At 56.6% G+C, this 57,671-nt stretch carries 46 protein-coding genes and 1 tRNA gene (2 of these 47 cut by a window edge); 30 read left to right on the forward strand and 17 right to left on the reverse strand.

Features of this window, described 5'->3' with window-relative positions:
- The 6 genes from WMO36_RS06810 to uriT form a co-directional block, all read left to right on the forward strand.
- Positions 1-695: the 3' portion of a PfkB family carbohydrate kinase gene (locus tag WMO36_RS06810; protein ID WP_099570822.1), read on the forward strand. 403 nt of this gene lie to the left of the window's left edge; only the last 695 of its 1,098 coding nucleotides appear in the window; the start codon falls outside the window, past its left edge; it ends in the stop codon at positions 693-695.
- Positions 696-888: 193 nt separating this feature from the next.
- Positions 889-1,884 (forward strand): carbohydrate kinase family protein, encoded by a 996-nt coding sequence (locus WMO36_RS06815; RefSeq protein WP_271724576.1) that lies wholly within the window; start codon positions 889-891, stop codon positions 1,882-1,884.
- A 53-nt stretch (positions 1,885-1,937) separates the two neighbouring features.
- A complete protein-coding gene (locus WMO36_RS06820) occupies positions 1,938-2,633 on the forward strand; it encodes a phosphoribosylanthranilate isomerase (RefSeq protein WP_099570820.1) in 696 nt (231 codons plus the stop codon).
- Positions 2,634-2,642: 9 nt separating this feature from the next.
- A complete protein-coding gene (locus WMO36_RS06825) occupies positions 2,643-3,800 on the forward strand; it encodes an iron-containing alcohol dehydrogenase (RefSeq protein WP_349077189.1) in 1,158 nt (385 codons plus the stop codon).
- Between the two features lie 115 nt (positions 3,801-3,915).
- Positions 3,916-4,857 (forward strand): uridine-preferring nucleoside hydrolase UriH, encoded by a 942-nt coding sequence (uriH, locus tag WMO36_RS06830; protein ID WP_099570818.1) that lies wholly within the window; start codon positions 3,916-3,918, stop codon positions 4,855-4,857.
- Positions 4,858-4,889: 32 nt separating this feature from the next.
- The gene (gene uriT / locus WMO36_RS06835; RefSeq protein ID WP_302146984.1) at positions 4,890-6,305 is read left to right on the forward strand and encodes a uridine transporter UriT; all 1,416 of its coding nucleotides are present in this window, start codon (positions 4,890-4,892) and stop codon (positions 6,303-6,305) included.
- A gap of 156 nt (positions 6,306-6,461) precedes the next feature.
- Here uriT and purD read toward each other — a convergent pair whose 3' ends face one another.
- The 3 genes from purD to purF all read right to left on the reverse strand — a co-directional run bounded on the left by purD (position 6,462) and on the right by purF (position 10,391).
- The gene (purD, locus tag WMO36_RS06840; RefSeq protein ID WP_302146982.1) at positions 6,462-7,724 is read right to left on the reverse strand and encodes a phosphoribosylamine--glycine ligase; all 1,263 of its coding nucleotides are present in this window, start codon (positions 7,722-7,724) and stop codon (positions 6,462-6,464) included.
- Positions 7,725-7,823: 99 nt separating this feature from the next.
- Positions 7,824-8,858, reverse strand: a complete 1,035-nt coding sequence (purM, locus tag WMO36_RS06845; protein WP_144171016.1) for a phosphoribosylformylglycinamidine cyclo-ligase — start codon at positions 8,856-8,858, stop codon at positions 7,824-7,826.
- Positions 8,859-8,876: 18 nt separating this feature from the next.
- Entirely contained in the window at positions 8,877-10,391 is a 1,515-nt protein-coding gene (gene purF / locus WMO36_RS06850; protein WP_302146981.1) for an amidophosphoribosyltransferase, read from the reverse strand.
- A 262-nt stretch (positions 10,392-10,653) separates the two neighbouring features.
- Here purF and WMO36_RS06855 point away from each other — a divergent pair, with 262 nt between their 5' ends.
- Both WMO36_RS06855 and WMO36_RS06860 read left to right on the forward strand, forming a co-directional pair.
- Positions 10,654-12,279 (forward strand): Y-family DNA polymerase, encoded by a 1,626-nt coding sequence (locus tag WMO36_RS06855; protein ID WP_250779130.1) that lies wholly within the window; start codon positions 10,654-10,656, stop codon positions 12,277-12,279.
- Entirely contained in the window at positions 12,276-12,503 is a 228-nt protein-coding gene (locus WMO36_RS06860; RefSeq protein WP_099570813.1) for a hypothetical protein, read from the forward strand. Before WMO36_RS06855 ends, WMO36_RS06860 begins: the two co-directional genes overlap by 4 nt.
- Before the next feature lie 120 nt (positions 12,504-12,623).
- Here the strand turns inward: WMO36_RS06860 and WMO36_RS06865 are convergent, their stop codons facing one another.
- The 3 genes from WMO36_RS06865 to purT form a co-directional block, all read right to left on the reverse strand.
- Entirely contained in the window at positions 12,624-16,358 is a 3,735-nt protein-coding gene (locus tag WMO36_RS06865; RefSeq protein ID WP_099595477.1) for a phosphoribosylformylglycinamidine synthase, read from the reverse strand.
- A 108-nt stretch (positions 16,359-16,466) separates the two neighbouring features.
- Positions 16,467-17,219, reverse strand: a complete 753-nt coding sequence (gene purC / locus WMO36_RS06870) for a phosphoribosylaminoimidazolesuccinocarboxamide synthase (protein WP_099570811.1) — start codon at positions 17,217-17,219, stop codon at positions 16,467-16,469.
- Positions 17,220-17,388: 169 nt separating this feature from the next.
- Complete coding sequence (purT, locus tag WMO36_RS06875) at positions 17,389-18,642, reverse strand: formate-dependent phosphoribosylglycinamide formyltransferase (RefSeq protein ID WP_126016113.1); 1,254 nt, start codon at positions 18,640-18,642, stop codon at positions 17,389-17,391.
- 26 nt (positions 18,643-18,668) lie between these two features.
- Here purT and WMO36_RS06880 point away from each other — a divergent pair, with 26 nt between their 5' ends.
- Positions 18,669-19,847 (forward strand): glycosyltransferase, encoded by a 1,179-nt coding sequence (locus WMO36_RS06880; RefSeq protein ID WP_126016115.1) that lies wholly within the window; start codon positions 18,669-18,671, stop codon positions 19,845-19,847.
- A gap of 156 nt (positions 19,848-20,003) precedes the next feature.
- Here WMO36_RS06880 and WMO36_RS06885 read toward each other — a convergent pair whose 3' ends face one another.
- Both WMO36_RS06885 and WMO36_RS06890 read right to left on the reverse strand, forming a co-directional pair.
- Positions 20,004-21,029: a threonine aldolase family protein gene (locus tag WMO36_RS06885; protein WP_126016117.1), complete on the reverse strand. Its 1,026-nt coding sequence runs from the start codon at positions 21,027-21,029 to the stop codon at positions 20,004-20,006.
- Between the two features lie 111 nt (positions 21,030-21,140).
- Positions 21,141-21,213, reverse strand: a tRNA-His gene (locus tag WMO36_RS06890).
- A 277-nt stretch (positions 21,214-21,490) separates the two neighbouring features.
- Between WMO36_RS06890 and WMO36_RS06895 the strand changes: the two genes are divergently transcribed.
- The 11 genes from WMO36_RS06895 (at position 21,491) to gmk (ending at position 35,155) form a co-directional block, all read left to right on the forward strand.
- Positions 21,491-22,531 carry a bile acid:sodium symporter family protein gene (locus WMO36_RS06895; protein ID WP_033501328.1) on the forward strand — a complete coding sequence of 347 codons (1,041 nt, stop codon included), beginning with the start codon at positions 21,491-21,493 and terminating at the stop codon, positions 22,529-22,531.
- Positions 22,532-23,275: 744 nt separating this feature from the next.
- Entirely contained in the window at positions 23,276-23,647 is a 372-nt protein-coding gene (gene rpsL, locus WMO36_RS06900) for a 30S ribosomal protein S12 (protein WP_003808601.1), read from the forward strand.
- 5 nt (positions 23,648-23,652) lie between these two features.
- On the forward strand, positions 23,653-24,123 hold the full coding sequence (rpsG, locus tag WMO36_RS06905) for a 30S ribosomal protein S7 (RefSeq protein ID WP_003836460.1): 471 nt from the start codon (positions 23,653-23,655) through the stop codon (positions 24,121-24,123).
- Positions 24,124-24,153: 30 nt separating this feature from the next.
- Positions 24,154-26,283: an elongation factor G gene (fusA, locus tag WMO36_RS06910; RefSeq protein ID WP_022244930.1), complete on the forward strand. Its 2,130-nt coding sequence runs from the start codon at positions 24,154-24,156 to the stop codon at positions 26,281-26,283.
- 169 nt (positions 26,284-26,452) lie between these two features.
- A complete protein-coding gene (gene tuf, locus WMO36_RS06915) occupies positions 26,453-27,652 on the forward strand; it encodes an elongation factor Tu (RefSeq protein WP_003836467.1) in 1,200 nt (399 codons plus the stop codon).
- A 180-nt stretch (positions 27,653-27,832) separates the two neighbouring features.
- The gene (gene efp / locus WMO36_RS06920) at positions 27,833-28,396 is read left to right on the forward strand and encodes an elongation factor P (RefSeq protein ID WP_003836469.1); all 564 of its coding nucleotides are present in this window, start codon (positions 27,833-27,835) and stop codon (positions 28,394-28,396) included.
- 22 nt (positions 28,397-28,418) lie between these two features.
- Entirely contained in the window at positions 28,419-28,871 is a 453-nt protein-coding gene (gene nusB / locus WMO36_RS06925; protein ID WP_349077190.1) for a transcription antitermination factor NusB, read from the forward strand.
- 114 nt (positions 28,872-28,985) lie between these two features.
- Positions 28,986-30,176 carry a glutamine-hydrolyzing carbamoyl-phosphate synthase small subunit gene (gene carA, locus WMO36_RS06930; RefSeq protein WP_284703013.1) on the forward strand — a complete coding sequence of 397 codons (1,191 nt, stop codon included), beginning with the start codon at positions 28,986-28,988 and terminating at the stop codon, positions 30,174-30,176.
- Complete coding sequence (gene carB, locus WMO36_RS06935) at positions 30,169-33,549, forward strand: carbamoyl-phosphate synthase large subunit (protein ID WP_099595468.1); 3,381 nt, start codon at positions 30,169-30,171, stop codon at positions 33,547-33,549. Before carA ends, carB begins: the two co-directional genes overlap by 8 nt.
- Entirely contained in the window at positions 33,549-34,493 is a 945-nt protein-coding gene (pyrF, locus tag WMO36_RS06940; protein ID WP_099570803.1) for an orotidine-5'-phosphate decarboxylase, read from the forward strand. The genes carB and pyrF overlap by 1 nt, the downstream gene beginning before the upstream one ends.
- 74 nt (positions 34,494-34,567) lie before the next feature.
- Positions 34,568-35,155: a guanylate kinase gene (gene gmk, locus WMO36_RS06945; protein ID WP_099570802.1), complete on the forward strand. Its 588-nt coding sequence runs from the start codon at positions 34,568-34,570 to the stop codon at positions 35,153-35,155.
- 133 nt (positions 35,156-35,288) lie between these two features.
- On the opposite strand, the gene ilvD is transcribed toward gmk, so the two are convergent.
- A complete protein-coding gene (gene ilvD / locus WMO36_RS06950) occupies positions 35,289-37,148 on the reverse strand; it encodes a dihydroxy-acid dehydratase (protein WP_250779132.1) in 1,860 nt (619 codons plus the stop codon).
- Between the two features lie 213 nt (positions 37,149-37,361).
- Between ilvD and rpoZ the strand changes: the two genes are divergently transcribed.
- The 5 genes from rpoZ (at position 37,362) to fmt (ending at position 43,148) form a co-directional block, all read left to right on the forward strand.
- On the forward strand, positions 37,362-37,646 hold the full coding sequence (rpoZ, locus tag WMO36_RS06955; protein WP_099595465.1) for a DNA-directed RNA polymerase subunit omega: 285 nt from the start codon (positions 37,362-37,364) through the stop codon (positions 37,644-37,646).
- Positions 37,647-37,821: 175 nt separating this feature from the next.
- The gene (gene metK / locus WMO36_RS06960) at positions 37,822-39,036 is read left to right on the forward strand and encodes a methionine adenosyltransferase (protein ID WP_349077191.1); all 1,215 of its coding nucleotides are present in this window, start codon (positions 37,822-37,824) and stop codon (positions 39,034-39,036) included.
- 14 nt (positions 39,037-39,050) lie between these two features.
- The gene (locus WMO36_RS06965; RefSeq protein WP_099570799.1) at positions 39,051-41,282 is read left to right on the forward strand and encodes a primosomal protein N'; all 2,232 of its coding nucleotides are present in this window, start codon (positions 39,051-39,053) and stop codon (positions 41,280-41,282) included.
- A 76-nt stretch (positions 41,283-41,358) separates the two neighbouring features.
- On the forward strand, positions 41,359-42,069 hold the full coding sequence (locus WMO36_RS06970) for an HAD family hydrolase (RefSeq protein WP_294450671.1): 711 nt from the start codon (positions 41,359-41,361) through the stop codon (positions 42,067-42,069).
- A 116-nt stretch (positions 42,070-42,185) separates the two neighbouring features.
- Positions 42,186-43,148 carry a methionyl-tRNA formyltransferase gene (gene fmt / locus WMO36_RS06975; protein ID WP_099570797.1) on the forward strand — a complete coding sequence of 321 codons (963 nt, stop codon included), beginning with the start codon at positions 42,186-42,188 and terminating at the stop codon, positions 43,146-43,148.
- A gap of 124 nt (positions 43,149-43,272) precedes the next feature.
- On the opposite strand, the gene serB is transcribed toward fmt, so the two are convergent.
- A complete protein-coding gene (gene serB, locus WMO36_RS06980; RefSeq protein ID WP_144171014.1) occupies positions 43,273-43,947 on the reverse strand; it encodes a phosphoserine phosphatase SerB in 675 nt (224 codons plus the stop codon).
- A gap of 119 nt (positions 43,948-44,066) precedes the next feature.
- On the opposite strand from serB, the gene arc reads away from it, so the two are divergent.
- The 5 genes from arc to pafA all read left to right on the forward strand — a co-directional run bounded on the left by arc (position 44,067) and on the right by pafA (position 49,944).
- Positions 44,067-45,611: a proteasome ATPase gene (arc, locus tag WMO36_RS06985; protein WP_099570795.1), complete on the forward strand. Its 1,545-nt coding sequence runs from the start codon at positions 44,067-44,069 to the stop codon at positions 45,609-45,611.
- 43 nt (positions 45,612-45,654) lie between these two features.
- Complete coding sequence (gene dop / locus WMO36_RS06990) at positions 45,655-47,238, forward strand: depupylase/deamidase Dop (RefSeq protein ID WP_180753648.1); 1,584 nt, start codon at positions 45,655-45,657, stop codon at positions 47,236-47,238.
- 132 nt (positions 47,239-47,370) lie between these two features.
- Positions 47,371-48,201 carry an inositol monophosphatase family protein gene (locus tag WMO36_RS06995; RefSeq protein ID WP_099570793.1) on the forward strand — a complete coding sequence of 277 codons (831 nt, stop codon included), beginning with the start codon at positions 47,371-47,373 and terminating at the stop codon, positions 48,199-48,201.
- Positions 48,202-48,286: 85 nt separating this feature from the next.
- Positions 48,287-48,478: a ubiquitin-like protein Pup gene (locus WMO36_RS07000; protein WP_099570792.1), complete on the forward strand. Its 192-nt coding sequence runs from the start codon at positions 48,287-48,289 to the stop codon at positions 48,476-48,478.
- A complete protein-coding gene (gene pafA / locus WMO36_RS07005; RefSeq protein WP_099570791.1) occupies positions 48,478-49,944 on the forward strand; it encodes a Pup--protein ligase in 1,467 nt (488 codons plus the stop codon). The genes WMO36_RS07000 and pafA overlap by 1 nt, the downstream gene beginning before the upstream one ends.
- A 130-nt stretch (positions 49,945-50,074) precedes the next feature.
- On the opposite strand, the gene WMO36_RS07010 is transcribed toward pafA, so the two are convergent.
- The 7 genes from WMO36_RS07010 to WMO36_RS07040 form a co-directional block, all read right to left on the reverse strand.
- The gene (locus WMO36_RS07010; protein WP_099570790.1) at positions 50,075-50,875 is read right to left on the reverse strand and encodes a dioxygenase; all 801 of its coding nucleotides are present in this window, start codon (positions 50,873-50,875) and stop codon (positions 50,075-50,077) included.
- The gene (locus WMO36_RS07015; protein WP_099570789.1) at positions 50,872-51,231 is read right to left on the reverse strand and encodes a MarR family transcriptional regulator; all 360 of its coding nucleotides are present in this window, start codon (positions 51,229-51,231) and stop codon (positions 50,872-50,874) included. Before WMO36_RS07015 ends, WMO36_RS07010 begins: the two co-directional genes overlap by 4 nt.
- Positions 51,232-51,377: 146 nt before the next feature.
- Complete coding sequence (locus WMO36_RS07020; RefSeq protein WP_003808664.1) at positions 51,378-51,659, reverse strand: HU family DNA-binding protein; 282 nt, start codon at positions 51,657-51,659, stop codon at positions 51,378-51,380.
- 154 nt (positions 51,660-51,813) lie between these two features.
- Positions 51,814-54,309 (reverse strand): lysylphosphatidylglycerol synthase transmembrane domain-containing protein, encoded by a 2,496-nt coding sequence (locus WMO36_RS07025; protein ID WP_236824281.1) that lies wholly within the window; start codon positions 54,307-54,309, stop codon positions 51,814-51,816.
- An 85-nt stretch (positions 54,310-54,394) separates the two neighbouring features.
- The gene (gene purB, locus WMO36_RS07030; protein WP_099595450.1) at positions 54,395-55,837 is read right to left on the reverse strand and encodes an adenylosuccinate lyase; all 1,443 of its coding nucleotides are present in this window, start codon (positions 55,835-55,837) and stop codon (positions 54,395-54,397) included.
- Positions 55,838-55,950: 113 nt separating this feature from the next.
- Positions 55,951-57,432 carry an esterase/lipase family protein gene (locus WMO36_RS07035; protein WP_349077192.1) on the reverse strand — a complete coding sequence of 494 codons (1,482 nt, stop codon included), beginning with the start codon at positions 57,430-57,432 and terminating at the stop codon, positions 55,951-55,953.
- Positions 57,429-57,671: the 3' portion of a hypothetical protein gene (locus WMO36_RS07040; protein WP_099570785.1), read on the reverse strand. The gene runs 81 nt beyond the window's last position; 243 of the gene's 324 nt are visible here — the last part of the coding sequence; the start codon falls outside the window, past its right edge — the gene reads right to left on this strand; it ends in the stop codon at positions 57,429-57,431. Before WMO36_RS07040 ends, WMO36_RS07035 begins: the two co-directional genes overlap by 4 nt.

The following is a 57,671-nucleotide window of genomic DNA, read 5'->3' on the forward strand; positions in this document are numbered from 1 at the left end:
GCATTGACATCACGCATGCCAAGCAGATTTCCCATATGCCTACTTCCACCTTCTTGTCGGTTGTTTCCGCGCAGGGGCGTCAGATTGTGGGTCTTGATGATATGCAGATCAGTGCGGAAATCACCCCGGAATTTCTAGCGCAACGAGAGCAGACCATCGTCAATGCGGAAATGGTGGCGATTGATTCGAGCTTGCCGTCTGATGCCATCGCATGGGTTTGCGAAAAAACAAGTCGACCGATTTTCGTGTGCGTGGTTTCCGTTAATAAAGCGGCGCGAATCACGCCGGTGCTTGATCGCATCGACACTATGGTGCTTAATTCCACCGAAGCCAAATTCGTGTCGGGGATTGAGGTGCATGACGAGGCCAGTGCCAGAGATTGCGCCGAACATTTGCTGCGGTCCGGTGTGCGTAATGTGTTTCTTTTTGTGGATGATTCGGACATGCTGTACTGCTGCGAACATGAAAGCTTTTTCTGGTCTTTGCCGGGAAGGGCGGAGGAACGTCGATATACCAATGGTGGTGCGTCGGCGGCGTTGAGTGCGCTGGTGTGGGCGCGTCGTGAGCATAAAACACAGCAGGAATGCGCTAGATATGCGTCTGCGGCGGCTGCGATGAATATGTCTCAGGTGCAGTCGATTTGCGCTGATTTTTCTGAAGAAGCTGTGCGGCGCAAAGCTGATTTGCTGCAGTAACGCAGGTATGGCGGTCTTACATTTGTTTCTTTTGTAATCGCGAGACACGCGATTTTTCCATATGTTACATCGATGAAAAATAAGCAAAAGTTGACTGGCTTAAACTTTTGTTGTACTCTAAATTGAAGATAAAACGTTTCATCAAGGGTGTATCAAGGCAGATATATCCCCGAAAATGTAGGAGGCAATATCCATGGCGGATATGACTTCAGGAAATACTGTTCCTGACCGTTACGTTGTGGTCATCGGTGGCATGAACATGGACATCTGTGGTAGACCGACGAGCACCGTAGTGGACCGAGACTCGAATCCGGGCGTCGTCAGCATGTCCGCAGGTGGTGTCGGGCAGAACATCGCACAGAACATGGCTCATCTGGGCATGCCGACATACCTGATCACCGTCTATGGCGACGATGAAAACGGCAAGACCCTGGAACGTTCGTGCGCGGCCAATAATATCAATCTTGACTATGCCGCACAGCTGGAAGGACGCCGTTCTTCCACCTACATGTTCATCACCGACGATACCGGCGATCTGCTGGTGGCCGTCAACGACATGGAAATCTGCAAGGAAATCAATCCGGCATTCCTCGAATCTCGCCTCGACTTCATCAACGGTGCCGCCATCTGCCTGCTTGACGCCAATCTTGAACCGGAAACCATGGCATGGATTGGCGAACACGTCACCGCGCCACTGTTCGGAGATACCGTTTCCACAGTCAAGGCGCACCGTTTCGACGCGATCCTCAACAAGATGACCGTGCTCAAGCCGAATGATTTGGAAGCATCCGTACTCACCGGCATCGGTATCGCCGACCAGTATTCGGCAGGCGCCGCAGCGAAGACCTTGCTTGACAGGGGCGCGAAGAACGTATTCATTTCATTGGGTGCCAACGGAATCCTGTGTGCGAGACACGAAAACGACGAATACAGCTTCAAGCATGTGCCGCCATACCGTACCGAAATCGCCACGGCAAATGGTGCCGGAGATGCCGGCATGGCAGCCATCACCTGGAGCTTCTTCGATAACCCCGATCGAGATCTTGAAGAAGTCGGCAAAATCGCGCAGGCAGCATCCAGCATTGCGCTCGAATGCACAAAAGCAGTGCCCGATATCACCGTGGAACGCATACGTAAGAAGATGTCCGGCGAGATCGAGCCGTTGCTCGACGAAGTGCGTACCGCCTGAATTTTGCTACATCACACGTCCATCAACCCATACAAACACAAGGAGAACCGACAATGGTAGTCAAGCAGATCTATTCTCTGATCGAATACGATGAGGCCGTCAAAACCATGGAGGCTGGTGCCGACAACATTGGACTGGTGCCGATGCAGAATGGTGGCGTTCCGGCACATCGCGTGCCAATCGAACGCGTGCACCGCATTTTCGACGAATGCAAGCGTCGTGGCGTCACCTCCGTGGCCATCATGCTGACCAACGATCCCGACGAGATGATCGAGCTTGCCAGAGAAGTGCAGCCTGACATTCTGCATATCGCAGGCGATGGGTACGCCGCAGATGAAGCATTCGCGGCCCGACTTAAGGAAGCCGTGCCGAACACCAAGCTCATGCAGGCCGTGCTTGTTGACGATGAATCCGCCGTCGACCGTGCCAAGAAGTACGCAAAATACTGCGATTTCATCCTCACGGACTCCGGTCTGGCCCCCGACACCGGCATTGGTGCCAGCGGTCTGACCCACGACTGGAGCATTGACGCCCGTATTGTGGCCGAATGCGGCAAGCCGGTCATCATGGCTGGCGGTCTTGGACCAGACAATGTTGCCGAAGCCATCGAACAGTGCAAGCCGTATGGCGTGGACTCCCTGACGAAGACCAGCATCAAATACGACGGCGGCTACATGGAGAAAGACATCGACAAGGTTCGTCAATTCTGCATCAATGCCGACGCTGCGGCCGCAAAGATCGGACAGTGACCGATGGTTATGGAAGTCAAACTGCTGCAACCCGTCAAAGTGGTCTGCACTGACGATTTAGGGGAGACTCTGGTCGATATCATGCAGATCGCGGGCTACTCTCGTCCGCTGATGGTCACGGATTCCTTCGTCGGAAGCATGCCACTGGTCGTTGCCGCACGTACCAAGCTTGAACAGGCCGGTGTCGATGTGGCGGTATTCGACCAGGTCAAGCCCGACCCGCTTTGCGAAACCGTGGAATCCGGCGTCGAAGCATTCGAAGCACACAAGGCTGACAGCATCATCGCCATCGGCGGTGGCAGTTCCATGGATGTTGCCCGAGGCATCAACATCGTGCGTGTCAACGGCGGATCCATCATTGAATACACCGATCCAGCCAAGCCGATCGCACCATGCAACGGTATGATCGCAGTTCCGACCACCGCCGGCACCGGCAGCGAAATGTCCAATGCGCTGGTGGTCACCGAAGGATCCACCGGTCGTAAACTCGCGGTGCTTGCCGATCCGGCAGTCAGCGAATATGCCGTGCTGAACGCGGATCTCATGCTGACACTGCCCGCAAAAATGACCATCGCTTGCGGACTTGACGCATTCTGCCACGCCGCGGAAGGATACCTTTCCCGAATGGCAAGTCCGGTCACGGATGCCATCTGCGAAAAAGTGATGTTCCTGCTGTACAACTATCTACCGCGTGCTGTGGCAAACGGTCAGGATCGTGAAGCTAGGGAACGTGTGATGGTCGCATCGACGCTTGCAGGATGGATGCTGAACAATGCGGGAACCATTGCGGGGCATTCCATCGCACACGTGCTCGGAGCGAAATACCACATCGTGCACGGTGAAGCCGTTGGCTACGCGTTGCCGGCGGTTATGGAGTTCGTTGCTCCCGTACGTGCGCATAAGGTTCGTGAGATCGGTCAGATTCTAGGTGCGGTCTACCCGGAAAATGCGCCGGACGAGCAGGTTGCGATTATCGCAAGCAGAGCGTTCAAGGATTTCCGCGACCGCATGCTCGGTCTGCACCCTGTTGAGGATTACGGCATCAGCGTTGAAGAACTCGTTTCCAATGCGCAGGCCGTAGTTGACGAGCGTTTTGCAGGAAACACACCTCGTGACATCGATCTTCAGGCAGCCGAACAACTGCTCGAAGGTTTCGGAAGTCGCTGATATCAAAGGCCATTGCCGGCCTTGCAAAAAGTTGTGTGACCGATGAGCCGTAGTCAGTCAATCGTCGACCACCTCATTATCTGTTCAAAGTTGGAGTACATAAGGAGGAACCGTAATGTCCAAGAAAATCATCCTTGATTGCGATCCGGGACATGATGACGCCGTTGCCATCCTGCTTGCCGTGGGCAATCCCAATATCGATCTGCTGGGCGTCACCACGGTAGGTGGCAATCAGAGCCTTGATAAGGTGACCTACAACGCCCGTGCAGTGTTGGAAAAGGCGCATGCCACCGACGTGTCGGTGCATGCCGGATGTGACCGTCCGCTGGTACGCAAGCAGGAAGTGGCAGCTTCCATTCACGGCGAAACCGGTCTTGACGGCGTTGAACTGCCTGAACCCAGCCGTCCGCTGGAAGCCGGCCATGCCGTCAACTGGATTATCGACACCATTATGAGCAACGAGCCAGGCACCATCACTCTGGTGCCGACCGGACCGCTGACCAACATTGCCATGGCCGCCCGCATGGAGCCGCGCATTGTTGAACGTGTCAAGGAAGTCGTGCTTATGGGCGGCGGATACCATGTGGGCAACTGGAGTGCCGTGGCTGAGTTCAACATCAAGGTCGATCCGGAAGCCGCTCACATCGTGTTCAATGAAGCCTGGCCGATCACCATGGTCGGATTGGATCTGACGCATCAGGCACTGTGCACGCCCGAAGTGCAGCAGCGTATCGAAGGCGTTGGCACTGATCTCGCCAAGTTCGTGTCTGGTCTGATGGACTTCTTCCGCAAGACCTATCAAGACAATCAAGATTTCATCGATCCTCCAGTCCATGATCCGTGCACGGTGGCATACCTCATTGATCCGAGCGTCATGACCACCCGTCGTTGCCCGGTTGATGTCGAAATCCATGGAGATCTCACACTCGGCATGACCGTCGCCGACCTGCGAGGTCCAGAGCCGAGCGCCGAAGAATGCCACACCCAGGTTGCAGTCAAGCTTGATTTCAACAAATTCTGGGATTTGGTAACCGACGCAATCAAGACCATCGGCTGAAAGAAGAGAAAGATAAGCAAAGGGGTGCTCTAATGACAGAGACCAAAAACAGCAAAATGCTCGACGAAGGCGGCAAGTCCGTCGTCGCATTGATGGCAGCACTGATGGCAGCTATCTTCGCGTTCCAGCTCAACGCGTCCATGCTTTCGCCTGCATTGACGACCATGCGTGTTGAACTCAACACCACCGATGCGCAGATTGGCTTGACCCAGACGGTGTTCTTTACCTCGTGCGCAGTGTTCTCGCTGTTCCTGCCGCGACTCGGCGATTTGATCGGTCGCAAGAAAGTGCTGCTCGGCATTCTTGTGCTTACCGCTTTGGGCTGCGTGGTTTCCGCGCTCGCGGTCAACGTGCCGATGCTGATGATCGGTCGTGTGATTCAGGGTGTTGCCGGTCCGATTGTGCCGATGACGCTGATCATGCTGCACGCCAAGGTTACTGAAGATAAGAAGTACGCCAAGCTCATGGCTATTCTGACTTCCGTTAATGGTGGCATCGGCGGTGTCGACGCTATTCTTGGCGGTTGGCTTGCTGGCACATTCGGTTTCCGTTCCGTGTTCTGGGTCATGGTTGGCGTTGCGGTGCTTGCCATTGTGCTTGTGTTCGTGTATGCGGAAGAATCCACCGCTTCCGAGACTCCGAAGATGGATTGGGCTGGCGTGGTTTCCCTTGCCGCCGCATTCTTGGCCGCATATCTGGCCATCAACGAGATTCAGAAGCTGGGATCCGCCAATTGGGCGATGGTCGCTGTCGAAATCGTTATTGCAGCCGTGCTGTTCGTGGTGTTCTGGAATGTTGAGAAGCGTCAGAAGGCTCCGATGGTCACCACGCATTACCTCAAGCAGCGTCGTACTTGGGGTCTGCTGCTGACCACCCTGCTTACCATGACCGGCGTGTTCGCCATCATGAACGGTATCGTGCCTGCTCTCGCTCAGGATACCGAAGTCGGCGCTGGCATGAGCGCCAGCGTGGTATCGTTCGCCACCCTGACTCCGTATGCGTTGATCGGTCTTGCATTCGGTCCGGTCGCAGGCGTGCTCGCTTCGAAGTTCGGCTACCGTGCGGTGCTGCGTACTGGCTTGATCGTCTCTGTTGCGGGCGTGCTGTTCGGCATCTTCGTGTGCAACGTTCCGAGCATCTGGGCACTTGTGGTCATGTCTTTGGCTTTGGGTGTTTCCTACGCAGGTACTGCCAACATCATGCTGAACGGTCTGGGCATCGTGCTCTCTCCGGAAGACAATCCGGGCTATCTGCCTGGTCTGAACTCCGGTGCATTCAACCTGGGTGCCGGTCTGAGTTATGCAGTGCTGTACGCTGCTCAGAACGCGTTCACCGCATCCGGCGGTGCGACCAGCGGCTACATCGCAGCCATGGTTGGTGGTGTAGTTCTGCTCGGCCTCGCGTTCTGCGCATCCCTGCTCATTCCGAAGCCGGGAGAGCAGAAGTAATCAATATAAGCTTGCTTGTGTTGTGTGATTAAAAAACGGCGGTTTTGCAATCGGACTCCTCTCTGTCCGACCAACAAAACCGCCGTCCTTTTTATATATATGATTGCGATTGTATGGTTACAGAAATTTCTGATGGTATGCAATCGCTGGGTGCATTCAGCTGTTCAGTGCCTTGGCACCAATGTCGTGACGATAGAACATGCCCTTGGTGTCGAGCTTGTCGATAATCGCATACACCTTGTCTTGAGCGGCCTTGATGTCGGCTGCGGAAGTTTCCACCAGCAGCACGCGACCGGAATTGGCAACTAAGCCTTCTTCGCTGCGAGCCACACCCGCATAATACACGTGGGAATCCTCATCGACTGGAATCTCAGGAATCGTAGCGCCCTTGATTACATCGACCGGGTATCCATCGGCGGCAAGCACCACACCAAGCGTGGCGTTCTCATTGTCCCAAGTGAATTCCGGAGTCTCACCATTGAGCAGAGCACTGATGCCAGCGCCGAGATCAGACGTGAGCTTCGGCAGCACGACTTCCGTTTCCGGATCACCAAAACGAGCATTGAACTCGATGACCTTCGGACCGTCAGCGGTGGCAATCAAGCCAGCGTACAGAATGCCAGTAAACGGCGTTCCCTCATCAGCCATAGCCTGAACGGTCGGCTTCACAATGGTTTCAATAGCGGTATCAACCACATCCTGACCGATCTGCGGAACCGGGCTGTACGCACCCATGCCACCGGTGTTCGGACCCTTATCGCCATCATATGCGCGCTTATGATCCTGCGAAATCGGCATCGGCCAGAAATCAGTGCCGTTCACAAAGCTCATCAGAGAGAACTCCTGACCTTCCAGGAAGTCCTCGATAACGACCTTCGCGCCGGCGTTGCCGAAACGATGATCGACGAAAATATCTTCAAGAGCGGCAATGGCGGTTTCCTCATCCATGGCAACGGTCACACCCTTGCCAGCAGCCAAACCGTCAGCCTTAATCACAATCGGCGCGCCATGCTCACGCACATAAGCGGTGGAACGCTCCAAATCGTCGAACGTCTGATACTTTGCGGTCGGAATGCTGTGACGTTCCATCAGCTGCTTGGCAAAATCCTTGGAACCCTCAATCTGAGCGGCTGCCTTGCTAGGACCGAACGCCTTGATGCCGGCTCCCGCGAAATCGTCGACAATGCCCTCGATCAGCGGCACTTCCGGACCGACGAACACCCAGTCGTAGCCGTTGTTCTTTACGAAATCAATCAGTGCGGCATGGTTGGACGGGTTGATCTGCGTGGTGCGGATGCCGTCAAGTTCCATACCCGGATTGCCCGGAGCCACCGTGACTTCGCTGACGCTGCTGCCACGCATAAGCGCATGAGCGATGGCATGCTCGCGTGCGCCGGAACCAATGACCAGAACCTTCATGTTTCCTCCTGTTATGTCCCTTTTGGGAAAATCCTATGTTCAGGAAAGTCTTTGGAAATAAAAGGGGGTGGCCGTTATGGCTCACCCCCATATATGTATTTACTGCAGTTCGACGTCGCTATTGGTCTTCTTGACGATATTGCCGAGCACATAACCGGCTTCGCCATTGGACTTGAGCAATTCCATGGTCCTATCAGCATCTTCGGCGTTGACTGCCAGCACCATGCCAATACCCATGTTGAAGATGTTGAACATTTCCATATGATCGATTTCGCCGGCCTTCTCGAGCACATCGAAAATCGGCAGCACCGGCCAAGAGCCGAGATTGATGTGTGCAGCTAGGCCGTCCGGAATCATACGCGGAATGTTTTCGATGAAGCCGCCGCCGGTGATATGGGCGACACCCTTGACAACGCCGGCCTTGAACAGCGGAGAAAGGGCCTTTACGTAGATCTTCGTCGGGGTAAGGAGCACGTCGCCGAGCTTTTCACCATCGAGTTCGTCAAGCACGGTGTCGACCGTGTAGCCGGCCTTCTCGAACAGGGCCTTGCGCACCAGGGAGAAGCCATTGGAATGCACGCCAGTGGACGGCAGGCCAATGAGCACATCGCCTTCAGCGATGGTGGAGCCGTCCACGATTGCGGACTTCTCGGCAACGCCGACCGCGAAACCGGCCAGATCGTACTCGTCTTCGTCATACATGCCCGGCATTTCAGCGGTTTCGCCACCGATCAGACCGGAACCAGCCTGCACGCAGCCGTCGGCAACGCCAGCCACAACCTGCTCGAGCAGTGCCGGATCGTTCTTGCCGCAGGCGATGTAATCCAAGAAGAACAACGGTTCCGCGCCCTGAGCGGCAATGTCGTTGACGCACATGGCCACGCAGTCGATGCCGATGGTGTTGTGCTTGTTGGCCATCTTGGCAACGACCAGCTTGGTGCCGACGCCATCGGTGCCGGAAATCAGCACCGGCTCCTTGTATCCGAGGGAAGCCAGATCGAACAGACCGCCGAAGCCGCCGATACCGCCGACTACGCCCGGACGGTTGGTGCGCGCCACATGGGACTTGATGCGCTTGACGACTTCGTAACCGGCTTCGACGCTTACGCCGGCTTCCTCATAAGCTTTTGGCATATCAAACCTTTCTCGGGTTCAGTGTTCTTCTTGGGATGAAGTAGTGGTGTATTCGTTGCCCTCGTACTTGCTCTTATACAAGGCGAATTCAGGCAGACGCACGCGATCTTCAGGAGTGAGGGACTTCAAAAAGTCACTTTCGTAATCGTCGAGTGCGGTCGGGTAGTCGCCATTGAAGTAGGCCACGCACAGACCGCCGTACGGGGCGTCCGCTCCTAAACCAATGGAATCGACCAAGCCGTCAAGCGAAAGGAAGGCCAGGGAATCGGCGCCGATGAAATCGCGAATTTCTTCAACGGACTTCTCTGCGGCGATCAGCTCCTTGGTGGTGGAAATATCAATGCCATAGAAGCACGGGTACTTCAGCGGCGGCGAGCTGATACGCATGTGCACTTCGGCGGCGCCAGCTTCCTTCAGCAGCTGTACGATACGCTTGGACGTGGTACCACGCACGATGGAATCGTCGATAACGATCACTCGTTTGCCCTTAACCACGCCACGCACGGCGGAAAGCTTCATACGCACACCCTGTTCGCGCAGCTCCTGCGTAGGCTGAATGAAGGTTCGGGCCACATACTGGTTCTTGATCAAGCCCATTTCGTTTGGCAAGCCTGCCGCTTCCGCATAGCCCGAAGCCGCGGAAAGGGAGGAGTTCGGCACGCCGATGACCATATCGGCCTCAACCGGCGACTCCTGCGCGAGACGGGCTCCCATACGCTTACGGGCGGAATGCACGTTCACGCCGTAAATGTCGGAATCAGGACGTGCGAAGTAGATGAATTCCATCGAGCAGATGGCCAACTGGGTCTGATTGGTGTACTGCACGATCTTGTAACCGTGATCGTCGATAACCACGATTTCACCCGGGCGAATATTGCGCACCAATTCAGCGCCAACAACATCGAGCGCGCAGGTTTCGGAAGCGAGTACATAAGCGCCGTTCTTCATCTTGCCGAGGGAAAGCGGGCGGAAACCATTCGGATCAAGTGCGCCGATCATGGCGTCTTCGGTCATGATCAGGTAGGCGAAACCGCCGTGCACGGTGTTGAGCGCTTCCTTGAGCTTGTCCATGAACGTGCGCTGGGTGGAGCGACGCAGCAGATGCATCAACACTTCGGTGTCGGAATTGGAGTGGAAAATCGCCCCTTCGTCTTCCAGCTTACGCCTCAAAGTCGGGCAATTCGTCAGATTGCCGTTATGGCACAGAGCCATATCGCCGTCATGGAAGCGGAAGATGAATGGCTGGATGTTGTCGGTGCCGCCTGAACCGGCAGTGGCGTAGCGCACGTGGCCGATCGCCTTGTCTCCTTTCAGGCGTTCGATTTCGCGTTCGTCGCCGAACACTTGGGTCAACAGACCCGTTCCGCGATGACCGATGAGATGACCGTTATCGTTCGAGACAATGCCGGCGCCTTCCTGACCACGATGCTGCAACGCGTGCAGACCGAAGTAGGTGAGTCGGGCGGCGTCCGGGTGGCCCCAAACGCCGAAAATACCGCATTCCTCGTGGATGTCTTCGAGTTCAGCTGACAAGCCAAAGCTCCTTCCAAAACCATGGAGACAAGGGATTCGCTACCGTTCAACCCTACCAACCGGAGGCTACAATTGGCGGTTTTCGTGGAGTCCTTAGGGGCACTTGGCATGTCGGGTGTGTCGAACAATTGTTCGAACTCTCTGATATGCTGAATGCAGGAAAATACAGTGCGGTGCATCGGCGATGCTTTGTCGGTGCTTTGCGAGGCGAAGTGCTCGTTGACGTTTCAAGATGGAGCCAAATCATGGAAGGAGTCTGAAGATGGCCGAACGTACCTATATCGCTATCGATCTGAAATCCTTCTATGCGTCTTCGGAATGTGCGGAACTCGGATTCGACCCTCTATCCACGCATCTGGTAGTGGCCGACCAATCGCGCACCGACAAAACCATCTGTCTTGCCGTGTCGCCATCGCTCAAAGCATATGGACTGCCGGGGCGGGCGAGACTGTTCGAAGTCAAAGCGAAGCTTAAAGAAGTCAATGCTGCACGGCGGGCGGCGGCACCGGGCGGTGTGCTGAGAGGTGAATCGTATGATGCGAAAGCGCTCGCAGCTAATCCGAATCTGGCTGCCGGCGTGTATATAGCCAAGCCTCGAATGTCGCATTATCTCAACATCAGTGCGAAAATCTACAGCATATATTTAAGGTACGTATCCGAAGCTGACATTCATGTCTATTCGATAGATGAAGTATTCATGGATGTTACCGGGTATTTGCGGGCTTACGGCAAAAGCGCGCATGATATGGCCCGTGAAATGATCCAGCAGATTCTTCGGGAGACGGGCATCACCGCAACGGCCGGTATCGGTACGAATATGTATTTGGCGAAAGTGGCTATGGACGTGGTCGCCAAGCATATTCCCGCGGATAAGGATGGCGTGCGTATCGCGCAATTGGATGAGATGTCGTATCGTCGGCTGTTATGGGCGCACAGGCCGTTGACTGATTTCTGGCGTGTGGGACGAGGGTATGCGAAGAAGCTCGAAGCCCAAGGTCTAATGACAATGGGCGATATAGCCCGATGTTCCATAGGCCGTGCCGACGAGTATTACAACGAGGGCCTGCTGTACAAGATGTTCGGTGTGAACGCCGAGCTGCTTATCGACCATGCGTGGGGTTGGGAACCTTGCACGATCGCCGACATCAAAGCGTATAAGCCAGCTGGTCATAGTATGAGTTCGGGGCAGGTGCTTACGGGCGCGGTCGGTTTTGACTCGGCGCGGCTGATTGTGAGAGAAATGGCGGACACCTTGTCTTTGGATTTGGTTGCCAAAGGTGTGAAGGCCGGCCATATGGGGTTGGTGGTCGGTTACGATACCGCCAGTCTTGATCCAAAGCGGCTAGGGGAGTGTGGCACTCCGGAATTGAAGGCGATGGCTGAGCGAGCTATTGCCGAATATAGCGGTCCCGTAACTCTTGATAGGTATGGTCGGCGTGTGCCCAAGCCGGCTACAGGGTCGATTGGTCTGGGCGACCATACGTCATCCACCACGCGCATATGCGATGCGGTTGACGAATTGTTCTGCAGAATCGTCGATCATCGGCTGTTGGTACGTCGATTGAATGTGGTTGCTTCTGATTTGCAAACGGTCGAACAGCTGGCTGAGCGGAATGCTGCGGCGAATTACGTTCAGCCCGATCTGTTTTCGGATATGCAGGAAGTCTCCAATGATGGCAATTATAAAGGTAGCGACAATAGCGGCACACAATCTTCCCATGCTGAAGATGCGCATGGTATCAATGAGGTTTCCGAACAGCACGTTCAGCAGACGATTCTTGACATCAAACGCAAGTTCGGCAAAAACGCCGTCATTAAAGGGATGGACATGTTCGCTGATGCCACAGGTCAACAGCGCAACCGGCAGATTGGAGGTCATGCAGCATGAGTTTGCAGCAAACCGACCGTTACGATGACATCATCAACTTGCCTCATCATCGCTCGTGCACGCGCCCGCACATGAGCATGCACAACCGTGCCGCGCAATTCATGCCTTTCGCCGCTCTCACCGGCTACGACGACATCATCAAACAAACCGCCACCCATTCGAACGAAGCAGTGGAACGCGCCAACACCCCCGTCAATCTCGACGAAGGCTACCTCTCCGCCTAACATGTGTCGGAGACCAGAAAAGAGGCTGTTTGGTTTGATTAGGGAGGAATCCCGATCAAACCAAACAGCCTCTGTATGTTCGAATCTACGTCAGAACGCTTTTATGGATGCGGTCGCGGATCAGGCGGTGAAGTATTCCACGCCGGCTGTGAACAGCGGCTGATCCTTTTCGCCCGGAACGTTCTTGAATGTGCCGTTGCTGTAGCGTTCCGAATGGCCCATCTTGCCGAACACGCGGCCGTCTGGGCTGGTGATGCCTTCAATGGCCAGCAGCGAACCGTTCGGGTTCACGTCCAGATCCATGCCAGGCACGCCGGCTTCGTCTACATACTGCGTGGCGATCTGGCCGTTGGTTTTGAGCTGCGCAAGCACGTCATCGGAAGCCACGAAACGGCCTTCACCATGGGAAATGGCGATGGTGTGCATGTCTCCAACGGAAGTCTTGGAAAGCCACGGAGACAGGTTCGACGCGACACGGGTGCGCACCAAGCGGCTCTGGTGGCGGCCGATGGTGTTGAACGTCAGCGTCGGGCATTCTGCAGTCATCGGCACGATATCGCCGTACGGCACCAAGCCGAGCTTGATCAGAGCCTGGAAACCATTGCAGATGCCGAGCATCAAGCCATCGCGGTTGTTCAACAGGTCACGCACCGCTTCGGTGACGGCAGGAGCGCGGAAGAACGCGGTGATGAACTTGGCGGAGCCATCAGGCTCGTCGCCGCCGGAGAAGCCGCCCGGAATCATAATGATCTGGCTCTTCTTGATCTCCTCAACCAGCGCTTGGGTGGATTCGGCAACGGCAGCCGGAGTGAGATTGTTCACGATCAACGTGCTCACATCGGCACCGGCACGCTCGAACGCGGCAGCGGAATCGTATTCGCAGTTGTTGCCAGGGAACACGGGGATGATCACATGCGGCTTGGCAATGCCGGTACCGGTGTAGACGGTCTTCTTCGGAGCGTCGAAGGAAACAGCCTCAACGGTCTTGCCCTTCTCATCGCCCTTGGAACGGTACGGGAACACTGACTCGATGCCACCCTCCCAGGCATCCTGCAATTCAGCCAAATCCAACGTCTCGCCAGCAGCAACGAAATCGTAAGCTTCGGTGGTCTTACCAATCTCACCGATCTCAACCAGATTCGACACTGACGGAAGCTTGGCGCCATCAGCCAATTCCACAATGAAGGAGCCGTAAGCAGGAGCAAACAGATCATCCACGGAAATCTTGGAATCAAGAGCCACGCCAATCTGGTTGCCGACGGTCATCTTGAACATAGCCTCGGCAGTAGCGCCATAACCCGGAGTGGACACGGCCAGAGCATCACCGAAATCAGTCAGCTCCTCAACCACAGAGAACGTCTCAAGCAGCGCATCCTTGTCAGGAGTCAAACCGTCAGCGAGATAACGCGGAGCGATACGAACCACACGATGGCCGGCACCCTTGAATTCCGGCGAAGTGGCACGCTTCATATTGCCCACGGCCACGGCGAAGGAAATCAGCGTCGGCGGCACATCAAGCTGCTCGAACGTGCCGGACATGGAATCCTTACCGCCGATCGCGCCGGCACCAAGATCAACCTGAGCCATCAGCGCGCCAAGCACGGCGGCCATCGGCTTGCCCCAACGGGTCGGCTCATCGCGAAGCTTCTCGAAATACTCCTGGAAGCTCAGGTACGCCTTCTCATGCTCGAAGCCGGCAGCAACCAGCTTCGACAGCGATTCAACCACAGACAGGTAAGCGCCGGTGAACTGGTTCTTCTCCATAATGAACGGGTTGAAGCCCCAAGCCATCGCGGACGCGGTAGTGGTTTCGCCGAACACCGGAAGCTTGGCAACCATGGCCATATTCGGGGTCAGCTGCTTCTTGCCGCCGAACGGCATGAGTACGGTACCTGCACCGATAGTGGAATCGAAACGCTCGGAAAGACCCTTATTGGAAGCCACGTTCAGATCGGTGAGCATGGCATGCATACGGTCAGACAGGGAACCGGAAACCCACGGAGTGGTGTAGGACTGCTGCGCTTCGACGTGGGCCACTTGATGCTTCGGGGCACCGTTGGAAGCGAGGAATTCACGAGACAGATCAACGATCGCGTCGCCGTTCCACACCATAGTCATGCGCGGATCTTCGGTTACGGTCGCGATGACTTCAGCCTCGAGATTCTCTTCCTTGGCGTAGCCGAGGAACTCGTCGACGTCTTCGGCTGCAACGTCCACGGCCATACGTTCCTGCGATTCGGAAATCGCAAGTTCCGTGCCGTCCAAGCCCTCGTACTTTTTCGAAACCTTGTTGAGATCGACATACAGGCCGTCAGCGAGCTCACCAACAGCAACGGAAACGCCGCCAGCACCGAAATCGTTGCAACGCTTGATCAAACGGCATGCGTCACCGCGACGGAACAGACGTTGCAACTTACGCTCGACAGGAGCGTTGCCCTTCTGCACTTCGGCACCGTCAAGCTCCAGAGACTCAACATTGTGAGCCTTGGACGAGCCGGTGGCACCACCAATGCCGTCACGTCCGGTACGGCCGCCGAGCAGAATGATCTTGTCGCCCGGAGCGGGGGTTTCGCGGCGCACATGATCTGCCGGAGTCGCGGCCACAACCGCACCGACCTCCATACGCTTGGCCACATAGCCCGGGTGATAGATCTCGTCGACCTGACCGGTGGCAAGACCAATCTGGTTGCCGTATGAAGAATAGCCGGCGGCTGCGGTAGTGACCAGCTTGCGCTGGGGGAGTTTGCCCTCGAGGGTTTCGGAAACAGGAACGGTCGGATCGGCGGCACCGGTCACACGCATGGCCTGATACACGTAGGAACGGCCGGAAAGCGGGTCGCGGATGCAGCCGCCGATGCAGGTTGCCGCACCGCCGAACGGTTCGATTTCCGTCGGATGGTTGTGGGTTTCGTTCTTGAACAGGAACAGCCAATCCTCATCATGGCCATTCACATCAACCTTTACCTTGACGGTGCAGGCGTTGATTTCTTCGGATTCATCAAGATTCTTCAGAATGCCGTTCTTCTTGAGCCACTTCGCGCCGATGGTGCCCATATCCATGAGGCATACAGGCTTTTCGTCGCGGCCAAGCTCGTGACGCATCTCAAGATACTTATTGAACGCGGCCTGCACGGTCGCGTCATCGATCTGCACATCATCAAGTTGTGTGCCGAACGTGGTGTGACGGCAATGATCGGACCAATACGTGTCGATCACCTTGATTTCCGTGATCGTCGGATCACGCTGTTCCTCGGTGAAGTAAGCACGGCAGAACTGCAGATCAGCCAAATCCATGGCCAGGCCACGATCGACGATGAACTGCTCGAGATCGGCGTCGCTCATGGTGCGGAAGCCTTCGATGACCTCCACCTTGCCCGGTACCGGCACCTGCGTTTTCAACGTGGTCTTGGTTTCCAGCGAAGCTTCGCGCGCCTCGACCGGGTTGATCACATAATGCTTGATGGCGGCGATATCGGCGTCGCTCAGCTCGCCTTCAAGCGCATACACTTTGGCGGAACGAACAGTCGGACGCTCTCCCTGGGAGATCAGCTGAATGCATTCGCTGGCGGAATCCGCACGCTGGTCGAACTGGCCGGGCAGATACTCCACAGCAAACACAATATCAGAACCGAAATCAGGCAAATCGGCGGAAACATTATCGACCTGCGGCTCACTGAACACGGTAGGGGTAGCCTGTGCGAACAGTTCCTCGCTAATGCCTTCCACGTCATAACGATTGACGAGACGCACATTCTTCAGCGATGCGATGCCAAGAATGGTCTTCAGCTCGTTGGTGAGCTGCCTGGCCTCGACATCAAAACCCTGCTTCTTTTCCACGTACACGCGAAAAACCATGGTTGACTCCTTGAAAGAGGGGCTTGGTGAGATTGATAAAAGTAAGATTTTCAAAAACGATGAAGCCCGCATCCGAGTTTGTACTGCAGATGCGGGCTATCGCAAGTATTATTCGGCTACTTCAATGCCTTCGGACTTGGCGAGTTCGGCCAAACGGCTTTCGATTTCTTCGTAGGCCGGGATGATGTCGCCCAGGTCGCGGCGGAACAGATCCTTGTCGAGATGCTCCACCTTGCCGGAATGATCACGCTGATCCCACAGACGGCAGGAATCCGGGGTAATCTCGTCGGCGAGCAGCAGAGTGCCGTCGGAAGTGCGACCCATTTCGATCTTGAAGTCCACAAGCTTGACATCGATCTTGGCAAAGATCTCGATCAGGGCCTCATTGATGCGGCGGGCGAGCGGAGCAATCTCAGCCAGATCCTCACGGGTGCACACGCCCAACGCAACCAGATCGTCATCGTTCACGAACGGATCGTGCAGATCGTCGTTCTTCAGGAAGTACTCCAGCACCGGCTCCTTGAGCTCGATGCCCTCTTCCACGCCCAAGCGAGAGCAGAAGTGTCCGGCGGCGGTGTTACGCAGCACGATCTCGAGCGGGAACATGGTGACCTTCTTGACCAGCTGGGAGGTTTCGCCCACGCGGGCCACCAGATGGCTGTCGATACCACGCTTCTTGAGCAGATCGAAGATCAGCGTGGTGATGAGGTTGTTCAGCCTGCCCTTGCCGGCGAAGTCTTCCTTCTTTTCGCCGTCACCTGCGGTAGCGGAGTTCTTGTATTCGACCCAGAGTACTTCCGGATCTTCAGTTGCGTACAGTTGCTTGGCTTTGCCCTCGTAGAGCTTTTCCAACTTCTCCATTACTCGCCTTTCCTGGTGTTTGGGAGGTAGATAGTTTGGTGAACTTGATGGTTAACAAGATACCAACGGGAGGCTACAATCGGCGCGTTCCCGGCCGAGTTGTGAAAGCCTCCCGTGCGACTTCCGTACAAAGATTCTATCGTGGAATCACATTGAGGTTGAAATAGGGTCAGATGACTGCAATATCAAGTGACCGTGCGACCTGTGCGGCTTTGTTGCGTGCGTCGCTTTCGTCGCTTCCAAGAGCCAAGGCGACTGCCATGCGGCGATGGCCGTGCACTTCCGGCTTGGCGAAGATACGCAGGTCGGTGCCCGGCTCAGCCAATGCCGCACCGACATTGCGGAATTCAGCCTCGCCGTCGCCTTCCACCACAATCGCATGGCTGGCTGCAACCGAACCTTCCGGAATCGACAGCGCGACATGATCTTGCGTGATCGGAAGTCCAAGAATCGCGCGCGCATGCAGGGCGAACTCGCTCAACCGTTGGGAAGCCATCGTCACCATGCCCGTGTCGTGCGGGCGCGGCGAAACCTCATTGAACAATACGGAACCGTCGGTCAATACAAACAATTCCACGCCGAATACACCCCAACCATGTTCGCCAGAAGCCTTGGCCTTGCCCACCAAGCCTTCCACCGCACGGCGTGCGATCTGCTGCGACTGCTCAAGCACTTGTGGAGTGGAGGAAGCAGGCTGCCAGGATTCGCGATAATCACCATTTTCCTGACGCTGTCCGATCGGAGCGCAGGTCACGATACCGGCGCTGGAGCTGACGGTCAGCACGGTCAGTTCGTAATCCAATGGAGCCAACGCTTCTACAATCACTCGGGAAACGTCACCCTCGTCGTGCGCGCGACGACCTTCCTGTGCCTCAACCCAAGCCGCGTCAATCGCATCGGCGGAACGAACCACGGACTGGCCATGACCGGAAGAACTCATAATCGGCTTGACCACGCACGGGTAGCCAACCGTTTCTGCCCCAGCGCGAAGCTCTTCCAGCGAGCCTGCGAAGCGGTACGGGGTGGTCGGCAAACCCAATTCCTCATGCGCGAGCACGCGCAAACGTTCGCGATCCATGCAAATGGATGCGATTTCGGCGCTAGGTACCACTTGGGCGCCACGTTCGGCCGCGGCAGCCAGTTCGCTGGTGGCGATCGCTTCGACTTCCGGAACAATGATGTCCGGCTGAATTTCGTCGAACAATGTTCGCAACTGTTCGGCATTGGCCATGTCGAGCACACGGTATTCGTGCGCCACCTGCTGTGCCGGAGCGCCCTCATAGGAATCGGCCGCACATACCCATGCGCCAAGCCTCATCAATTCAATGGTGACTTCCTTGCCTAGCTCGCCGGAGCCAAGAAATAGAACACGAGTCGGATGCTTACCAAGCGGAGTGCCCAAGGCATGATTCTCTTCAGTCATGTCTTCTATTGTGCCATCGGCGTAGGATGGAGTGCATGTCTGAGACGGAACAGGAAGAAACGCAACGCCCCCTGACCATCGCCATGGTGGTCGACACGTCGGGAAACCGAGGCAATGGCACTTCGAATTCGGCATTGCAATGGGCGGAGGAATTGAAACGGCAAGGCCATACGGTCAGACTCGTAGGCATTGGTGCGCCTGAATACCCGGCGCGAGTCAACCATGTGCCTCTGGTCAGTTGGGTGGCGAAGCAGCAGCAGATGCAGTTCGCCGAGCCGAGCGACACGCTGTTCAGAACCGCGTTTCAAGGAGTGGACGTGGTGCATATCTACACCCCGTTCCGTTTCGGTCAACATGCTTGCAAAGTCGCCAAACAGATGGGAATCGCGGTTACTGCGGGCTATCATGTGCAGCCGGAGAACATCACGTATTCGGCGGGCCCGCTGAAATATATTCCGGGTATCGACTCGTTTATCTACTGGCTGTTCAATCTGTGGCTGTATCGCAAAATCGACCATGTGCATGTGCCCACCGAACTTGGCGCAAGTCTGCTGCGTTCCCACGGATACAAAGCGAAACTGCACGTGATTTCCAACGGATACGAAGCGCGATTCACTCCGAAAACGCAGCGCGATGCAGGGAAGTCCGCGCCGGTTCCGTTCCATATCGTTGCTTCCGGACGATTGACGAACGAAAAGAATCATGTTGCGTTGATTCAGGCGATCGCGCGTTGCAGGCATGCGCAAGATATTGAATTGACGATTGCCGGCACTGGTCCTCTAAAAAAGAAATTGCAGCGACTTGCGTCACGCTTGCTTTCCAGACCGGCGTCGATTGGATTTCATAAGAACGCAGAAATGCCGGCTTTGCTGCGTTCCAGCAATCTGCTGGTGCATCCTTCGATTGCCGATCTTGAGTCGGTGAGTGTGATCGAGGGTATGGCTGCCGGCTTGGTTCCTGTGATCGCCTCGTCGCCGTTGAGTGCGGCAGGCCAGTTTGCGTTGCGGGATGAGTCGCTGTTCCCCGTTGACGATGTGGAATCGTTGGCGAGACGTATCGATTGGTGGATCGACCACCCCGACGAATTGTCGAAATGGGGCGAAGTCTACGCCGAGCACACCAAGGAATATTATTCAGTGGAGGCGTCCGTGCATAAGTTCATTGCGATGGAACGCGAGGCAATCTCTGACAATATCAGCAAATGAAGTAATGCGTAATATGCGTAATACGCGGCGTAAATGAAGCCACGTATGCGATTAATGGCTGTTGTGTAAACAAAAGAGGCGTGGGATGCAAGTCCCGCGCCTCTTATTGTTCGTTTTTTTGAGAATTAGTCTATGCCTATTCTCATCGGCGATGCGCTACAGCAGTGCGATCAGCTGCTCAACCTGCTTGTCGGTGGTGGCCCAGCTGGTGCAGATGCGCATCACCGTGTGCGTGTTGTCGGCCTTTTCCATGAAGCCGAGGCGTACGTTGCGCTGTAAACGTTCGGACGTCTCGTTGTCAAGCGTGATGAAGATCTGGTTGGTCGGCGCGTCAAAGGTGAGCGTATAGCCGCGTTCCACGAGCACTTTGCGAATGCGGTCGGCCGCGTCATTGGCATGACGTGCGATTCTGCAGTACAAGTTGTCGGTGAACAGCGTGTCGAATTGCACGCCCAGCAGCCAGCCCTTGGCGAGCAAAGCTCCATGCTGCTTGACAAGCGTCACGAAGTTCTTCGGCATGTTGCCATGCGTGAACACCACCGCTTCGCCGAACATGGCACCCACCTTGGTGCCACCGATGTAGAACACGTCCGCGATGCGTGCGATGTCTTCAAGCGTCACGTCGTTGCCGGTTGCGGTCAGCGCGTAGCCGAGTCGTGCGCCGTCGATGAACAATGGCATGTCGTACTTCGTGCAGATCTTGCGGATCGCCTCGAGTTCGGCGAGCGTGTAGAGCGTGCCATATTCGGTGGACTGTGAAATGTACACGCATCCGGGGAACACCATGTGCGTGTAGTTGCCGTCCGCGTAGAACGTGGCGCAGTACTCGTCGAGTTCGGTCGCATCGATTTTGCCGTCATGGTGGGGGAGCGTCAGCACCTTGTGTCCGGTGAATTCGATGGCGCCCGCCTCGTGCACGTTCACATGGCCGGTACTTGCCGCGACCACGCCGGCATACTGCGGTGTGATGGAGTCGATGATGGTCTGATTGGTCTGCGTGCCACCTACCAGGAAGAAGATCTGAGCGTCGGGGCAGGAACATGCCTCACGAATCTTGGTTTTCGCGCTTTCGCAGATGCTGTCATTGCCGTAACCCGGATATTGGTTCTGCGCGATCTGTTCGATGTGTTCGATGATTTCCGGTGTTGCCGTACAGGAATAGTCGTTTTCAAAAGACAGCATGATGCGCTCCTTGTATCTGACTTATGCTGATGACTTGCGATCGGCGGTTTGCTGTATTCAAGCCGTCTGGATAACAAAAAACCTCGGAATTTCTTCCGAGGTCTCTATCGGGGTGGCTAACGCGGCTCGAACGCGCGACCTTCTGAACCACAATCAGATGCTCTACCAACTGAGCTATAGCCACCATGTTCTCGCTTCATGTAGAAGCGCAACAGGTGAAAACTATACACGATTTTCCCGATATGTCTACATCGGCGTGTTGCGCGTGCCTGTCGTTGGCTTGCACTGCGGAACGTTCATTATGTGAACGGCATGCTACGCAAAGCAGAAACTCACGCGTACCTTGTAGTCGCTGCATGCGGGAGGGTGTGCGGTAACGGCGGTGCGAGCCGTCTCGGAGTATTTTCGGCGTATGTGGATCATCGGCCGAAAAGCTGTGAAGTGTGAAGGAAGAGATATTCATGCAGAAGGTCAAAGCGTTTGGTGATTGGCTTACCAAGTGGTTCACCGCGATTGTGATTGTGTGGGCCGTGTTTAACTATTTCGTGCCGCAGGCAAGCTTGTGGGGCAAGTCCTATACCGGTTATTTCCTGGGTATCGTGCTGTTCGGTATGGGTCTTACCTTGACCCTCGACGATTTCAAGCGCATTCTCACCCAGCCTCTGATGGTCATCGTCGGCACCGTGGCCCACTTCGTCATCATGCCGTTGGTGGCTGTGCTGCTGTGCTGGATTTTCCGTCTTGATGGTGCGCTCGCCGTCGGTGTGATTCTGGTCGGCTGCTGCCCGTCCGGAACCTCGTCCAACGTGATGAGCTATCTGAGCCGTGGCGATGTGGCGCTGGATGTGTCCATCGGCATTCTGTCCACGCTGTGCGCGCCGTTCATGATTCCGCTGTTGATGCAGTGGCTCGCTTCCCAGTATGTGTCGGTTCCGGTGGAATCCCTGTTCCTCAATGCGGTTAAGGTGGTGCTGTTCCCGATCGCTCTTGGCGTGATCTGCCATGCCATTTTCGGCGAGAAGATCGAGAAGATCACGGTCGCTCTGCCGATCGTGTCCCAGGTGGCCATTCTGCTTATCATCGGCGTGGTCGTCGCGGCCAACGGTCCGAAGCTGTTCGTGGCTTCCTCGCTGCTTGCCATTCCGGTGGTCATTCTGCACAACCTGTGCGGATATGCGCTGGGCTTCGGCTTCTCCAAGCTCATGTACAAGGTGTATCCGAAGGGCTTCCGTTATGCGCAACAGAAGGCCATCACCTTCGAGGTCGGCATGCAGGATTCCGCGTTGGGGGCGACTTTGGCACTGACGTCGTTCGCGTCCAATCCGTTGGCCGCGGTGCCGTCCACGTTCTTCAGCGTTTGGCACAACATTTCCGGCTCCGTGCTGTCCAGCTGGTGGCGTGAGCATGATGACAGGCATCAGATTCATCCTGATTCCGACAATGGCGAGAAGGGCTCGGCTGCGAAGGCCCGTGAAGACGCCGTCGAAACGGCCAACGGCTGACATTCGTCAGTAGATTTCGTCGTTATATTGCGCATTCCCTGAATCTTTCAAAATGATTCAGGGAATGTTCTATTTTGAGTGGTGTAAACGTGTCATTGTGATGTTTTGTTACATTACGCTGATGTAGACAAAATGATTGAAATTATTGGGATTTAAGGGCGTTTTCACCTGTATTTTTTGTTCGTTTTAAGGTATACTGTAACCGAAGGCCGGAGTTGTGGATCAGTCGAGGATTCGTCAGGTCGCAACGAAGCGTCTATGGCCGCGAGGTTCATGCGCAACGCCTTTAAGATATAACTGAACAATAGCGATTCGAGATGGCGGCGATGGGGTAGTACGGCGAACGCGCCGGGCCGCAAATGCAAAACAGACAACGAGACTGAAGAGTGCGCGCAAGGCGGCGCGTGGCAAAGAAGTGGGAACCTCCTTCCCAGACGGATGGCCCCGGATTCGAAAGGATTCGGGGCCATCCCTTTTGCGACTTGCGACACGGCATGTTGGAATGTCTCGGGAATCCGTATAATAGTAATTCGTGTGTGCCAACGGCATGCCTTATGTAACAGGCGTGCGGGTTGGGATATCCCGGAACTCGATTGCATCACGCGCAGCAATGCGGCGGTGAGAGAGGGATGGGCCATCGGGCCGGTGGACTGTGGCTATCTTCACGATTCAGATGCGTGGAGTGTGGGTGCAGTGCGGCGGTCACACGAAAGCAAGAGAAACCACTGAATCGGAGAATTCAAGTTGCCTACTATTGAACAGCTCGTCCGTAAGGGACGTCAGGCAAAGCCGAAGAAGTCCAAGACTTTGGCACTGAAGGGAAGCCCGCTGCGCCGCGGCGTGTGCACCCGTGTTTACACCACCACCCCGAAGAAGCCGAACTCGGCACTGCGTAAGGTCGCTCGTGTGCGCCTGAGCTCCGGTGTGGAAGTCACCGCTTACATCCCGGGCGAAGGCCACAACCTGCAGGAGCACTCCATTGTGCTCGTGCGCGGCGGCCGTGTCAAGGATCTGCCGGGTGTTCGTTACCACATCGTTCGTGGCGCCCTCGATACCCAGGGTGTGAAGGATCGCAAGCAGGGTCGTTCCCTGTACGGAGCAAAGAAGGCGAAGTAAGAGATATGTCACGTAAAGGACCTTCCAAGAAGCATCAGCTGCTGCCGGATCCGATCTACGGTTCCACCGTTGTGGCACAGCTCATCAACAAGATTCTGCTCGACGGCAAGAAGTCGATCGCTGAAGATATCGTCTACTCCGCTCTCGATATGGTCAAGGAAAAGACCGATCAGGAGCCGGTGGCAGTGCTTAAGCGCGCTCTCGACAACATCCGTCCGTCCCTCGAGGTTCGCTCCCGCCGCGTCGGTGGCGCTACCTACCAGGTTCCGGTCGAAGTGAAGCCGGCTCGTGCGAACACCCTGTCCCTGCGCTGGCTGACCGACTTCTCCCGCGCCCGTCGTGAGAAGACCATGGCTGAGCGTCTGGCCAACGAAATCCTCGATGCCTCCAATGGCCTTGGTGCTTCTGTCAAGCGTCGCGAGGATACTCATAAGATGGCAGAGGCCAACAAGGCCTTCGCTCATTACCGCTGGTAATTAGTCGAGAACGAGAGTTAAGGAACACTCATGGCACTAGACGTGCTCAATGATCTCAACCAGATCCGTAACATCGGCATCATGGCTCACATCGATGCCGGTAAGACCACTACCACCGAACGTATCCTGTACTACACCGGCAAGAACTACAAGATCGGCGAGACCCATGACGGCGCCTCGACGATGGACTTCATGGCTCAGGAACAGGAACGCGGCATCACCATCCAGTCCGCTGCAACCACCTGCTTCTGGAACCGTCAGACCCATGACGAGAAGCAGAAGTTCCAGATCAACATCATCGATACCCCTGGTCACGTGGACTTCACGGCCGAGGTGGAGCGCTCCTTGCGTGTGCTCGATGGTGCCGTTGCCGTGTTCGACGGCAAGGAAGGTGTGGAGCCGCAGTCCGAAACTGTGTGGCGTCAGGCTGACAAGTACGGCGTTCCGCGTATCTGCTTCATCAACAAGATGGATAAGCTCGGCGCTGACTTCTACTACTCCGTCGACACCATCAAGACCAAGCTGGGCGCGACCCCGCTTGTCGTGCAGCTGCCGATCGGCGCTGAGAACGACTTCGCCGGCGTCGTCGATCTGATTCGTATGAAGGCTTACGTCTGGAACGATGTTTCCGGCGATATGGGCGCTCACTACGACACCACCGACATCCCGGCCGACCTGCAGGACAAGGCTGAGCAGTATCGTGCAGAGCTGCTCGACCAGGTCGCAGAGTCCGACGAAGAGCTGCTTGAGAAGTACCTCGAGTCCGGCGAACTGACTGAGGACGAGATCCGTGGTGGCATCCGTAAGCTCACCATCAACCGTGAAGCCTACCCGGTGCTCTGTGGCTCCGCCTTCAAGGACAAGGGTGTTCAGCCGATGCTGGACGCCGTCGTCGACTACCTGCCGAGCCCGGAGGACGTTCCGTCCATCGTCGGTTTCGATCCGAAGGACGAATCCATCGAGATCGATCGCAAGCCGACCACCGATGATCCGTTCTCTGCTCTGGTCTTCAAGATCTCTACCCACCCGTTCTACGGCAAGCTTGTGTTCGTGCGCGTCTACTCCGGCGCCGTCGCTCCGGGCGACACTGTGCTTGACTCCACCAAGGGCAAGAAGGAACGCGTCGGCAAGATCTTCCAGATGCACGCCGACAAGGAGAACCCGGTCGATGCCGCCGAGGCCGGCAACATCTACACCTTTGTGGGCCTGAAGAACATCACCACTGGTGACACCCTGTGCGACGAAAAGGCTCCGATCTCCCTCGAATCCATGACCTTCCCGGATCCGGTGATCGAGGTGGCCGTGGAGCCGAAGACCAAGGCCGATCAGGAGAAGATGAGCATCGCTCTGGCGAAGCTGTCCGACGAAGATCCGACCTTCCAGGTGAAGACCGACGAAGAGTCCGGCCAGACCCTGATCTCCGGCATGGGCGAGCTGCAGCTCGACATCATCGTCGACCGTATGCGTCGTGAATTCAAGGTGGAGTGCAACGTGGGTAACCCGCAGGTTGCATACCGCGAGACGATCCGCAAGGCCGTCATGAACCAGGAATACACGCACAAGAAGCAGACCGGTGGTTCCGGCCAGTTCGCAAAGGTCTTGATGAACTTCGAGCCGCTCAACACCGAAGAGGGCGAGACCTACGAGTTCGTCAACGAGGTCACCGGCGGCCACATCACCAAGGAATTCATTCCTTCCATCGATGCTGGTGTGCAGGAAGCCATGGAATCCGGCGTGCTCGCCGGCTTCCCGGTGGTTGGCGTCAAGGCTACCGTCACCGACGGCCAGGTCCACGACGTCGATTCCTCCGAAATGGCCTTCAAGATCGCAGGTTCCATGTGCTTCAAGGAAGCTGCTCCGAAGGCCAAGCCGGTCATCCTCGAGCCGATCATGGCCGTGGAAGTGCGTACTCCGGAAGAGTACATGGGCGACGTGATGGGCGATATCAACGCCCGTCGTGGTTCCATCCAGTCCATGACCGACTCCACCGGTGTCAAGGTCATCGACGCCAAGGTTCCGCTGTCCGAGATGTTCGGCTACATCGGCGACCTTCGCTCCAAGACCCAGGGCCGCGCAATGTTCACCATGCAGATGGACTCCTACGCTGAGGTTCCGAAGAACGTCTCCGAGGAGATCATCAAGGCCCAGCGCGGCGAGTGACACGCGCTGCCGCTTAAGTGGAAACTGTCTCCAGTCAGCGCTAGTATTTTGTAGCGCTGACTGGGTTCGGGCTCCAAAGTGGCACAAACCCGTCAAACCCAGTAAAATGTAGCGAGTGCCTTGAAGCGAGTTCAAGGCTTACTACGAGACGTCCAGGAGGACAAAACACATGGCAAAGGAAAAGTACGAGCGTACTAAGCCGCACGTTAACATTGGTACCATTGGCCACGTCGATCACGGTAAGACTACCCTGACCGCAGCCATCTCCAAGGTCCTGCACGAAGAGTACCCGGACATCAACCCGGCTTACGACTTCAACCAGATCGACGCCGCTCCGGAAGAGCAGCAGCGTGGTATCACCATCAACATCGCCCACATCGAGTACCAGACCGCTGAGCGTCACTACGCTCACGTCGACTGCCCGGGCCACGCCGACTTCGTGAAGAACATGATCACCGGCGCTGCCCAGATGGATGGCGCTATCCTCGTTGTGGCTGCTACCGACGGCCCGATGGCTCAGACCCGCGAGCACGTGCTGCTCGCTCGTCAGGTGGGCGTGCCGCGTATCCTCGTCGCTCTGAACAAGTGCGATATGGTCGACGACGAAGAGCTCATCGAGCTCGTTGAGGAAGAGGTCCGTGACCTCCTCGACGAAAACGGCTTCGATCGCGATTGCCCGGTCATCCACACCTCCGCTTACGGCGCACTGCACGACGATGCTCCGGATCACGAGAAGTGGGTTGAGTCCGTCAAGGAACTCATGAAGGCTGTCGACGAGTACATCCCGACCCCGACTCACGATCTGGACAAGCCGTTCCTGATGCCGATCGAAGATGTGTTCACCATCTCCGGCCGTGGCACCGTGGTTACCGGCCGTGTCGAGCGTGGTAAGCTCCCGGTCAACTCCAACGTCGAGATCGTTGGTATCCGTCCGACCCAGACCACCACCGTCACCTCCATCGAGACCTTCCACAAGCAGATGGATGAGTGCGAGGCTGGCGACAACACCGGTCTGCTGCTGCGCGGCATCAACCGTGACCAGGTCGAGCGTGGCCAGGTTCTGGCTGCTCCGGGCTCCGTGACCCCGCACACCAAGTTCGAGGGCGAAGTCTACGTGCTGACCAAGGACGAAGGCGGCCGTCACTCGCCGTTCTTCTCCAACTACCGTCCGCAGTTCTACTTCCGTACCACCGACGTCACCGGCGTTATCACCCTGCCGGAAGGCGTTGAGATGGTGCAGCCGGGCGATCACGCTACCTTCGGCGTTGAGCTGATCCAGCCGATCGCTATGGAAGAGGGCCTGACCTTCGCAGTGCGCGAAGGCGGCCACACCGTCGGCTCGGGCCGTGTCACCAAGATCATCGAGTAGTTTCTGCTTGATGTCAAGACACGCTTGAACTAGCGTTTTAGGAAAACCTCCCAAGGCATTTTTGCCGAGGGAGGTTTTCCTATATATGGAAGGCTTACCGACAAAGTATGCACACCGTGGCATAATGAGCAAGGCTCTTTTTAAGCTTTCCCTGTTAGACGAAGAAATAGGTGAGTTAATTTGGCACAGACTACCAATGACATCAAGAACGGTTCCGTCCTGAACCTCGATGGCCAGCTGTGGGCCGTCATCAAGTTCCAGCACGTCAAGCCGGGCAAGGGCCCCGCTTTCGTGCGCACCACCATCAAGAACGTGCTCTCGGGCAAGATCGTCGACAAGACCTTCAATGCCGGCATGAAGATGGAATTCGAAACCGTCGACAACCGCAACCTCCAGTACTCCTACGAGGACGGCGACAATTTCGTGTTCATGGATATGACCACCTACGATCAGATCTACATTCCGAAGACCCTCGTCGGCGACCAGGCCAAGTTCCTGCTGGAAGGAACCGACTGCGTCGTGTCCTTCCACGATGGCACCCCGCTGTCCGTCGAACTGCCGGCTTCCGTGATCCTGACCGTCACCCATACCGAACCGGGTCTGCAGGGCAACCGCTCCAACGCTGGCACCAAGCCGGCCACCGTTGAGACCGGTGCCGAAATTCAGGTTCCGCTGTTCATCGGCGAAGGCGAGAAGGTCAAGGTGAACACCACCGACGGCTCCTACCTCGGCCGCGAGAACTGAGAGTAAGGACGAAAGAAGTTTCATGGCACGTTCCACCGCTCGTAAGAGGGCTCTGAATACGTTGTATGAAGCGGATGAGAAGGGACAGGACATCCTGTCCCTTCTTGCTGAGCGCATTGAGCAGCCCGGCGCCCAGACTCCGCTGCCTGAATACGCCATCGAAATCGTTCGTGGCGTTGCGGAACATATCGCAGCCATCGATTCCACGCTTGACGAGCATTCCACCGGTTGGAAGGTCAAGCGTATGGGCGTTGTCGATCGCAATATTCTGCGTATCGCGGCGTGGGAGATCATGTTCAATGATGATGTTCCCAATATGGTGGCCATCGACGAGGCGCTTGGCCTTGCCAAGACGCTGTGTGATGATGAATCACCGGCATTCATCCACGGTCTGCTCAGCGCTGTCAGCGCTGTCAGCGCTGATGCGGATGCCGTTCAAGTGGATGGGCAACCGACCGAACCTTCAGCTGAGTAAAGCTGAAAGTTAAGCGATTCGGCCGGGTCGCGAGTCCTAACCGGCCGCTATCCTTGGTACGAATACCTTGACTATAAGGGGGTTTTGGTGAACCAGTATGATTCCGAAGCCGTGATGTTTGACCCTCAAGATGCCGTTCTCGTTCTCGAAGACGGACAGGTGTATGTGGGTGAGCCTTACGGCGCGATCGGCACGACCAGTGGGGAGATCGTTTTCGCAACCGGCATGACCGGTTATCAGGAGACGCTTACGGACCCCAGTTACGATCGTCAGATCGTGGTACAGACGTTCCCTCATATTGGGGACACGGGAATCAATGGGGAGGATCCGGAATCCTCGCGAATCTGGGTTGCCGGCTACGTCGTGCGCGATCCTAGCCCGAGCGTGAGCAATTGGCGCGCAACCGGCAGCCTTGATGACGATCTGGAAGCCAACAAGATTGTTGGCATCAGCCATATCGATACCCGTAAGCTGGTGCGTCACCTGCGTTCCGCCGGTGTGATGCGTGCTGCGATTTTCTCCGGTGACGCTTTGCTTGACGACAATGGCAAGCTGCGTACTATCGAATCCATGCTCGACGAGGTTAAATCCACTCCGCAGATGAAGGGGATGAGCCTCTACGACGAGGTCAGCACCAAGCAGGCCTACACCATCGAACCTTGCGGCGAATTCGAAGGCAAGGAGCCGCTGTACACCGTCGCCGCCGTCGATTTGGGCATCAAGGCCATGACTCCGCATCGCATGGCGGAGCGTGGTTGCCGTGTGCATGTGGTGCCATCCACCATCACGTTCGACGAGCTTGAAGCTCTTCATCCTGATGGTGTCTTCTTCTCCAATGGTCCGGGAGATCCGGAACAGGCCGCCCCTGAAGTGGACCTGCTTCGTCAGGTGCTTGATGCAGGCCATCCGTTCTTCGGCATCTGCTTCGGCAACCAGCTGCTCGGCCGTGCGCTTGGCTTCGGTACGTACAAGCTGAAGTTCGGCCACCGTGGCATCAACCAGCCGGTCAAAGACATGACCACCGGCAAAATCGAAATCACCGCGCACAACCACGGCTTCGCCGTCGACGCGCCGATTGGTGAAACCGTTGACGCGCCGTTCGAAAACGGCAAGTACGGCAAGGTGTTCGTCAGCCACATCGATCTGAATGACAACGTGGTTGAAGGCCTGCAGTGTGTCGATATTCCGGCATTCTCCGTGCAGTACCATCCGGAAGCCGCAGCCGGCCCGCACGATGCCGCATATCTGTTCGATCGTTTCGTGGATCTCATGCGTTCCGCCAAGGAGGGAACCCGCAATGCCTAAGCGCACAGACATCAAGTCCGTGATGGTCATCGGCTCCGGTCCGATTGTGATCGGCCAGGCCGCAGAATTCGATTACTCGGGCACTCAGGCCTGCCGCGTGCTTCGTGAGGAAGGCATCCGAGTCATTCTCGTCAACTCCAACCCGGCCACCATCATGACCGATCCGGAAATGGCAGATGCCACCTACATCGAGCCGATCTCCACGCCGATCCTCGAGCAGATCATCGCCAAGGAACGTCCTGACGCCCTGCTGCCGACCCTAGGTGGTCAGACTGCACTGAACGCAGCCATGGCGCTGGGCGAGGCCGGTGTGCTCAAGAAGTACAACGTCGAGCTGATCGGCGCTTCCCTTGAAGCCATCGACCGTGGTGAGGACCGTGAGCTCTTCAAGAAGGTCGTTGAGGAGGCTGGCGCCGAATCCGCACGTTCCGACATCGCCCATTCCCTCGAAGAAGTCGATAAGATCGCTGAGAAGTTCGGCTATCCGCTGGTTGTGCGACCGAGCTTCACCATGGGTGGTCTCGGTTCCGGTATTGCGCACAACGAAGAGGAACTGCACCGCATCGCAGGCGCAGGCATCCATTATTCCCCGACCGACGAGGTGCTGATCGAAGAAGGCATCGAAGGCTGGAAGGAATACGAACTCGAGCTGATGCGCGACAAGAAAGACAACGTCGTGGTCGTCTGCCCGATTGAGAACGTGGATCCTGTCGGTGTGCACACCGGCGATTCCATTACCGTGGCGCCTGTGTTCACTCTGACTGATCGCGAATATCAGAAGCTTCGTGATATCGGCATCGCCATCATTCGCGGCGTGGGCGTCGATACTGGCGGTTGCAACATCCAGTTCGCCATCAACCCGAACACCGGACGCATCATCGTCATCGAAATGAACCCGCGTGTGTCCCGTTCCTCCGCTCTGGCATCCAAGGCAACCGGCTTCCCGATCGCGAAGATCGCCACCAAGCTGGCTCTTGGCTATACGCTCGACGAAATCCAGAACGATATCACGCAGTCCACACCGGCCAGCTTCGAGCCGACTATCGACTACGTGGTCACCAAGGTCCCGCGTTTCGCCTTCGAGAAGTTCCCGGGTGCCGATCCGACACTGACCACCTCCATGAAGTCCGTGGGCGAGGCCATGGCTCTGGCAGGCAATTTCCAGGAATCCCTCGGCAAGGCCATGCGCTCCATCGACAAGCGCCACATGGGCTTTAACTGGGACGGCGACAAGCCCTCCGCACAGGAAGTCGATGAGCTGCTGGACGCCATCAAGGTGCCGACCGAACATCGTTATCTGCAAATCCAGCGCGCCCTGTGGGGAGGCGCCACCGAACAGCAGATCTTCGACGCCACCAAGATTGATCCGTGGTTCATTCGCCAGTTCGAACTCATCAATGAGACAGCTCTTGAAATCAAGGGAGCGGAGAAGCTTAGCCGCAAGCTGTTGAAGAAGGCGAAGCTGGCTGGTCTTTCCGATCTGCAGATCGCCCACCTGCGTCGCTTGGGAGACGAAGGTGAAAACGCGATCCGCGAGCTGCGCTGGTCGTATGATCTTCGCCCGGTCTTCAAGACGGTCGATACTTGTGCCGCCGAGTTTGACGCGGTGACTCCGTACTACTACTCCTGCTATGCGGACGAAAGCGAACTGCGCCCGCGTGAGCGCGAAGCCGTGATCATTCTCGGCTCCGGTCCGAACCGTATCGGTCAGGGCATCGAGTTCGACTACACCTGCGTGCATGCCGTGCAGGAACTGGGCAAGGACTATGACACCATCATGGTCAACTGCAACCCGGAAACTGTGTCGACCGATTACGACATGTCCGATCGCCTGTACTTCGAACCGCTCACCTTCGAAGACGTGCTCGAAATCTACGAGGCCGAAAAGAAGATGGGCCCAGTCAAGGGCGTTATCGTTCAGCTTGGTGGCCAGACCCCGTTGTCTCTGGCAGCTCGCCTGAAGGCTGCTGGCGTGCCGATTCTCGGCACCACGCCTGAATCCATCGATCTGGCTGAAAACCGTGAGCTCTTCGGCGAAGTGCTGAAGAAGGCCGAGATGAACGCGCCTCGCTACGGCACCGCTCTGAGCCTTGATGAAGCCCGTGAAGCGGCACACAACATCGGTTACCCGGTGCTGGTGCGCCCGAGCTACGTGCTTGGTGGTCGTGGCATGGAAATCGTATATGACGATGCCCAGTTGCGCAAGTACGTGGATCGCGCATTGAAGGAAGCCCAGGCCGATACCGTGGTTTCTGGCCGTCTGCCTTCTCCGCTGCTGATCGACAAGTTCCTGCAGGACGCCGTGGAAATCGACGTTGATGCCTTGTTCGACGGCGAGGAGCTGTATATCGGTGGCATTATGGAGCATGTCGAGGAAGCCGGTGTGCATTCCGGCGATGCCGCATGCACCTTGCCTCCGAGCACCCTTTCCGATGATCAGATTCGTCGTCTGCGCGAAGGCACCTATGCCATCGCCAAGGGCTGTGGCGTGCAAGGCCTGATCAACGTGCAGTACGCCTTCATGGCCAACACGCTGTACGTCATCGAGGCGAATCCGCGTGCCTCCCGTACCGTACCGTTCGCTTCCAAGGCGACCGGCGTGGCACTGGCCAAGGCAGCGGCCCGCATCATGGCTGGCGAAACCATTCAGCAGCAGCGTGACAACGACTTGCTGTTGCCTCACGGCGATGGTGGTGATATTCGCCGCGGTCAGCAGGTTGCCGTTAAGGAATCCGTGCTTCCGTTCAAGCGTTTCCGCACGCCGCTCGGCAAGACCGTCGACGTGTTGCTTGGACCGGAGATGCGTTCCACCGGCGAGGTCATGGGCTTTGACCGTGACTTCCCGCATGCGTTCGCCAAGAGCCAGCTGGCCGCTTATGACGGTGGCTTGCCGACAAGCGGCAACGTGTTCATTTCCGTGAACGACACCGACAAGCGTCAGCTACCGTTGTTCGCCGCACGCTTGGTGGAGCTTGGCTTCAACATTTGGGCCACCGAGGGTACCGCATCCGTGTTGCGCCGCTATGGCATCGACTCCAAGATCGTTGATAAGATCAGCGTTCGTATGGATTCCGATCCGGATGATCCAATCACCACCTACCATGCGGAAGGCAGCGTCGGCAAGAATGTCGTACAGCTGATCGAAGAAGGTGCCATCGATCTGATTCTCAACACACCGAACTCCCGTGGCTCCCGTTCCGACGGCTATGCCATCCGTTCGGCGGCCATTGCTGCGGATCTGCCTCAGTTCACCACCATGACGGAATTCTCCGCCGTGTTGATGGCCATCGAGGCTGTGCGCAATAATGATTATCAGATCATGAGCATTCAGGATCATTCCCAGCAGCTGTTCGAGTTGGAAAGCCGTGAGTAATGGTAAGTAGCCTCAGTAGTGAAGAGATGAGTGCCCAGCGTTCGGATTTCGGTCTGCGTCTGAGCAATTCCATGGCCAAATATGGTCCGCTGTGTGTGGGCATCGACCCGCATCGGCAACTCCTTACCGACTGGGGCTACAATGTGGATGCCTTAGGCGCGGAGCTCTACTCCATGCGTATGTTGCAGGCAGCCAATGGTAGAGCGGCGGCCGTCAAATTCCAGTTCTCCATGTTCGAGCGCTACGGTTCGAAAGGCATCGCGGCGCTCGAACGGGTACTGTATGCGGCCCGTCAGATGGGAATCATCACCATTGTCGACTGCCTGCACGGCGGTCTGCCGACCACAGTGTCCGCATTCGCCGACGCCTATTTCAAGCCGGGAGCTCCTCTGCTGGCCGATGCCATCACCTTGCTGCCGTACTACGGCGCACGTTCTTTGGGTGGCGTGATCAACGACGCGCTCAACAACGGTCGAGGCGTGTTCATCGCATCATTGACCTCGAATCAAGAGGGTGCCAGCCTACAGACAGCCATTCGTCAGGCGGGCGAATACAAGGGCAGAACCGTGGCCTACGGCATCGCCAGCACCGCGCAGAAATTCAACAAGGGCAATGACGGTATGGGTTCCGTTGGCTTGATCATCGGAGCCACCATCGGTCAGTGGATCAATGATTCCGGCATCGACCCAGCCAAGTTCACCGGCCCTATTCTGTCTCCGGGCTACGGATGGCAAGGTGCTGAAACCCGCGACCTTAAGACGGTATTCAAAGGTACTAAAGGCAATGTGCTTGTCACCGTATCTCGTTTTATCGCCACACATGGTCCGGATATTGCCTCTCTGAGCGCGGCCACGGAATCCGTGGCGCTCGATATTCGTCAGGCGCTTATCGAAGCGCAGAACGAAATCGATGATGAGGTTTTGGACGACGACGAAGAAGAGTGATCGCGCGTTCTCAAATCCGATGCTGAGATTCCATATTCCATGTTCTGTTGATTGTTATGAAGAATGAGGATGTAATGACTGATTCTCGTCATGGCCGTTTGATTGTACTTTGTGGCCCCGCCGGTGTTGGTAAAGGCACCGTTTTGGGACGCGTACGTGAGCAGCATCCGCAGATCTGGCTATCGGTATCTGCAACGACCCGTAAACCACGTCCAGGCGAGGTGGATGGCGTCAATTACTTCTTCATGACTGAACAGGAGTTTCTCGCCAAAGAAGATGCCGGTGAGTTTTTGGAAACTGCTGACGTCTTCGGTCTTGCTCACTACGGCACGCCCGTGAAACCAGTCGTGGAACATCTCGAACAGAATATTCCCGTCATTCTGGAAATCGACATCCAAGGTGCCCGTAGCGTCAAGCAGCGTGCGGGGGAGTTGGGTCTTGATGTGATGACCGTGTTCATTGCGCCGCCGTCGTTCGAGGAATTGAAACGCCGTCTTGTCGGGCGTGGTACTGAAACCCCGGAACAGCAGGCGAAACGTTTGGAAACCGCGAAAATCGAGCTTGCAGCTGAACCTGAATTTGACAAAGTCATCGTCAATAATGTTGTCGATGATGCTGCAAATGAACTGTGGAATCTTATTGCAACGGAATTCGATCTGTAATCGTAATAATTAAAAATTGCAACATGCGTTCGAATATATCGGGCGCATGTTTTTTTAAAAAAAAGAAAATGAGGATTGCGCAGTAAATAAACTACGCAATCCTCATTATGTATTATTTGAGATTCACCAGAACTCAGGCGAGACCGGAAAGCTTGTCGATCAGCTCCGGATCGCGTGTGGCGCCCTTATCTGCGGAACGGGCGAAGGCCGCATAAGCCTTAAGCGCCTGGGAGACCTTGCGGTCGCGGTGCGCCACATAGCCGTCGCCAGCTTCGAGTTCGGCGCGGCGCTGGGCCAGCTCCTCATCGGTCAGCTCGACATTCACCGTACGGTTCGGGATATCGATATTGATGATGTCGCCGTTCTTGATCAGGGCAATCGGGCCCTTGTTCGCGGCCTCGGGAGCGATATGGCCGATGGCCAGACCGGAGGAACCGCCGGAGTAGCGGCCATCGGTCAGCATGGCGACCTGCTTGCCGATGCCCTTGCCCTTGACGAAGGAGGTCGGGTACAGCATCTCCTGCATGCCCGGTCCGCCCTTCGGGCCCTCGTAGCGGATGACCAGCGCCATGCCGGGCTTCAGAGTATCGTTGAGGATGACCTCGATGGCCTGCTCCTGGGATTCGACGACCAGTGCCGGTCCACGGAAGGTCCAAATCTCCTTCGGTACGCCGGCGGTCTTCACCACGCAGCCGTCAGGGGCGAGGTTGCCGCGCAGCACGGCCAGACCGCCTTCGGTGACAGCCGGATGGTCGATGTCATGGATCGCGCCGTTCACACGGTCGCGGTCGAGGGAATCGAACAGGGTGGTGTGCGTCCACGGATCCGGGGAGACAATGTGGCCCGGAGCGGCCAGATACATCTGCTTGGCCTGCTCGGTGCAGGTATCGCGCATGATGTCCCAGTCGTTGAGCTTGTCTTCCAGTGTCTTGTAATCGATGGAATGCACGTCGCGGTGCAGTTTGCCGGCGCGGTCGAGCTCGCCGAGAATGCCGGTGATGCCACCGGCGCGATGCACGTCGGAGATCTCCCATTCGCCGGACGGCGAAGCCTTGCAGATGCAGGGCACGGTGTGGGAGATGCGCTCGATGTCGTCAAGCGTGAAGTCCACGTCGGCGGACTGCGCCATGGCGAGGATGTGCAGCACGGTGTTGGTGGAGCCGCCCATGGCCACATCCATGGTCATGGCGTTCTCGAACGCTTCCTTGGTGGCGATGGAACGCGGGAGCACGCTCTCGTCATCATCGTCGTAATACTGCTTGGCGATTTTGACGATCTGTTCGGCGGCGCGCTTGAACAAATCCTTGCGGTAGGAGTGTGAAGCCAGAATGGTGCCATTGCCTGGCAGGGCCAGACCGATGGCCTCGGTCAGGCAGTTCATCGAATTCGCGGTGAACATGCCGGCGCAGGAACCACAGGTCGGGCAGACGGTCTTCTCATAGGCGAGCAGATCCTCTTCGTTCAGATTGTCGTCGGCGGAGGCGTACATCACGTCGATCAGATCGGTGTTCTTCTTCACTGTGCCGTCAGGCAGCACGGTCGTGCCGGCCTCCATCGGACCGCCGGAGACGAAGACGGTCGGAATGTTCAGACGCAGCGCGGCCATCAGCATGCCCGGTACGACCTTGTCGCAGTTCGGGATGCAGATCAGGGCGTCGGCGCAGTGCGCGTTGACCTGGTATTCGACGGTGTCGGCGATGATGTCACGGCTCGGTAGGGAGTACAGCATGCCGGTGTGGCCCATGGCGATGCCGTCGTCAACGGCCATCGTGTTGAACTCACGCGGGATGCCGCCGGCTTCTTTGATGGCCTCGGAGATCAGTCGTCCGACCTTGTTCAGGTGCACGTGGCCGGGCAGGAACTCATCGAAGGAATTGGCAATGGCGATAATCGGTTTGCCGAAATCCTTGCCGTCCACGCCAGCGGCACGGTAGAGGGCGCGTGCGCCCGCGAATACTCGTCCATTCATCAGTTTTGCAGATCGCATTTCCATGTTCTCTATTGTGGTAGTTAAGTGGGACACGCGTTTTGTCAAGAGTCACTATGTGGAATTTCCAGAAGCGTTACATTCGCGAGCGTTGACGAAGATGCTTGCGTTTGCCGAAAACATGAGAGAAAGGGCTTGAATCAGGTCCAGTGGCGGCCCTATACTTGAGACTTTGAAAAAGAAGCTTTTGGCTTATCTGATGATTGGGAGATAATCAATATGGCATTCGGCACTCAGCCAACCCCGACCGGTCTTGCGGAACCGCCGATCGATGATTTGATGGAGCATGCTGACTCCAAGTATGCACTGGCTATTTTCGCAGCCAAGCGTGCCCGTCAGATCAATTCCTATTTCACCCAGCTTAACGAGGGCTTGCTGCAGAACGTCGGTCCGCTGGTGGAATATCAGAATCAGGAGAAGCCGCTGTCCATCGCCTTCCGTGAAATCAATGAAGGTCTGCTTGAGGAGACCCTCGGCGAAGACGATCTGACCGAAGGCAACTGACGCGACGGCTCTTGAACAAGAGTCGAATCTCGAATTTTCATTCGCCCCGATACCTGAGCGGTGCGCTTTGAATAGTCCACAATGAAACTATTGATTGCGTATGCGAAGGACGGGGCGTTTTTCGTAGCAATCAGAAGGGACGAACGTGTGGGGCGTTCGTGAAAGGAGCAGCCAGATGGCTGAATTGAAGTTGATTTCCGCTGAGTCGGTAACGGAGGGGCATCCGGACAAGGTCTGTGATCAGATTTCCGATGCGATTCTTGATGATATGCTTGCTCAGGATCCGCAGTCTCATGTCGCTGTGGAGACGTGCGCCACTGTCGGTCAGTTCTTCGTGTTCGGAGAGGTGACGAGTGATGGGTATTCTGACATTCAGAACATTGTGCGTTCTGTGGTGCGTAATATCGGCTATACCAGTTCCCGTGTCGGTCTTGATGCTGATTCTTGCGGTGTGACCGTGTCATTGACCGAGCAGAGTTCCGAAATCAATCAGGGTGTGGCTCGTTTGAGTGGTGAGGCGGAATCTCAGGCATCTCGCGAGCAGCGCTACGAAGCACAAGGTGCCGGCGATCAGGGTGTGATGTTCGGCTATGCATGCGATGAGACCGATGCGTTGATGCCATTGCCGATTTACTTGGCGCATCGTTTGGCATATCGTCTTACGCAAGTGCGCAAGAATGGCGAAGTGCCTCACCTGCGTCCGGATGGCAAGACCCAGGTGACCATCGAATATGATGAGAATGATGTTCCTGTTCGTCTCGATACGGTGCTGGTTTCCACTCAGCATGATCCGGAAGTCGATCAGGCATGGCTTAAGGAGCAGCTGACGGAGCATGTGATTCGTCCGGTGCTCGACGATGTGCTTGCCGATCGTGTGGCGCATGATGAATATCGCGTGCTCGTTAATCCGACCGGTTCGTTTGTGCTTGGCGGTCCTGCCGCGGATGCCGGTTTGACCGGTCGCAAGATCATCGTCGACACGTATGGTGGTGCGGCGCATCATGGCGGCGGCGCGTTCTCCGGCAAGGATCCAAGCAAGGTGGATCGTTCCGCGGCCTATGCGGCACGTTGGGTGGCCAAGAACATTGTGGCCGCTGGCCTCGCGCATAAGGTTGAAGTGCAGGTGGCGTATGCCATTGGCGTGGCCGACCCGGTGTCCATCAATGTGGACACGTATGGCACTGAAATTGGTGTGACCCGCGAGCAGATTCAGCAGGCTGTGCGCAAGGTGTTTGACCTTCGACCGGCCGCCATTATCGACGAGCTCGACCTGAAGCGTCCGATCTATTCCAAGACCGCTGCTTACGGTCATTTCGGACGCGACGACGCTGATTTCACCTGGGAAGCCACCGATAAGGTCGACGAGCTGAAAGCCGCCATCAAGGGCTGAGTTACCCTTGAATCATGAGTACTGAGGATGCCGAACAGCTGGCGCTTGACGGGCTTGCCCCGCGCAAACGGCGCAAACGTGCGCCTGCGCCCAAAACGCCGGCTGCCGAGCATCCCATCGCCCAGGTGGTGCTGGACATTCAAGCCACCCATTTGGGGCAAACCTTCGACTATTACGTCGAGGAGAAATATTCCGAAGATGCACAACCTGGCGTAATGGTGCGCGTGCGTTTCGGAGGGCAACGGGTTAACGGCATTGTATGGAACAGAACTGACACCAGCGAAACCCCGGAATCGTCGTTGAGATTCATTGAACGAGTGGTCTCCGATCGTGTGCTGGTGCCTGCGTCCATGCGGAATGACGCTACGCTTATCGCGGATGCGTTCGGTGGAACACGAGCCAACATCCTACGTTTGTCGGTGCCTGCGCGCGTGGCGCGAGTCGAACAGGAGCAGCGCCTCGGCAATCGGACGAATATCGAAAAAAACAGGCGCAGGGAGTCGCTCGCCAAGGCCGAACGGGAATCATACGAACAACTGCAACGGCAATACGGCAATATCAATCTGCTTCATGAAGCATTGGAATCGCAACGTTTTCAATCGTTCGTGTTCGATCCGCTTCCAGGTGCCGATCATTGGCGGCAGTGTGCGGCATGGATGGTGGTTTCGGCGCTGTTGCAGGGTAAACCGGCAGTGCTGGTGCTGCCGACCATGCGTGAGATTGAGGATATGGCTGAGACCCTGCAGGCTATTGGCTTGCGCCTTTTCGCACCGATGCAATCCTCCAATGGAGCGTATGACGGCGATTTCGCCATTCTGAATGCGCAGATGGCGCCGGCGGAACGGTATCGTGCCTATCTGGCCATCTGCGAGGGGCAGGTTCGGTGCGTGATCGGCACGCGTGCGGCGATGTATGCTCCGGTGGACGGCAATGCGTTGTTCTTCATACTCGACGACGTGTGCTATCAGGATGCCGATGGCATGATGCCATACGCCAACGCTCGTGGAGTGCTGCGGTTGCGCGCGAAATCGCATAACGGTGTGTTCGTTGCGATGGCCAATGCGCGCAGTGTGCAAAGCCAGTGGGAGACCGATGCGGCGCACGTCAGAGCCACTCAGGTCAGCGGTTTCAGCACGCCTATTCATGCGTTTCCTGCGGTGACCAAGGAGGCAAGTCCGTGGATTCGTTGGCTCAACCGCGATGAACTGGCGAGACTTGCGGATGCAACCATTGGCGCGCGTGTGCCGCACACCGCGGTGCGAGTGTTGTCGAAGGCGTTGGAAAGCGGCCCGGTGTTGTTGAGTATTCCGCAAGACGGCATCAGCGAGGCATTGAGCTGTGCGAAATGTCACCGACAGGCGAGATGTTCGTATTGCACCGGGCCTTTGGAACGATTGTTGGACGGGTCCGTGCGATGCCGCTGGTGTGGTTCCGCCACAGTGCAATGGGCTTGCCCGGCATGCCAGGGCGAGCGCATGCGAGTGGTTCGTGTCGGGGCCGCGGGAACTGCACAGGAACTGAGCCGGCTGTTTCGTGGCGTTCCTATTGTGCTTTCAACGCCGAGCCAGCCGCGTGGCATTGTTCCCGATATTGGATTTACGCCGCAGCTGGTCATCGCCACTCCCGGTGCCGAACCCCGTGTGCGTGGGCGGAATCCTTCGGAGTGTGAATACCGTGCTGTGGCCATTCTTGACGCATGGACCAGCCTGTACGCGTTCGGTATCGACGCGGGCGTAGACACGTTAACGTCGTGGATGCGTGCGGTTTCGCTATGCGCGCCGCGAATCAGGGGAGGTCAGGCACTGCTGATCGGAGAAACCGATCCCACGCTTGCCCAATCGTTGATGCTTTGGAATTCAACGTTGTTGGCGCAAACCGAACTACAGGAACGTGAGCAGACGGCATTGCCCCCAGTGTTCGCCGCTGCCTGCGTGTGGGGCCGCCGTGACGCGGTGAAAGCCACGTTGGAGCGGATTGGTGCATTGGGCGGGGGAGATATGTCTACCATCGAAACCGCCGAAGGCGTACTGCCGTCCGTATTGGGGCCGGTGCCCATTCCGCAGCCGCGAACCATTGATTCACGTGAGTTGGAAGGTACTGCGGATCGTGTCAAGGCCGTGGTGCGTGTGCCGCAAAGCCGACGTGGCGAATTGGCGTTGCGTTTGCGCTCCGCCAGTGCCCGCCATGTGGCCGCTCGTGAGCCCGGTGAGCTGCGTTTCCAGCTTGATCCGAAGGAGCGAATCTGACGCACGTCCCCTCGCCGTGAAAAACTAGATAGGTTGAAGTTCGGCATAAGGCCGTATGGCATGAATGGAGGATCATATGAAGGGCTGGCCAGGAGAGCCTGACATGGAGTACGACGTGCTCATGGCAGACGGCGAAGCCGCGGCGAATGCGGGCAAACCGATCACCGATGTGATTTTCGATTTCGGCAATGTGCTCATCTACTGGGATCCGGTTGCCGTGATGGCGCCACGGTATAGCGACGAGCTTGTTGAGCAGTTCCTTGACAACGATATTTCCGGCTTTTATGACATCAATGACGAGTTGGATTGTGGCATGTCGAACGATGGTGGTGTCGCCTTGATGCGTGAACGTCACGGAGACAAGTGGGCCGACATGCTGCAGTACTATCTCGACAATTTCGTTGACTCGCTGACCGGCGTGGTGCCGGGCGCTCGCGTGCTCATCAATGATTTGAAAGCTGCCGGCGTGCGCGTATGGGGATTGAGCAACTGGCAGAAGGACCTGTTCCCGATCGCGCTTGAGAATTTCGATATTCTGCGCAGTCTTAACGATCGTGTGGTTTCGGGGTACATTTCCCTGCGCAAGCCCAACAAGGATATTTACGAGTTCGCGTTGCAGCAGTTCGGCATTGACGCTTCCGGCGCGGTATTCGTGGATGATAAGGCCATGAATATCGTAGGTGCGAACAATGCTGGCATTCGCGGCGTTCGATTCAAGGATTCGCGTGCATTGCGTGCGTTGCTCATCGATGCAGGTGTGAAGATTCCTGCAGTGCGCCAGGCATAGTGTTGGTGCGTCGCGTTCCCCTGTTGCACACGCTGCTGATATGTGTGCTGTTGATATGACGGAATGATTCCACGATGATAACGATGTGAATGAGGATTTGATAAGGAGGACTTTCTATGCTGAAAGTGCTGTTTGCCGGTACTCCGGATGTTGCTGTGCCGTCGTTGAAGATGCTGGCTGAAGACACCGAGCATTTTGAAGTGGTCGCCGTGCTCACCCGACCGGATGCGCCTACCGGTCGTGGACGCAAGTTGGTGCCGAATCCCGTGAAGCAGGCCGCTCTTGAACTTGGCCTGCCGGTGATCGAATCCGATCCGAGCGAGGAAACCTTCATTTCCGAACTGTCGGCCACCGGAGCTCAGGCTGCCGCAGTGGTGGCGTACGGCAAAATCCTGAAGCAGGATGTGCTCGACGCGTTGCCGATGGGCTGGTATAACCTGCATTTTTCGCTGCTTCCGCAGTGGCGTGGCGCGGCTCCTGTGCAGCGTTCCATTTGGGCCGGCGAAAAGGTGACTGGTGCCACGGTGTTCCGTATTGTGCGCGCCATGGATGCCGGTCCGATTCTGGCGCAATCCACCGTGGAAATTGGAGCGCACGAAACTGCCGGCGAGCTTCTGAACCGTCTTGCCGAAGATGGATCGCACCTGCTTGCCGCATCGTTGCAGGCCATGGCCGACGATCAGATCGCTCCGGTGGAGCAGTCTGCCGGCGCATATGAGGTGGCTCAGAAGATCACCGTTGAAGACGCGCATATTCGTTTCGACATTCCCGTGTTCGCGGTGGATCGTCAGATTCGGGCCTGCACACCCAATCCGGGCGCATGGTGCGAACTGCATGCCAACGCTGAAGCCGAACCGACCATACTGCACGTGCTTCGAGCGCAGAGCGCCGATATGGGCAATCCCAACACGCCCTCTTCGCTTGAGCCGGGGCGGATCGTGGCCGGAAAGAAGAACGTATGGGTGGGCACTTCCTCAGATCCTCTGGAATTGCTTGAGGTCAAAGCCCAAGGCAAAAAGGCCATGCGTGCCGCCGACTGGGCGAGAGGTGCTCATCTCGACGGCGCCTACTGCAAGTAAAGTCGGAAACAGGTAGGCCGTATAAAGTTGCCGTGTGAATCTCATGATTTCACACGGCAACTTTTGCTATATCAAGCTTGTGATACTGCGGTTCGAATCATCAGAAGAGTTGAAGCTTGGCAAATCAACGAAGAAAATCAAGAATCCGCATCAAATCGCGTTCGTTCACACGATGTGGAGCGTCCGCCTGAACCGCAGGCTTGGCGCAGAACGCCACACCGAGCCCGGCGGCATGAATCATCGGCAGATCATTGGCCCCATCACCAACCGCAACAGTCTGGTCCATACTGATGCCCATGTGTGAAGCCCAATCATACAGCGACTGCAACTTCACATCTTTCGTAATAATATCGCCAAGCACACGGCCGGTCAGACGGCCATCCGCGGCTTCCAAACGATTCGCAATCCAAAAATCAAGATGTGCGTCGGTGGCAAGACGATCCACGACTTCATGAAAACCGCCGGAAACCACGCCGACCTTCCAACCATGCGCATGCAAGGCATCAATCAAATCGAGCGCACCGTGCGTAAAATGCACACGACGATATACATCATCGAATACCGAAGTCGGCAAATCCCTCAGCAATGCGACGCGAGCCTGCAATGCCTCACGAAAATCAAGTTCGCCATTCATCGCGCGTGCGGTAATCGACGCAATCTGTTCGCCAATTCCAGCAGCGGCGCCCAACTCGTCGATGACTTCCTCGTCAATCAGTGTGGAATCCACATCCATGACCAGCAGACCCGGCTGAGAAAGGGTGGGCGTGGGTGCGATGTTCGGCGATTCTTGTTCAAGCATGGTTTTGATTGTCGGAAATCATGCGGACAATGAGTATTCTTAATGGGTGAATGTATGAGACGGTTGCATTCCGGTTTGGGTTTGTCGGAGTGTTCCCGCGTGTTGGAAGTGGGGTCTGCATGGATCGGCGTGACGATACGTTGGCATCATTGGGCGAGGCAAACGATCAGTTGATGGCCAAGAACCATGCGCTGGCCAAGGCATTGAACCGCGCCACTCAGGAGCTCACCAAAGCCAAAGCGCAACTGAACCAGTTGGCCGGTCCTCCCATGACCTTTGCCACCATGGTGCGCGTGTATTCCGCTCGAACGGACGAACAGGGTGTACAGCGTGCCAGCGCCGAAGTGATTTCCGGTACGCGACGCATGATTGTGCCGGTTGCGGCGAATGTGCAGGCGTCCAGGCTTGAGGCGGGACGTACCGTGCTGCTCAACGAAAACATGGTGGTGGTTTCGCAGGCTGACACCGACACGTTGGGTGCAGTGCGTACGGTGAAGCAGGTTATTGATGATGGACGATTACTGGTAGCCGACAATGGCGGTAATGTTGCATTGGTCCGCCGTTCGGGCACGTTGGCGAAGGCTGTGATCAATGTGGCCGATCGTGTTACGGTCGATTCGTCCATGCGATTCGCGTTTGCGCTGGTTCCCGCGCAGAATGACGCTGATCTGGTGCTTGAGGAAGTGCCGGATGTCACGTTTGCCGACATTGGCGGTTTGGACGAGCAGATCGAACGCATTCGCGATGCCGTGCAAATGCCGTTCCTGCATCGTGAACTGTTTGAACGGTATGATTTGAAGCCACCGAAAGGTGTGCTGCTGTATGGGCCTCCGGGCAATGGCAAAACCTTGATCGCCAAGGCCGTAGCCAATGCGCTTGCCGAAGGCGCGGCCGGCGGCAGGGGTGTGTTTCTGTCGGTGAAGGGGCCGGAACTGCTCAATAAGTTCGTGGGCGAGTCGGAACGGTTGATCCGCATGATTTTCAAGCGTGCGCGCGAACGTGCCGCGGAAGGCAAGCCGGTGATTGTGTTCATCGATGAGATGGATTCGTTGCTGCGCACGCGTGGATCTGGAGTGTCATCGGACGTGGAAACAACCATTGTTCCGCAATTTTTGGCCGAACTTGACGGTGTGGAAACGCTTGACAATGTTATGGTGATTGGCGCATCGAACCGTATCGACATGATTGATCCAGCCGTGCTTCGCCCTGGACGTTTGGACGTGAAGATTCGTGTGGAACGTCCGAAATTGGCACAGGCGGCGCAGATCATCCGCCATTATCTGACCGATGACCTGCCGCTGGCGCCGGGACTGGATGCGAAGGCCCTGATTGGCGTGCTGGTCAACGACATTTATGCCAACGACGAACATCGGCATCTGTGCGATGTGCGTGATGAGCATGGCCAATGGCATCCGGTATATCTGGCAGATGTGGTGTCTGGAGCGGTGTTGAAGAACATTGTGGATCGTGCCAAAACCCGCGCCGTGAAGATCTCCATTGAGGATGGCCAGCCCGCGGCGATCGGTGTCGACTTGCTGGCCAAAGCAGTCGACGAGGAATTCATGGAAACCCAAGATGCGGTGCTGGATGCCGATCCGGAGCAGTGGAGCCGCATCAACGGTTTGGATGCCGGGCATGTGACCAGCATCCGCCAGGTGGCGTAATGCCGTCGAACAATGTGAAAACAGACGAAAGGAAGTCATATCGATGAGCGTTCGTCGAATTATGGGCACGGAAACCGAATATGCGGTCTCGGCGCCGAAACTTGGGCATTACAATCCCGTGCAATTGTCGTTTGACGTGGTTGGGGCCGCGGCGAACGAACGAACTAAGCATATCCGCTGGGATTATCGGCAGGAAGACCCCATCAACGACGCGCGAGGCACCAGACTGGAACGCGCCGCGGCACATCCCGACCTGCTTACCGACGCGCCGCAACTCAACATCACCAACGTGATCGCAGCCAATGGCGGACGTGTGTATGTGGATCATGCGCATCCGGAATACTCGTCTCCCGAAACCAATGATCCTTTTGATGCCGTGCTCTATGACCATGCCGGAGACTGCATCATGCGCGTCTGCGCACGCAAAGCCAGCGAACAGACCGGCACCGCAATCGTGCTGCATCGCAATAACGTCGACGGCAAAGGCGCAAGCTGGGGCACTCACGAAAACTACATGATGCTGCGTTCGGTGCCATTCAACCAGGTTGCGAAACTCATGACGGCCCATTTTGTGGCGAGGCAGATCTTCACGGGATCAGGTCGCGTCGGCATTGGCGAGCGGAGCGAAACCACAGGCTACCAGCTCAGCCAACGTGCCGACTACTTCCATATGAAAGTCGGTTTGCAGACCACGTTCGACAGGCCGATCATCAACACGCGGGACGAATCGCATAGCACCGACGAATATCGCAGACTGCATGTGATTGTCGGCGACGCAAACCGTATGGATGTGCCGCAAGCGCTGAAGCTTGGCACCACCAGCATGCTGCTTTGGCTGCTTGAACATGCCGAAGAGGCGGGATTGAACATGGATGAGGCCTTGAAGCCGGTCACTCTTGCCGATCCGGTGCACGCCATGCATGAGGTGTCGCACGATCTTACATTGGGTGCCGCGTTGCCGCTGGAATACGGCGGCGAAACCACGGCATGGCAGATCGAAGTCACATTGCGTTCCCTGGTGTATGCCGCCTCGGCCGTGGTGTATGGGACCGATGCGTCTGGCGAACCGGCGTGGCCGGACCGCTCCACCCGCAACATCATGGTGATGTGGGGGCAGGCGCTCGCCGATGTGGCGGCCATTCGCCATGCCGACGATGATATGCGACTTGCGATGCGTGGGGAAGCTTCCCGTGTCGAATGGCTGTTGAAATGGCAGTTGTTGGAGAAGCTGCGGCGTAAGATCGGCTCTGGCTGGGATGATGCGCGCATCGCGGCCGTTGATTTGAAATGGGCTGCGATCGATCCCGTCGATTCGATTTTCGATCGGTTGCGTGACCAAACGGAACGTCTGGTCACGGACGAGCAGTTGGAACAGGCTTCGGTTGAAGCGCCATCGGCTACTCGTGCGTGGTTGCGTGCTGAGATTATTCGTCGCTTCCCCGAGCAGGTCGTGGCTGCGTCATGGTCTCATCTCACCGTGCGTCATCGAACGATTGGTGATAATACCGTGGAGAATCCGATGGTCTCATTGGATATGTCAGACCCTCTGAAATATAGCAAATCTCAATGTTCTGGCTATTGTGAACGTGTCCAAGATGCGGCATCGATTTTGGAAATGTTACGGTGAAATGCTATCTGTGCGGGTAACATTGCCATCAATTGGTCGCGAAGAACGACCATTGACAACAGGTAACATCATCCCGGTATTTTGAGGAGAGGACGTGCCGGGACTGTACAGAGGAAACGAAAAGGCATATCTATGGAACTGAGGCAAATCGCCCTCGAAGTCGCACGCATCCTGCAGGACGCAGGCAAGCATGCGTTGAGCGACCAGACGAATCCGCGCGACATGAGAAAACTGGAAGCGTCCGAAGACTGCTTCCACTTCACTTCAAACACCGACGAGCGCCTACAGCAGTTCATCAGCAACCGTCTGACCTATGTCGACGTGTTCGATGGCTTCTGGCAGCTGAGGCCGGAGCAGTGTTATCCCGGCCAACGATACTGGTGCGTGGGCGGCATCGACGGCGTGATCAATTTCGCACGCAACATGCCGGAATGGACCATCACCGTGACATTATTCGAATTCAACGACCGGTGCTCCGCACAGCCGATTCTTTCGGTCGTGCACGCTCCGGCGTTGGGATTGACGTATCTTGCGGTGCGTGGATCCGGCGCGATCCGTATTCGCAGGACCCCGCTGGGAGACAAACGCGAGAAAATCATTCCTTCAACCGCCTCATCCCTCGATGGTTCGGTGGTGAGTTTCGGCATGTCCCCGGTATCGTCCGAATCGCAGCGCGCGCTCGATGTGGTGGCGAAGATCGCCGGGCGTCCTGCCGATATTAAACGTGTCGGCCCGGCGTCCCTTGATTTGTGCAAGGTGGCCGACGGCACGTACGACGCGTATTTCGAACCGCACTTGCATGAGTGGGACGTGCCTGCCGTGTCCGCCGGTGCCATGGTGATTTGGGAGGCTCAAGGCCATCTGACCCAGTGGAACGGCGAAGGCGTTCACTGGCGTCAGGAGAACGATGTGGTGGCCACCAACGGCCTGATCACCAACGATCTGAGCCAGTATTTGGCATAGCGTTGCATGCTGCGCCACACCTGATATAAGGTGTGGCGCAGTGTTTTTTGTAGATTTGCAACCGGGAGTTACAGGGAGGAACGTCATGCCTCAGGAATTTGAACAGGCTCAATCCGCATCCGCAGGTCAAGAGGTGGGTGACATTGTCGAATCCGCCGGTGTGCAAGTCGACGAAACCACTGATGCGTTGGATGCCGTGCTTGACGATATCGAATCGGTGCTCGAGTCCAATGCCGAGGAATACGTCGGTAGTTTCGTGCAAAAAGGCGGCGAGTGATGCCACAGCTGCGAGACAGCGGCAATCATTCCTCGTCTCCGCTTGATGCGGGAACGTTGCGTGAGGTTCATTCTTTCGCTCGTATTTTCGGCATTGAAACCGAATATGGCGTCAGTGTGACTGGCGCGGATGCGCCATGCGACGCCAGCCAGACGGCAATGATGATGTTCCAGCCGATCGTTGCCTCCGCGCGATCGACCAATACGTATATTGAAAACGGTTCGCGACTGTATCTTGATGTCGGCTCGCATCCCGAATACGCCACGTCCGAGGCCTGCGATCCCATGGATGCTCTGGCTGTGGATGCGGCTGGCGAACTGGTGATGCGTGACCTTGCGCAGGATGCCCAGCAGAGGCTCCGTTCCACTCACGGGGCGCATGCCACAGTGCATGTGTTCAAAAACAACGTGGATTCCGCGGGGCATTCGTTCGGATGCCATGAAAACTACTTGGTACGACGTTTTGTACCGTTGGAAGTCATCGAACACGAATTGCTGCCGTTTCTTATCACGCGTCAGGTGTTCACTGGCGCAGGCAGGGTGACGGAATCGGGTTTCCAGATCACGCAGCGCGCCGATTTTCTGGATGAGGCCGTTTCGTCGGCCACCACAAGATCGCGTCCAATGGTCAACACCAGGGACGAACCGCACGCTGATCCCGACGCTTTCCGGAGACTACATGTGATCATCGGCGATTCAAATCGTTCCCAATGGGCCACGATGATGAAGCTTGCCACCACGCATCTGGTGTTGTGTGTCATTGAACAGGCGGGGCGTGAAGGGCATGAATCGGGATTCTCACGTTTCGCGTTCACGGATCCCGGCGCTGCCAATCGTGCAGTCAGCCATGATCTGAGCGGCGTGAATGCGTCGTTCGACATGGCCGACGGATCGACGTTGCAGGGTGGTGCCGTAGCCATGCAGGAACGTTATCTGCAGACTGTGGAACAGTTCGTGGATGAGCATCCGGAAGTGGCTTCGTCGTTGCCTCGCACCGATGTGCACGATGTGATTCGTCTGTGGCGCAATGCGTTGGAAACATTCCGTTCCGGCAATGTGGATGCCTTGAGCGGCAAGGTGGACTGGGTGTGCAAGCATCGCCTGTTCGAAGCGCTGCGTACCCGTTCCGGTGGGAAGGTTGCACAGTGTAAATTGGAGCAACTGGATTTGGATTATCATGACGTGGCCAACGGCACGTTGTATGACTCGTTGCTTCGTCGTGGGGCTTTGTGTTCATTGATTGGCGATCGGCAGGCTCAGAAGGCCCGCACCACGCCTCCGGCAGATACACGTGCCGCATTGCGTGGCAGGTTTGTCTGCGCGGCCAAGGCGTATGGCGCGCAGTATTCCTGCGATTGGACCAGGTTGTCGTTGCAGACGCCGCAGAAGATGGACATGGTCTTGCTCGATCCATTTCAATGTGAAGGGAACGAGGATTTCCAGGCCATGCTTGATGCTTTGGCATAGATGGTCTGCATGCATCTACGAGAGTGGGGCACGGTCGAGGTTTATGGACCGTGCCCCACTCTCGTATTCGTGTTCCGCTATTTCGTTACGTGATTCTAAAGCGGTTAGTGTCGTTTTAGACCGATTCAAGTCAGGCTTCACCGCGGTATTTCGCCATCATCTGCGATTGCAGCTGCTGCGCGCTTGGCGGCGTCCATGTAATGGCGTCCGCACCCGCTTCGATGGTAGCGAGAATGCGTTCTTCGGAACCGCCTCCTGATGCGAGAATCGGGATTTCCGGGTGATGCATGCGGATGCTTGCCACAACCTGAGCGGTGCGTGCGCCTGCCGCCACATTGATGATAGCCGCGCCGGCAAGGATCTTGCATTCGGTGATCTCATCGTCTTCTGTGACTGTGGCGATGACTGGAATGTCAACCATCAACATGGTGGTCTCGATGGTTTCCGCAGGAGCTGGCGCATTGATGACAACGCCTGCCGCGCCTTGCATTTCGGCTACCATAGCCAATTCGGCCACACGTGGACCTGTGGTGGTGCCACCGCCCACGCCCACGAACAACGGCATTTGGGCTACAGTGAGCAGCGCTTGTGTGATAACCGGCTCGCCGGTGAACGGGTAGACGGCGAGAATGGCGTTGGCATTGGTGTTGCGAATAATCACGGCATCGGTGGTATAGGCGAACGATTTGAGAGTATGGCCTTTGACTGTGATGCCGCCGCAATGCTGCGATATGACTTCGGGCACTCGCGCATTGGGGGAGGAGAGACGACCTTCGACGCGCGCGGTTCCATAACGGGTGCGTGACACGTGAGGCGTCACGGAATGCTGTTCCACGGCCACGGCCTCACTTGGAGCGAATAGGGATCGTTTGCCGATACGAATTGGTTTGGGGTCGTTTGCCTCGGGAGTGGCCTCCTGCTCGTCGCTCATTCCCGCACCTCCGTGTCTGTGTGATTCAGCATAAGAAATTCATGGATGGCTTTGCGTCGTTCCGCGTACTCTTCGTCGAGGAGTCTGGTGTCGGTGTTGTCGATGATACGCCGCAGAAGTTCGCTGAGAGTGGAAAGCTCCTCTTCGTTCAGACAGTCAAGCATATGCGCTGCCGTGCCTGATGATTTTGGAAGCTGCTGTAGTGGCGCCACGCCCCGACGGGCCGCTTCGACGTTGCGTACCCGTGTCGCGGCGCGAAGCACGCTCTGTGTGCGCGTCGCCTTGAGCTTAGTGTGCAGTATCAAGATGTTGAGTTCGTGCAGTTGGTTGATGACTTCTTTGCGTTGGTCGGTCATGAGATTCCCCATCTATATGGACACGATGTCTAATATGCATAGTCTAGCGCAGAATCAACCTGAGAAACGGTTGCATGCGGGAATCAGAAAAAACAGATGCCCCGACCATCGTGGTCGGGGCATCTGATCGTCCATCATCGCAATGATTACTTGGTGACAGCCTTCTTCAGCAGGGAACCGGCGGAAATGCGAACACCGTAGGTTGCCGGGATCTCGATGGTTTCGCCGGTGCGCGGGTTGCGTCCGGTGCGTGCGGCGCGCTTGACGCGCTCAGCGGAGAACAGGCCGGTCAGCTTCAGGCCTTCGCCGGACTGCATTGCCTCGACGAACACGTCCTGGAAAGCGTTCACAGCTGCCTCAGCCTGTGCCTTGGTCAGGTTAGACTTCTGAGCGATCTTCGAGACGAGATCAGACTTGTTGTATGCCATAAAGCATCCTTCTTGGATCAGGGGACATTCTGATTACGAACATCCACGTTCTTTATGATATTAGCGCACTATTATGAGGGAAACGGCATTTTATAAGGGCTTTGGGCGCTTTTTTTATAAATAGGGGGTAAACCGAAGCGTACGGGGGCGTTTGTCAGATCAAATTGTGCCTGTCGAGCCATTTCATAGCCAGCGCGCCGACCGGAATTCGCAGCCAGTAGAAGGCGATTCGGTAGACGAGAGTAGCGGACACGGCAATGGTGGAGGGAATGCCCACGGCGGTGAACGCCACCGACAGCGCGGCTTCCACGGCACCCAGACCACCAGGTGTGGGAACTGCGGACCCCAAAGTATTGGCAAGCAGGAAGATGAACGTGGTCTCTATGGGATTCGTGTGATACCCAAACGCCATCAACGCGGCCCAGAAGCCCAGTCCGGTCGCAAGGTTGAGCACCAAAGCGCCCGCTATGCCGAAAGCCAGTTCCTTCGGACGTGCGAGAACGTCGACTAGATTGCGTGCGTAGGCCTTTGCCATCGGAAGATATTTCTCGGTCACCAAATGACGTACCGGAGGAATCGCCATGGCCGCCGATACGACCAGCGCGACGAGGGCGATCACCATGATCAGCGTATTCGTCGGAATCATGCCGGACAAGGTATTGCGCCCCGTGAACAGGCCGATCATCAGCAGCAGCACGATGGTGGTGCCTCCCTGCACGGCCCAGACCGCGCTCATAACCGCCGTCGCAGCGGTGCTACGATAGCCGCTTTTACGTAGGAACTGAAGGTTGACGAACGCGGGACCGACACCGGCCGGCATGGAAACGGCGGTGAAGCCGGATGCCATTTGAGAGCAAAACAAGCCGATCGTATTGCGCTTGTCAGAATCCATGAACACACCCAAGGTGATGGCGGAACCTAGCCATGCGATAAAACCGAGAGCAACGCAAACCAAGGCCATAGCAAGATTCGCGTCTCTGACCGCTTTGATCATCTCGGCCGGCTGTATCTGTGTGAACACCACATATACGGCAACCACCAGCAAGGCGATGGCGAAGAAGGAACGGAAGCTGAATCGCGATAGCGTGACCTTTTCCATCGAATCCGCAACATCCTGCGGGGCGAGCGCGGAAATCCGTGTACGTAGATCGGAAAGCATCTTCTTATCCCAACCCGGCAGAGTGCGCGTCGCGGCGGGAACGGCGGCTTTTTGCACAAAAGGCGCCAGATTGATGAGCTGCTCATCGCCCCAGGTCCTGCGAGCGCAGGCGATCGCACGGTCGACGCCGTTCAATGTCGCAAGCAATACGAGAAGCTGTACTTTGTCAAGGGCGAAGTTTGGCGATGCGCTGCCGTAGTCGCCATTCTGCCATCCGGCAATTACCGGTTGATTGTTTTCCATGCGAGACAAGGTGTCGGGGGTGATGCGCCGATGTGTGAAACCATGGCGATGTGCTGCTGCGAGGTATTCCATGAATGTTTCCATGTCATGGTCGGACATGGTGTTTTGGTTGCATTCCAATGGCATGTGGTTGCGGTGGAATACCAGAATGGAGGATTCTCCATAGTCGGCCACGCCGTATACGCTCGGAGTTTTCAGGCCGGCGTTGGCTAGGCCGAGAATCATGGCGTAATGGTGGTGCGTGGCGTCGACGGAGGAACGGTCACGGCGCATGGAAACACCGGTCAGGCGAAGCCACTGCCACACCTGATTGAGGTAGCCGGCTGCATGTACCTGATTGTCGAGCACGGAAACGGTGTATTGCGTGCCTTCATAATCGACGACATCGTAAATACGGGAATTTTCGATTAAATCATCATCTAATGTGGCTTTCAATACTCCTGAATCGGCGTATGGGGCGACTCTGCGTGTAAGTAGTGATACGTCAATGCCGATGGAACGTAATGATTGCTCGATCTGTGTGCCCCAGGCGCCATTGTTCTGCGTGCCGATGGCGAAACGAATCAGCATGCCGATAACGCGGCCTATGGCATAGGATGTAATGGCGCCGGCCAGCGAATTCCATGAAAGCACAACCATCAGCATCGCCACGGCGTACAGTACGTTCCATCCCCATTTGGTGCATGAGCGGATACGACGTGGGCCTGAAACGGTGAGGAATGACGTCATGGCGGCGTAAAAATCGGGAAGCAGTCCGGTGCCTACGGATGTGCTGTTGGATTGTAGCGGAATGATCAGCATGGCATTGTTGGAATTGCTGATCAGTGCGGATACGCCCCATACTGCGAAGAATCCGAAGATGAGGGACATCACGGAAACCACGCTTTGCAGCCATTCTTTGGATGCGAGCAGCTGGATGAGCACGCTGACGGTGATGCATACGATGGCAAGTTGCTGCAGTAGGGAGGATGGCACATCCGTCAGCCAGCTGACCACGCGTCCTGCGGAGCGAACGTCGGATTCCACGCCGGATGCGGTGCCGTGCAGATACACGGAGAACAGTATTACGCCTATGCCGAGCACCAGTGCGAAGAACGCATGTGTTAAATCGGCGAAATCACGGCTGCGTTTCGGTGGCACATCGTCGATATGCGGTTTGGGCTTATTGGCTTCGGGGGAGTGAGACACTGTTGACTTGCTCCATACGTATGAGATTGGCTTCAGGTGGGTCATATTGCCCCACTGCATTCGATAATACGCCTTGAGGGTGGCTACGAAATACGTGGCCACCCTCAAGATGCATGGTTTTTAGTGTTTATTCGACAGTCGTGATTCAGCGGTCGAAATCCACCAGCTTGCCGGCGACACCGGTATATGTTGCCGGAGTCAGTGCCTTCAAGCGAGCCGCTGTGGCATCGTCGAACGCCTGCTGGTCGATGAACTGTTCGACGGCGTCCTTGGAGATTTCATGGCCGCGCATGAGTTCCTTGACCTTCTCGTACGGCTTGTCCATGCCTGGCAGACCTGCCAGTTCGCAGGCGCGCATGGCGGTCTGAATCGGCTCGCCAAGCACCTCCCAGTTGGAATCCAGCTCGGCTTCGATGGCGATGTCGTTCGGATGAATGGAATTCAGGCCGCCCATCAGATTGTTGAGTGCCAGCACGGAATAGCCCAGTGCGGAACCGATATTGCGCTGTGTGGTGGAATCGGTCAGATCGCGCTGCCAGCGGGACTCGACGAGCGTTGCGGACAAGGTGTCAAGCAGCGAGCAGGAGATCTCCAGATTCGCCTCAGCGTTTTCGAAACGGATCGGATTGACCTTGTGCGGCATGGTAGAGGATCCGGTGGCGCCCTTGACGGGAACCTGGGCGAACACACCACGGGAGATGTACATCCATACATCCACACACAGGTTGTGCAGAATGCGGTTCGTATGGCTGATGGTACCGTACAGCTCGGCCTGCCAGTCGTGCGATTCGATCTGCGTGGTCAACGGATTCCAAGTCAGACCCATGCGGTTGGTGACGAACTCACGGGAGACGGCAACCCAATCCACGTCCGGGCATGCGGCCAAATGCGCGCCGAACGTGCCGGTAGCGCCATTGATCTTGCCGAGATATTCCTGAGCCTTGACCTTGTTCAGCTGGCGGTTCAGACGGTACACGTACACCGCAAGCTCCTTGCCCAGCGTGGTCGGGGTAGCCGGCTGGCCATGGGTCAGCGACAGCATGGCCTTGTCGCGGTATTCCTCGGCCTTCTGAGCCAGATGGTCGAGGATGGCCTGCGCACCCGGCAGCCACACGTTCTCGATGCCGTTCTTCACGCAGCGGGCAATGGACAGGTTGTTGATGTCTTCGGATGTGCAGGCGAAATGCACCAGGGTCTTGAGCCCGGTCAGCTGGGTTTCATGGCCGAGCACGTCGGCGGCCTTGTCAAGCTGATCGTCGATGTAATATTCCACGGCCTTCACGTCATGATGGGTTTTGGCCTCATGAGCAGCATGCTGAGCGATGCCTTCAGCGCCGAAATCCTCAGGAATGGAGCGCAGGAACGCCTGCTCCTCATCGGTAAGCGGCTTGACGCCCGGAACGATGGTCTGGTTTCCGTTGCCTTCAAAACCGTTGGCAAGCAAAATCATCCATTCGACTTCCACACGCATGCGCTCGCGGTTCAATGCCGGTTCGCTCAAATATTCGACAAGAGGAGCGGTCTGCCCATGGTAGCGGCCGTCAAGAGGGGTCAATGCGATTGCAGGGGAAATATCAGTAAGCTTCATAGGCAACAGCATACGTTCAGCCGTAAACGAGATTCGGATATCTGTCCGTTCGGTGGATGACGCCTATCCTGCGTTATCGGTTCCGCTCGGCTGCGGCTGACCGCTGTGTGCTTTCATTTGCTCATGCGTCCTTCGAAATACATGACCTCCTGCAGGTCGCCGTCGAGAATCTCATCGAAATGTCGTTCGTGGGTTTTCACGGCGGATGATCCCATATCGGTTGCGTTCTGGTATGCGGCTTGATGATATTTCAGCCAATGCGTGATCTCCTTGTTGTCGGGAGCATCTGTGACGGGAGTTCCCGCGAACGTTGATTCCGGATTGTTGTCGGACTTGCTTGCGGTGCCGCGTACGGTCAGCCAATGTTCGGAATTGGGGTTGGCCGCGCCGTCGAGGGCTGCCACAAGCTCGTCGTCCATTTCCACGCTGGTCACCCACGTTTTGTCTGGAATCGGATGGTTGGCGACGGGCGATCCGGCGGTGACCACATGTTTGATGTCATAATCGTCCTTCAGATCCGATGCGATGGTGGCGGCGACGATGCCGCCCTGCGAATGCCCGATCAGTGCGACCGGCTCATCGGATTTGATGCCGGCCTGCTTCAGGGCCTCCTGGACCATGCGTGCGCTGTCCGCCTCCATACGCTGCTTGCTGTGGGAGCTCATAAGCTCAACGTTCTGCGGCCATCCGAACGGGGAGTCCGGCTGGCCGTCGGTGCCGGGAATGGTGACGAGCCATGAGTTGGTGCCATCGGTTCTGCGGTATTTGGAGATGGCGATGGTACCGTACTCAAGCCCGCTGTCGAGATCGGCTTTGCCGAGACGTTCCTCGCCGAGACGCCGAAGATCTTCCATCGCTTCGCTCACGCTATGCGATTCTCGAACCACTTCGGTTTTCGGCCGGACTCGGGTGACGGTGAGGTTGTTGCCCTGAATCAGGTTGTAGCCACGCGACGTTGCGTTGGAAATGGTGTCGGCCGCATGGTTGACTTCGTCGGTATGCAGCAGGCCTTTGACCTTGCCGTATCTGCTGATCGCGGCGCCGGCCGCGCCCATAATGCCTTCCTGCGCCCAATCCAACGAATCCAACAGGTAGATGGGGTTGGATTTGCCTTCGTTGATGGAACCCATCACGTATCCCAAGGCGGACATGGCCGTGCCGATAAGTATCGACTCCTTCGGGAATGCTGTGATCGTCAATTGCAGAAGTTCGTTCAAGGCCTTTCTGCCGGCGTCATCGACATGGGAATACAGGGATTGCGCACGAATGATCAATGCCGATAATTCAGACAATCGTGCCGCCATCGCTCCCAGTGCGCTCGCGTGGCCGTCGCAACGTTCGATGAGTTGATCGTATGGCAATTCGATATGATCTGCGGCATTGCAGTAGGAGTTTGATCCGGATAGCAGGACGACGGCCGATGACGCATAGGGATAGGTGGAAAGCTGAAGCCTCAATGCCCGGAACGAGTCATGGGCGCGGTTCAGCTCGTCGGCCGCATGGCTGAGCGCTTTCGCGGCACGCAGATAGGCTTCGGTTTCCTCTGTGGAATATTTGCATCCGCCGCTGACTCTGGCGGTCACTTGCCAGCTCATACCGCACCTACCGACCATAGGATGCGTGAGGTGTCGTTGAGCGCGTCTCGCAGCGCCAAGGATTGCTTGCGTAACTCATCGAGCCGCGCGCGATATGATTCGGCGGCGATTCCCGCCCAATTGGGTAGTGAACTGGATGCGAGCGCGGCGTCGAGATCGTCGAGGCGCTGTGATGCGGAAGTGAGTTTGGCGTTGATCAGCGTTTGGGTGGCGTGTATGCCGGTACGGCAATGGCAGGG

This window comes from Bifidobacterium hominis (assembly GCF_040095915.1).
Lineage (GTDB): Bacteria > Actinomycetota > Actinomycetes > Actinomycetales > Bifidobacteriaceae > Bifidobacterium > Bifidobacterium hominis.

What these genes read in the sequence shown, in the direction of transcription:
- WMO36_RS06815 (WP_271724576.1), top strand. Translation starts at nt 889, where the DNA reads ATGGCGGATATGACTTCAGGAAATACTGTTCCTGACCGTTACGTTGTG.
- WMO36_RS06820 (WP_099570820.1), top strand. Translation starts at nt 1,938, where the DNA reads ATGGTAGTCAAGCAGATCTATTCTCTGATCGAATACGATGAGGCCGTC.
- WMO36_RS06825 (WP_349077189.1), top strand. Translation starts at nt 2,643, where the DNA reads ATGGAAGTCAAACTGCTGCAACCCGTCAAAGTGGTCTGCACTGACGAT.
- uriH (WP_099570818.1), top strand. Translation starts at nt 3,916, where the DNA reads ATGTCCAAGAAAATCATCCTTGATTGCGATCCGGGACATGATGACGCC.
- uriT (WP_302146984.1), top strand. Translation starts at nt 4,890, where the DNA reads ATGACAGAGACCAAAAACAGCAAAATGCTCGACGAAGGCGGCAAGTCC.
- purD (WP_302146982.1), bottom strand. Translation starts at nt 7,724, where the DNA reads ATGAAGGTTCTGGTCATTGGTTCCGGCGCACGCGAGCATGCCATCGCT.
- purM (WP_144171016.1), bottom strand. Translation starts at nt 8,858, where the DNA reads ATGCCAAAAGCTTATGAGGAAGCCGGCGTAAGCGTCGAAGCCGGTTAC.
- WMO36_RS06855 (WP_250779130.1), top strand. Translation starts at nt 10,654, where the DNA reads ATGGCCGAACGTACCTATATCGCTATCGATCTGAAATCCTTCTATGCG.
- WMO36_RS06860 (WP_099570813.1), top strand. Translation starts at nt 12,276, where the DNA reads ATGAGTTTGCAGCAAACCGACCGTTACGATGACATCATCAACTTGCCT.
- WMO36_RS06865 (WP_099595477.1), bottom strand. Translation starts at nt 16,358, where the DNA reads ATGGTTTTTCGCGTGTACGTGGAAAAGAAGCAGGGTTTTGATGTCGAG.
- purC (WP_099570811.1), bottom strand. Translation starts at nt 17,219, where the DNA reads ATGGAGAAGTTGGAAAAGCTCTACGAGGGCAAAGCCAAGCAACTGTAC.
- purT (WP_126016113.1), bottom strand. Translation starts at nt 18,642, where the DNA reads ATGACTGAAGAGAATCATGCCTTGGGCACTCCGCTTGGTAAGCATCCG.
- WMO36_RS06880 (WP_126016115.1), top strand. Translation starts at nt 18,669, where the DNA reads ATGGAGTGCATGTCTGAGACGGAACAGGAAGAAACGCAACGCCCCCTG.
- WMO36_RS06885 (WP_126016117.1), bottom strand. Translation starts at nt 21,029, where the DNA reads ATGCTGTCTTTTGAAAACGACTATTCCTGTACGGCAACACCGGAAATC.
- WMO36_RS06895 (WP_033501328.1), top strand. Translation starts at nt 21,491, where the DNA reads ATGCAGAAGGTCAAAGCGTTTGGTGATTGGCTTACCAAGTGGTTCACC.
- rpsG (WP_003836460.1), top strand. Translation starts at nt 23,653, where the DNA reads ATGTCACGTAAAGGACCTTCCAAGAAGCATCAGCTGCTGCCGGATCCG.
- fusA (WP_022244930.1), top strand. Translation starts at nt 24,154, where the DNA reads ATGGCACTAGACGTGCTCAATGATCTCAACCAGATCCGTAACATCGGC.
- tuf (WP_003836467.1), top strand. Translation starts at nt 26,453, where the DNA reads ATGGCAAAGGAAAAGTACGAGCGTACTAAGCCGCACGTTAACATTGGT.
- nusB (WP_349077190.1), top strand. Translation starts at nt 28,419, where the DNA reads ATGGCACGTTCCACCGCTCGTAAGAGGGCTCTGAATACGTTGTATGAA.
- carA (WP_284703013.1), top strand. Translation starts at nt 28,986, where the DNA reads ATGTTTGACCCTCAAGATGCCGTTCTCGTTCTCGAAGACGGACAGGTG.
- carB (WP_099595468.1), top strand. Translation starts at nt 30,169, where the DNA reads ATGCCTAAGCGCACAGACATCAAGTCCGTGATGGTCATCGGCTCCGGT.
- pyrF (WP_099570803.1), top strand. Translation starts at nt 33,549, where the DNA reads ATGGTAAGTAGCCTCAGTAGTGAAGAGATGAGTGCCCAGCGTTCGGAT.
- gmk (WP_099570802.1), top strand. Translation starts at nt 34,568, where the DNA reads ATGACTGATTCTCGTCATGGCCGTTTGATTGTACTTTGTGGCCCCGCC.
- ilvD (WP_250779132.1), bottom strand. Translation starts at nt 37,148, where the DNA reads ATGGAAATGCGATCTGCAAAACTGATGAATGGACGAGTATTCGCGGGC.
- rpoZ (WP_099595465.1), top strand. Translation starts at nt 37,362, where the DNA reads ATGGCATTCGGCACTCAGCCAACCCCGACCGGTCTTGCGGAACCGCCG.
- metK (WP_349077191.1), top strand. Translation starts at nt 37,822, where the DNA reads ATGGCTGAATTGAAGTTGATTTCCGCTGAGTCGGTAACGGAGGGGCAT.
- WMO36_RS06965 (WP_099570799.1), top strand. Translation starts at nt 39,051, where the DNA reads ATGAGTACTGAGGATGCCGAACAGCTGGCGCTTGACGGGCTTGCCCCG.
- WMO36_RS06970 (WP_294450671.1), top strand. Translation starts at nt 41,359, where the DNA reads ATGAAGGGCTGGCCAGGAGAGCCTGACATGGAGTACGACGTGCTCATG.
- fmt (WP_099570797.1), top strand. Translation starts at nt 42,186, where the DNA reads ATGCTGAAAGTGCTGTTTGCCGGTACTCCGGATGTTGCTGTGCCGTCG.
- serB (WP_144171014.1), bottom strand. Translation starts at nt 43,947, where the DNA reads ATGCTTGAACAAGAATCGCCGAACATCGCACCCACGCCCACCCTTTCT.
- arc (WP_099570795.1), top strand. Translation starts at nt 44,067, where the DNA reads ATGGATCGGCGTGACGATACGTTGGCATCATTGGGCGAGGCAAACGAT.
- dop (WP_180753648.1), top strand. Translation starts at nt 45,655, where the DNA reads ATGAGCGTTCGTCGAATTATGGGCACGGAAACCGAATATGCGGTCTCG.
- WMO36_RS06995 (WP_099570793.1), top strand. Translation starts at nt 47,371, where the DNA reads ATGGAACTGAGGCAAATCGCCCTCGAAGTCGCACGCATCCTGCAGGAC.
- WMO36_RS07000 (WP_099570792.1), top strand. Translation starts at nt 48,287, where the DNA reads ATGCCTCAGGAATTTGAACAGGCTCAATCCGCATCCGCAGGTCAAGAG.
- pafA (WP_099570791.1), top strand. Translation starts at nt 48,478, where the DNA reads ATGCCACAGCTGCGAGACAGCGGCAATCATTCCTCGTCTCCGCTTGAT.
- WMO36_RS07010 (WP_099570790.1), bottom strand. Translation starts at nt 50,875, where the DNA reads ATGAGCGACGAGCAGGAGGCCACTCCCGAGGCAAACGACCCCAAACCA.
- WMO36_RS07015 (WP_099570789.1), bottom strand. Translation starts at nt 51,231, where the DNA reads ATGACCGACCAACGCAAAGAAGTCATCAACCAACTGCACGAACTCAAC.
- WMO36_RS07020 (WP_003808664.1), bottom strand. Translation starts at nt 51,659, where the DNA reads ATGGCATACAACAAGTCTGATCTCGTCTCGAAGATCGCTCAGAAGTCT.
- WMO36_RS07025 (WP_236824281.1), bottom strand. Translation starts at nt 54,309, where the DNA reads ATGCAGTGGGGCAATATGACCCACCTGAAGCCAATCTCATACGTATGG.
- purB (WP_099595450.1), bottom strand. Translation starts at nt 55,837, where the DNA reads ATGAAGCTTACTGATATTTCCCCTGCAATCGCATTGACCCCTCTTGAC.
- WMO36_RS07035 (WP_349077192.1), bottom strand. Translation starts at nt 57,432, where the DNA reads ATGAGCTGGCAAGTGACCGCCAGAGTCAGCGGCGGATGCAAATATTCC.